53 protein-coding genes (1 of these 53 running past the window's edge) are annotated in these 56423 nt (G+C 64.9%); 30 read left to right on the top strand and 23 right to left on the bottom strand.

Annotated features, from left to right (window positions below; translation table 11 throughout):
* On the top strand, positions 1–536 hold the 3' portion of the coding sequence (locus R1L06_RS00550; protein ID WP_317216600.1) for an XdhC family protein. It extends 526 nt beyond the left edge of the window; 536 of the gene's 1062 nt are visible here — the last part of the coding sequence; its start codon lies beyond the left edge, outside the window; its stop codon occupies positions 534–536.
* On the top strand, positions 512–1138 hold the full coding sequence (locus R1L06_RS00545; protein ID WP_317216599.1) for a nucleotidyltransferase family protein: 627 nt from the start codon (positions 512–514) through the stop codon (positions 1136–1138). Before R1L06_RS00550 ends, R1L06_RS00545 begins: the two co-directional genes overlap by 25 nt.
* 91 nt (positions 1139–1229) lie before the next feature.
* Here the strand turns inward: R1L06_RS00545 and R1L06_RS00540 are convergent, their stop codons facing one another.
* The 3 genes from R1L06_RS00540 to R1L06_RS00530 form a co-directional block, all read right to left on the bottom strand.
* Positions 1230–1619, bottom strand: a complete 390-nt coding sequence (locus tag R1L06_RS00540; protein ID WP_313413529.1) for a hypothetical protein — start codon at positions 1617–1619, stop codon at positions 1230–1232.
* 81 nt (positions 1620–1700) lie between these two features.
* The gene (locus R1L06_RS00535; protein WP_313413530.1) at positions 1701–2057 is read right to left on the bottom strand and encodes a hypothetical protein; all 357 of its coding nucleotides are present in this window, start codon (positions 2055–2057) and stop codon (positions 1701–1703) included.
* A 455-nt stretch (positions 2058–2512) separates the two neighbouring features.
* Positions 2513–3268, bottom strand: coding sequence for a tetratricopeptide repeat protein (locus R1L06_RS00530; protein WP_317216597.1), 756 nt, complete (start codon positions 3266–3268; stop codon positions 2513–2515).
* Positions 3269–3434: 166 nt separating this feature from the next.
* Here R1L06_RS00530 and R1L06_RS00525 point away from each other — a divergent pair, with 166 nt between their 5' ends.
* The 9 genes from R1L06_RS00525 to R1L06_RS00485 all read left to right on the top strand — a co-directional run bounded on the left by R1L06_RS00525 (position 3435) and on the right by R1L06_RS00485 (position 15831).
* Positions 3435–4145, top strand: a complete 711-nt coding sequence (locus tag R1L06_RS00525) for a hypothetical protein (RefSeq protein WP_317216596.1) — start codon at positions 3435–3437, stop codon at positions 4143–4145.
* 367 nt (positions 4146–4512) lie between these two features.
* Positions 4513–5973 carry a DUF3375 domain-containing protein gene (locus R1L06_RS00520; protein WP_317216595.1) on the top strand — a complete coding sequence of 487 codons (1461 nt, stop codon included), beginning with the start codon at positions 4513–4515 and terminating at the stop codon, positions 5971–5973.
* Positions 5970–6614: a DUF4194 domain-containing protein gene (locus tag R1L06_RS00515; protein WP_317216594.1), complete on the top strand. Its 645-nt coding sequence runs from the start codon at positions 5970–5972 to the stop codon at positions 6612–6614. The genes R1L06_RS00520 and R1L06_RS00515 overlap by 4 nt, the downstream gene beginning before the upstream one ends.
* The gene (locus R1L06_RS00510) at positions 6601–10005 is read left to right on the top strand and encodes an ATP-binding protein (RefSeq protein ID WP_317216593.1); all 3405 of its coding nucleotides are present in this window, start codon (positions 6601–6603) and stop codon (positions 10003–10005) included. Before R1L06_RS00515 ends, R1L06_RS00510 begins: the two co-directional genes overlap by 14 nt.
* Positions 10002–11177, top strand: a complete 1176-nt coding sequence (locus R1L06_RS00505; RefSeq protein ID WP_317216592.1) for a DUF3322 domain-containing protein — start codon at positions 10002–10004, stop codon at positions 11175–11177. The genes R1L06_RS00510 and R1L06_RS00505 overlap by 4 nt, the downstream gene beginning before the upstream one ends.
* 297 nt (positions 11178–11474) lie before the next feature.
* On the top strand, positions 11475–12677 hold the full coding sequence (locus tag R1L06_RS00500; RefSeq protein ID WP_317216591.1) for an SIR2 family NAD-dependent protein deacylase: 1203 nt from the start codon (positions 11475–11477) through the stop codon (positions 12675–12677).
* The gene (locus R1L06_RS00495) at positions 12664–14568 is read left to right on the top strand and encodes an ATP-binding protein (RefSeq protein WP_317216590.1); all 1905 of its coding nucleotides are present in this window, start codon (positions 12664–12666) and stop codon (positions 14566–14568) included. Before R1L06_RS00500 ends, R1L06_RS00495 begins: the two co-directional genes overlap by 14 nt.
* Positions 14569–14573: 5 nt before the next feature.
* A complete protein-coding gene (locus R1L06_RS00490; RefSeq protein ID WP_317216589.1) occupies positions 14574–14792 on the top strand; it encodes a KTSC domain-containing protein in 219 nt (72 codons plus the stop codon).
* A gap of 1 nt (position 14793) precedes the next feature.
* On the top strand, positions 14794–15831 hold the full coding sequence (locus R1L06_RS00485; protein WP_317216588.1) for a hypothetical protein: 1038 nt from the start codon (positions 14794–14796) through the stop codon (positions 15829–15831).
* Between the two features lie 124 nt (positions 15832–15955).
* On the opposite strand, the gene R1L06_RS00480 is transcribed toward R1L06_RS00485, so the two are convergent.
* Together R1L06_RS00480 and R1L06_RS00475 are read right to left on the bottom strand one after the other, a co-directional pair.
* Positions 15956–16756 (bottom strand): site-specific integrase, encoded by an 801-nt coding sequence (locus R1L06_RS00480; RefSeq protein WP_317216587.1) that lies wholly within the window; start codon positions 16754–16756, stop codon positions 15956–15958.
* Positions 16757–17114: 358 nt separating this feature from the next.
* Complete coding sequence (locus R1L06_RS00475) at positions 17115–17576, bottom strand: DUF6265 family protein (RefSeq protein ID WP_125895913.1); 462 nt, start codon at positions 17574–17576, stop codon at positions 17115–17117.
* 15 nt (positions 17577–17591) lie between these two features.
* Between R1L06_RS00475 and R1L06_RS00470 the strand changes: the two genes are divergently transcribed.
* Positions 17592–18515: a helix-turn-helix domain-containing protein gene (locus R1L06_RS00470; RefSeq protein WP_317216586.1), complete on the top strand. Its 924-nt coding sequence runs from the start codon at positions 17592–17594 to the stop codon at positions 18513–18515.
* Positions 18516–18555: 40 nt separating this feature from the next.
* Here the strand turns inward: R1L06_RS00470 and R1L06_RS00465 are convergent, their stop codons facing one another.
* From R1L06_RS00465 to R1L06_RS00455, 3 genes are all read right to left on the bottom strand, one after another.
* Entirely contained in the window at positions 18556–19428 is an 873-nt protein-coding gene (locus R1L06_RS00465; protein ID WP_317216585.1) for a pirin family protein, read from the bottom strand.
* Between the two features lie 165 nt (positions 19429–19593).
* Positions 19594–20487: a LysR family transcriptional regulator gene (locus R1L06_RS00460; protein ID WP_253143126.1), complete on the bottom strand. Its 894-nt coding sequence runs from the start codon at positions 20485–20487 to the stop codon at positions 19594–19596.
* Positions 20488–20576: 89 nt separating this feature from the next.
* Positions 20577–21077 carry a DoxX family protein gene (locus tag R1L06_RS00455; protein WP_373695409.1) on the bottom strand — a complete coding sequence of 167 codons (501 nt, stop codon included), beginning with the start codon at positions 21075–21077 and terminating at the stop codon, positions 20577–20579.
* A gap of 238 nt (positions 21078–21315) precedes the next feature.
* On the opposite strand from R1L06_RS00455, the gene R1L06_RS00450 reads away from it, so the two are divergent.
* Entirely contained in the window at positions 21316–21924 is a 609-nt protein-coding gene (locus R1L06_RS00450) for an FMN-dependent NADH-azoreductase (protein WP_317216584.1), read from the top strand.
* Between the two features lie 89 nt (positions 21925–22013).
* On the opposite strand, the gene R1L06_RS00445 is transcribed toward R1L06_RS00450, so the two are convergent.
* Entirely contained in the window at positions 22014–22493 is a 480-nt protein-coding gene (locus R1L06_RS00445; RefSeq protein WP_293791505.1) for a GNAT family N-acetyltransferase, read from the bottom strand.
* A 133-nt stretch (positions 22494–22626) separates the two neighbouring features.
* On the opposite strand from R1L06_RS00445, the gene R1L06_RS00440 reads away from it, so the two are divergent.
* Positions 22627–24822, top strand: a complete 2196-nt coding sequence (locus tag R1L06_RS00440; protein ID WP_317216583.1) for an AsmA family protein — start codon at positions 22627–22629, stop codon at positions 24820–24822.
* Positions 24823–24892: 70 nt separating this feature from the next.
* Positions 24893–25378: a TspO/MBR family protein gene (locus tag R1L06_RS00435; RefSeq protein WP_125894049.1), complete on the top strand. Its 486-nt coding sequence runs from the start codon at positions 24893–24895 to the stop codon at positions 25376–25378.
* Positions 25379–25394: 16 nt separating this feature from the next.
* On the opposite strand, the gene R1L06_RS00430 is transcribed toward R1L06_RS00435, so the two are convergent.
* On the bottom strand, positions 25395–25688 hold the full coding sequence (locus R1L06_RS00430; protein WP_125894047.1) for a hypothetical protein: 294 nt from the start codon (positions 25686–25688) through the stop codon (positions 25395–25397).
* Positions 25689–25939: 251 nt separating this feature from the next.
* Here R1L06_RS00430 and R1L06_RS00425 point away from each other — a divergent pair, with 251 nt between their 5' ends.
* Genes R1L06_RS00425 through R1L06_RS00415 form a run of 3 tightly spaced genes read left to right on the top strand, consistent with a single transcriptional unit; the run spans position 25940 to position 31033 of the window.
* Positions 25940–28177, top strand: coding sequence for an ATP-binding protein (locus tag R1L06_RS00425; RefSeq protein ID WP_317216581.1), 2238 nt, complete (start codon positions 25940–25942; stop codon positions 28175–28177).
* Positions 28174–28641, top strand: a complete 468-nt coding sequence (locus tag R1L06_RS00420; protein WP_125894043.1) for a response regulator — start codon at positions 28174–28176, stop codon at positions 28639–28641. Before R1L06_RS00425 ends, R1L06_RS00420 begins: the two co-directional genes overlap by 4 nt.
* Positions 28634–31033 (top strand): response regulator, encoded by a 2400-nt coding sequence (locus R1L06_RS00415; RefSeq protein WP_125894041.1) that lies wholly within the window; start codon positions 28634–28636, stop codon positions 31031–31033. Before R1L06_RS00420 ends, R1L06_RS00415 begins: the two co-directional genes overlap by 8 nt.
* 2 nt (positions 31034–31035) lie before the next feature.
* Here R1L06_RS00415 and R1L06_RS00410 read toward each other — a convergent pair whose 3' ends face one another.
* Genes R1L06_RS00410 through R1L06_RS00400 form a run of 3 tightly spaced genes read right to left on the bottom strand, consistent with a single transcriptional unit; the run spans position 31036 to position 33036 of the window.
* Complete coding sequence (locus R1L06_RS00410; protein ID WP_317216752.1) at positions 31036–31728, bottom strand: Rossmann-fold NAD(P)-binding domain-containing protein; 693 nt, start codon at positions 31726–31728, stop codon at positions 31036–31038.
* A gap of 13 nt (positions 31729–31741) precedes the next feature.
* The gene (locus R1L06_RS00405) at positions 31742–32416 is read right to left on the bottom strand and encodes a ChrR family anti-sigma-E factor (RefSeq protein ID WP_317216580.1); all 675 of its coding nucleotides are present in this window, start codon (positions 32414–32416) and stop codon (positions 31742–31744) included.
* Positions 32413–33036, bottom strand: a complete 624-nt coding sequence (locus R1L06_RS00400; protein ID WP_071227405.1) for a sigma-70 family RNA polymerase sigma factor — start codon at positions 33034–33036, stop codon at positions 32413–32415. Before R1L06_RS00400 ends, R1L06_RS00405 begins: the two co-directional genes overlap by 4 nt.
* A gap of 135 nt (positions 33037–33171) precedes the next feature.
* Here R1L06_RS00400 and R1L06_RS00395 point away from each other — a divergent pair, with 135 nt between their 5' ends.
* From R1L06_RS00395 to R1L06_RS00345, 11 genes are all read left to right on the top strand, one after another.
* On the top strand, positions 33172–33939 hold the full coding sequence (locus tag R1L06_RS00395) for a hypothetical protein (RefSeq protein WP_317216579.1): 768 nt from the start codon (positions 33172–33174) through the stop codon (positions 33937–33939).
* Between the two features lie 82 nt (positions 33940–34021).
* On the top strand, positions 34022–34972 hold the full coding sequence (locus R1L06_RS00390; protein ID WP_317216578.1) for an acyl-CoA desaturase: 951 nt from the start codon (positions 34022–34024) through the stop codon (positions 34970–34972).
* 1 nt (position 34973) lies between these two features.
* Positions 34974–36251: an NAD(P)/FAD-dependent oxidoreductase gene (locus R1L06_RS00385; RefSeq protein WP_317216577.1), complete on the top strand. Its 1278-nt coding sequence runs from the start codon at positions 34974–34976 to the stop codon at positions 36249–36251.
* Complete coding sequence (locus R1L06_RS00380) at positions 36248–37015, top strand: DUF1365 domain-containing protein (RefSeq protein ID WP_317216576.1); 768 nt, start codon at positions 36248–36250, stop codon at positions 37013–37015. Before R1L06_RS00385 ends, R1L06_RS00380 begins: the two co-directional genes overlap by 4 nt.
* Positions 37012–38271: a class I SAM-dependent methyltransferase gene (locus tag R1L06_RS00375; RefSeq protein ID WP_317216575.1), complete on the top strand. Its 1260-nt coding sequence runs from the start codon at positions 37012–37014 to the stop codon at positions 38269–38271. The genes R1L06_RS00380 and R1L06_RS00375 overlap by 4 nt, the downstream gene beginning before the upstream one ends.
* 1 nt (position 38272) lies before the next feature.
* Positions 38273–38824: a DUF2878 domain-containing protein gene (locus R1L06_RS00370; RefSeq protein WP_317216574.1), complete on the top strand. Its 552-nt coding sequence runs from the start codon at positions 38273–38275 to the stop codon at positions 38822–38824.
* Positions 38821–39606, top strand: coding sequence for a DUF1295 domain-containing protein (locus tag R1L06_RS00365; RefSeq protein ID WP_317216573.1), 786 nt, complete (start codon positions 38821–38823; stop codon positions 39604–39606). Before R1L06_RS00370 ends, R1L06_RS00365 begins: the two co-directional genes overlap by 4 nt.
* The gene (locus R1L06_RS00360; protein WP_317216572.1) at positions 39603–40676 is read left to right on the top strand and encodes an SAM-dependent methyltransferase; all 1074 of its coding nucleotides are present in this window, start codon (positions 39603–39605) and stop codon (positions 40674–40676) included. The genes R1L06_RS00365 and R1L06_RS00360 overlap by 4 nt, the downstream gene beginning before the upstream one ends.
* Before the next feature lie 8 nt (positions 40677–40684).
* A complete protein-coding gene (locus R1L06_RS00355; protein ID WP_125894019.1) occupies positions 40685–41218 on the top strand; it encodes a lipocalin family protein in 534 nt (177 codons plus the stop codon).
* Positions 41219–41368: 150 nt separating this feature from the next.
* The gene (locus R1L06_RS00350; RefSeq protein ID WP_317216571.1) at positions 41369–42115 is read left to right on the top strand and encodes a LuxR C-terminal-related transcriptional regulator; all 747 of its coding nucleotides are present in this window, start codon (positions 41369–41371) and stop codon (positions 42113–42115) included.
* Positions 42112–44436: an ATP-binding protein gene (locus R1L06_RS00345; protein WP_317216570.1), complete on the top strand. Its 2325-nt coding sequence runs from the start codon at positions 42112–42114 to the stop codon at positions 44434–44436. The genes R1L06_RS00350 and R1L06_RS00345 overlap by 4 nt, the downstream gene beginning before the upstream one ends.
* On the opposite strand, the gene R1L06_RS00340 is transcribed toward R1L06_RS00345, so the two are convergent.
* From R1L06_RS00340 to R1L06_RS00295, 10 genes are all read right to left on the bottom strand, one after another.
* The gene (locus R1L06_RS00340; RefSeq protein WP_164079840.1) at positions 44437–45192 is read right to left on the bottom strand and encodes a SapC family protein; all 756 of its coding nucleotides are present in this window, start codon (positions 45190–45192) and stop codon (positions 44437–44439) included.
* 110 nt (positions 45193–45302) lie between these two features.
* The gene (locus tag R1L06_RS00335) at positions 45303–45575 is read right to left on the bottom strand and encodes a hypothetical protein (protein ID WP_005409616.1); all 273 of its coding nucleotides are present in this window, start codon (positions 45573–45575) and stop codon (positions 45303–45305) included.
* Positions 45576–45828: 253 nt separating this feature from the next.
* A complete protein-coding gene (gene fusA, locus R1L06_RS00330; RefSeq protein WP_317216569.1) occupies positions 45829–47865 on the bottom strand; it encodes an elongation factor G in 2037 nt (678 codons plus the stop codon).
* A gap of 440 nt (positions 47866–48305) precedes the next feature.
* Complete coding sequence (locus tag R1L06_RS00325) at positions 48306–49064, bottom strand: hypothetical protein (protein WP_317216568.1); 759 nt, start codon at positions 49062–49064, stop codon at positions 48306–48308.
* A 103-nt stretch (positions 49065–49167) separates the two neighbouring features.
* On the bottom strand, positions 49168–49791 hold the full coding sequence (locus tag R1L06_RS00320; RefSeq protein ID WP_317216567.1) for a hypothetical protein: 624 nt from the start codon (positions 49789–49791) through the stop codon (positions 49168–49170).
* Between the two features lie 107 nt (positions 49792–49898).
* Positions 49899–50660 (bottom strand): heme ABC transporter ATP-binding protein, encoded by a 762-nt coding sequence (locus tag R1L06_RS00315; RefSeq protein WP_317216566.1) that lies wholly within the window; start codon positions 50658–50660, stop codon positions 49899–49901.
* Positions 50657–51700, bottom strand: coding sequence for a FecCD family ABC transporter permease (locus tag R1L06_RS00310; RefSeq protein ID WP_317216565.1), 1044 nt, complete (start codon positions 51698–51700; stop codon positions 50657–50659). The genes R1L06_RS00315 and R1L06_RS00310 overlap by 4 nt, the downstream gene beginning before the upstream one ends.
* Complete coding sequence (locus tag R1L06_RS00305; RefSeq protein ID WP_317216564.1) at positions 51697–52743, bottom strand: heme/hemin ABC transporter substrate-binding protein; 1047 nt, start codon at positions 52741–52743, stop codon at positions 51697–51699. Before R1L06_RS00305 ends, R1L06_RS00310 begins: the two co-directional genes overlap by 4 nt.
* Positions 52744–52794: 51 nt before the next feature.
* Positions 52795–54171 (bottom strand): YncE family protein, encoded by a 1377-nt coding sequence (locus tag R1L06_RS00300; RefSeq protein ID WP_317216563.1) that lies wholly within the window; start codon positions 54169–54171, stop codon positions 52795–52797.
* Between the two features lie 122 nt (positions 54172–54293).
* Positions 54294–55322: an alpha/beta hydrolase gene (locus R1L06_RS00295; protein WP_317216562.1), complete on the bottom strand. Its 1029-nt coding sequence runs from the start codon at positions 55320–55322 to the stop codon at positions 54294–54296.
* Between the two features lie 65 nt (positions 55323–55387).
* Between R1L06_RS00295 and R1L06_RS00290 the strand changes: the two genes are divergently transcribed.
* Positions 55388–56371 carry a class I SAM-dependent methyltransferase gene (locus R1L06_RS00290; RefSeq protein ID WP_317216561.1) on the top strand — a complete coding sequence of 328 codons (984 nt, stop codon included), beginning with the start codon at positions 55388–55390 and terminating at the stop codon, positions 56369–56371.
* The last annotated feature ends 52 nt before the right edge of the window (positions 56372–56423 follow it).

The raw sequence follows: 56423 nt of genomic DNA, 5'->3' as shown, positions 1-56423 counted from the left end.
GCAATCGCGAGCAGGCATGGCAGCTGAACCCGATGGACGGGGCGCAGCCCTTTGGAGAAGCAACGTGGCGTTTGCCATTGCCCCGGCTTCCACGGGCTCTGGTGCTGGGGGGCGGTCCCGAAACGCCCTTCCTGGTTCCGTTGCTGCGGGGACTGGGGTGGCGGGTCAGCGTAGCCGAACGACGAGCGCGCTGGTCCTCAGCGGGGCAGGGCGCGGATGCACAGCTCCAGGTGAGCCCGGCCGAGGCCCTCCATGCCGACCCGTGCGACGCGGTGCTGGTGATGCATCACGATTTCGAACTGGACCGGGAGGCGCTGGTGGCCCTGGCCGATACCGAGGTTGCCTTCATTGGGCTGCTGGGTCCGCGGCGAAGGCGTGAGGATCTGTTCAAACTGCTGACACAGGATCAGCGCCACCGCCTGTCTTCCAGGCTTCGATCACCGGTCGGCCTCAACATCGGCGGCCGAGGGCCGGAGGCGATTTCGCTCAGCATCGCCGCGCAGCTGCAGCAATGGCGAAGCACCGCCGGCACGTGACGGCCGCGCATGCAGTCGTCGTGCTTGCGGCGGGCGGTAGCACCCGGCTTGGCCAGCCCAAGCAGCTTCTGACCCGGCAGGGCGAGACTCTGGTGCATCGCGTGGTGCGGTTGTCCTTGGAGTTCGCGCCATCGCAGGTGCTGGTGGTGGTGGGCGCGAACGCACAGACCGTGACATCCAGCATTGCCGGACTGGATGCGACTCCGGTAACCAACCACCACTGGGAAAGCGGCCTGGCCAGCAGCCTGCAGGTCGCAGGCACACACCTGCTGCCCGCGGTGGCCGCCGTGATGGTCGTGGCATGCGACCAGCCCGCGATCGAGCGCGCCCATCTGCAGGCGTTGCTTTTGGGTGCCCGCGCTTCGGCGTCAGGGTGCGCAGGCACCCGTCACGGAAACGCCCTTGGCGTTCCTGCAGTGGTGCCGCGCGCATGGTTCAATCAGGTGGGTGCAAGCGGTGACCGCGGATTCGGAGCGCGCTTGAGGCAGCTTCCCATCGATGTCGTGCATGCCCTTCATGCACCGGAGCTGGGCATGGATATCGACACGCCAGAAGATCTCGCGCGTGCGCGTCTTGCGGGCTGGATCGATGCCGGGGGGTGAGTCGCGTGATCACTGGACCAATGCCCGTCGTGCAGGTGACTAGCCCCGAACCCTCGCAGCCCGCGGCTCTGTAGAGTCGAGCCATGCTCGACTACGGCACGCCACATCGCGTCCCATCAGGCACATCACCAGCAAGAATCTGCAGCACCCGATCCAACAGAACAGGTTCCGGCACGCCAGCCAGCACCTGCTCCAAGTGGCCCAATGGTTGCAGCTGCCATTGAAGCAACGCACGAAGCTGCAGAACGGCGGGCGCCCGCTGCTCCGCGTCCAGCGAGACCTGCAACAGCAGATGTTGCGAGCGCCTCTCCAGCCACATCACTGGCACGCCTCGGCAATGAATCTGGAACTCGGCATCTCTATGCCGTTCAAAGAACTGGTAACCCTGCCGAGGCCGAGCCTCCACGAACTGCACCGCTTGGCGGCGCAGCTGAGAAAAGCGATTGTCGGTGATGCTCTGGAACGCGAGCGGCTCGGGCACAGGCGGCGCCGACCACCAAGGTTCTGCAGCGACCACTGCCGTGAAGAACAGCGCTGTGGCCGCCCAGCGGCAGCAAGCCACTCAGCCCTCCGGACGCACTCGATCGATGGCGTGCGCCGTGAGACCCAGCCCGGCCATGATCAGCCCCTCCATCACGCGGGGGCCGACGTATTGCTCCAACTCGCCGTTCTCGCGGGCACGCTGTGCGGCCAACAGAATCTCCAGCACCACGCGAAGGCCCGCCAGCGAGCAGTCGGTGTCGGCCAGGGCGATGCGTCGGCCCGGCATCTGGTGGCGCTCCGGCCAGGGCTGGCCATCGGAGGCAGCGCCGGAGCCGATGGCATGCAGCAGGGCGATGAGCGTGTTCGGGTCCAGCGCGGGTCCGTTGGCGGGCGCGTCGTGGATCGGGTGCGGGGCAGGAGAGTGGGGCTGGGTCATGGCTGGGCTCCTTGCGTGCAGGCAGAAGCCGCCACCGATAAAGGTGGCGGACGGTGCGAGGTTCGAAACCCGGTGTTCGCTAAACCGGCAGGCACAAGGCCTCCACGCACCGCCCGCCATAGCCGGCCGACGGATTGCCAGCCGGCACCACACAGGGTGATGCCGGCTGGCAAGCGTTTACTTCAGCGAACTACCGGGGTTTCGAATCCCGGCCACCTGTTTTCGGTGGCACGGAGAGGAATACGCCCGGCTGTGCGCGATGCCAATGCAGTAAGGCCGATGCCGTCACCACATTCAACATTTTCAGAATCTTTGCATACGGCTCAATGAGGCCGGAGCCTTGCGCCGCAAGGCTGTTGTCGATGTCGGCGGTGCAAGCCTGACAAGTGTCGGCATTCGCCCGGCGGGGCTGTGAGCGAGGCGAATGCGACAGGATTGCCAAAGGCTGCCAGGCGTCAGTAGCCCTTCAACGCGGCCTTGGTCCGCTCCAGCCAGGCGGCATTGTGACTGCGCGCATGGCGCGACCAATGCTGGGCATCGTCAATGATGCTGGCGAACAGGCTGCGGGCCTGCTCACGGTCGGCGGGCTGCGGTTGTGCCATCAGCCATTCGGCGTAGAAGCAGCGGGCGGCCGCATCGTTTCCGCATTCCACAGCGCGCTCGAACGCGGCGCGGGCGTCGGGCGACTGGGCAGCAGCCAGTGCCTGCGCGTAAAGCAGGGTCTGTTCCGGCTTGCGGCGCACGTCCGGATGGCGGGCAAACAGGTCGTCCAACGTCTCGACTGCAAGCGCGGCGTGCCCGGACTCGAGGCGAGCACGCGCCAGGCCGGTCAGGATGTAGGGGTCGTCGCCCAGTGGCGAGCTTGCGGCCTGCTCAAGCAGGGTTCTGGCTTCCTCCGCCTGGCCGGCATCCAGCAGCGTCATGCCAAGACGAACCCGGTTCTGCACGGTGGGCGTTCGCGACAGATCAGCACGTGCGTTGCGCAGGTCCTGACCCGGGTTCATGAGCTGCTTGGCGGAGCGGATGGCCTGACGGGCGCCGCGCGAGTTGCGGGCTTCCGGGAAGTAGATCGCAAGGAAGTAGACGACGCTGCCCAGCAGCGGGAACGAGAAGAGCAGGATGAGCCAATAGAGGCTCTGGCCCGAGCGGATGGCGTGCACCGCGAAGTAGATGGCCGCCAGTACGTGGAGTCCGATTCCGATATAGGGCATGTGTGCCGCCTCGTCCTTGTGGGGCTGGAACTATAGTGGGGGAGGGGTGGGGCGCCAATGGGGTGGGGTAGTTTGGCGTGACGCGTCACGTTAATAAGGTTGGATCCTGCGAGGTGGAGCGCTACATGTCACTATGCAGCGGGGCTGCATTGATGGAAGGGGATACATGGAGCGTACGCAGAAAGCGCTAACGATGGCTGATGTTGCTGGATGGGGCTCGGCGCTGGTCACGTTTGGCTTGATTCAAGGGGCCTTCTATCTGAAGGCGTATTGGGGCCACTTCGGCCTGGATCCCTTCCAGTTTGTTGCGGTGAGTGAGCTTGCGCTGGCAGGGCTTGCTGGGATCGGCATGGTGTTATTTCTCATGCTGCTGGCCTCGCTGTTTGGCGGCTGGATGGAGATGAAGGTCACGAGCGGCAGCTCCAAAAGCAAGCTATTCGCATGGCTGTTTCCAGTGCTTTTCTTCACTGCCCTAGGGCTGCTGCTTTGGTGGTCGAACACGTGGCCTCTTCTGATAGGGGTTCTTCTGACGGTCATCTGTGCGTTGATCGTGCATCTTTCGCCGGTGGTGCCCACCGCAGTGAAAGATTCCCCTTGGCTGATCTACGCCTTGGTGATGCTGGTCTACGTCTCGATAGCTTCAAGCATGCTTGGCTCCCAGCGTGCCGAGAAGATTTCCTCTGGCGGCGGCAAGCACGTGACGGCTGTGACTGTTGATGGAAAGGTGCAGGGCGACCTAAGCCTGATTGGTCGACTTGGTGACAGCTATGCACTGTGGGAGCCGGCGCGGAAGGCTACAGTGCTTGTGCCTGTTGGCGATGTTGGGAGGTTGGAGATTCTGCGAAAGGGTGTGATTCCTGTTTCGGAAGCCCAATAGGGCTGGACCTCGGCGAGCGCCAAGCTGAGAGTGGCAGTGCACTTCAGTACAGGGAGTGGCGATAAGGGATGTTTATCGAGGGTAGGGTACACAGCCGCCGACCCGGAGCGGACACTCGGCGTCTCAGAAACTATGGCCATCCATTCCGTCCGAGACGTCTCCGCACGTATCCGAGTCAATCAGCAAGAGTTACCCCAATCCCAACTGGGCGAGCGCGGGGCAAAGTAATTGAATTCAAGATCTAAATTGGACCACTGGCTAAAGGCCGAAGTTTGAGTAAAGTGTGATTACATGGAGAGCCTCCCATTCGGTTGGGTATGGATCGACAGTCTCATCCTGTGAGCCTCGAATGGTTACGATCCGTCCTATGCGCTTCGATTACGCCAGCATGGATATGCTCCGCCAGCACCATCCTGCATGGCGGCTATTGCGCGCCGACCACGCGGCGCTATTAGCTAGCTTCCTTCATCGGGCCTTCGTGGCACCGAATGTACGCAATGTTGCCCAAGGCGACCTGGTGGAAGCCCTCGAGGATGAGCTGTTCGGTCTACGTGAGCGGCTGGGCAACGACGCGTTCCCAAGGACGGCCCTGCAGTATCTCGACGACTGGGCGGCCAATGACAAGGGCTGGCTGCGCAAGTTCTACGGGCCTGACTCCGACGAACCGCAGTTCGACCTGACCCCCCCGGCCGAAAAGGCGATCCTCTGGCTCAGCACATTGGGCGAACGCGGCTTCGTCGCTACCGAATCGCGCCTGCTGACCCTGTTCGAATTGCTGCGTCAGATCAGCGAGGGCACCCAGACCGATCCGGTCGCGCGGGTAGCGGAACTACAGCGGCGGCGCGCCGAGATCGATGCTGAGATCAGTCAGGTCCTGGGTGGAACTCCACCTCTGCTGGACGATACGGCGGTGCGCGATCGCTTCCAGCAGTTCCTGCAGCTGGCGCGCGAACTGCTCGGCGACTTCCGCGAAGTCGAGCACAACTTCCGCCAGCTCGACCGGCGGGTCCGCGAGCGCATCGCGCTCTGGGAAGGTGGCAAGGGTGCGCTGCTGGAAGAAGTCATGGGCGAACGCGATGCCATCGCCGAGTCCGACCAGGGTCGCAGCTTTCGTGCGTTCTGGGACTTCCTCATGTCCAGCCGCCGGCAGGAAGAGCTGTCCGAGCTACTGGAACGTGTCCTGACCCTGCCGGCAGTGAACGAGCAGCAGCCGGACATGCGGCTGCGGCGCGTGCACTACGACTGGCTGGAAGCCGGCGAACATACACAGCGCACCGTCGCCGAACTCAGCCGTCAGCTGCGCCGCTTTCTCGATGACCAAGCCTGGCTGGAGAATCGCCGCATCATGGACCTGCTGCATTCGATCGAAGCCCATGCCCTGGCACTGCGCGATGCACCGCCTGCCGACGTGACCATGCACATCGACGGCACCGCTGCCTCGGTTGAACTGCCGATGGAGCGGCCGCTATACACGGCCGCCCTGCAACCCAAGATCGTGGACGTGGTGCTGGAAGCCGACGGCACCGACGTGGACGATGCCGCGCTGTATGCGCAGGTATTCGTCGACAAGGCCCGGTTGGTCCGCCATATCCGCCACGCATTGCACGGTCGCAGCCAGATCACACTGGCCGAACTGGTTCGGATGCAGCCCATGCAGCAAGGGCTGGCCGAGCTGGTCGCCTATCTGCAACTGGCCGACGATGGCTTTCGGAGCACAGTCGACGAGCTCGTGCACGACCCGGTGGACTGGGAAGGTCTGGATGCCAGGGGCCACCCCTATCATCGCCAGGCCCGCCTACCGCGGGTGATCTTTCTGGGGGCCGCATGATGGACAACCCGTCCGCCTTGCCTGCCGCCGACGGCTTGCCCGTGCTGGCGGTAAAGCTGCTCAAGGGTGTGCTCTACCTGGAATCCGATCCGCAGCTATGGGGTAGCCTGCTCGGATTGCAGTCGCAGGTCCGCGACTACCTCTCCGTGCTGGGGCTGGAGCTGATCCTGGACGAAGCCGAGGGCTACGCCTTCTTGCGGTCGCGACGTGCGCCCGAGGCCGACGATGGCCTCGCCGACCCGATTCCAAGACTGGTGGCACGTCGGCAGCTGTCGTTTCCCGTCAGCTTGTTGCTCGCCTTGCTGCGCCGCAAGCTGGCCGAAGCCGATGCCAGTGGTGGCGATACCCGGCTCGTGCTCACGCTTGAGGACATCGTCGAGATGGTACGGGTGTTCCTGCCCCCCACGAGCAACGAGGCGCGGGTACTCGACCAGCTCGAAACCCATCTGGGCAAAATCGTGGACCTGGGCTTTCTGCGCCGTATGAAGCCAGCCACGGGACAGGTTGGCTCGCAACCTGCGTTGTATGAGGTACGCCGCATTCTCAAGGCATTCGTGGATGCGCAGTGGTTGGCGGACTTCGATGCGCGCCTGGCCTCGTATCGGGCGCAAATAGGGGGGATCGAGGATGAACCGGGCTGAAGAGCTAGCGTACGACGACGTTGCGCATCCCGCGCCAAGCGAAGCCGAGCCCACCGAGGGCCCCCTGGCTGGTTTCCGCCTTCAACGTCTGGAAGTATTTAATTGGGGCACTTTCGACCAACGCGTATGGACGCTGACGCTAGATGGACGCAACACGCTACTAACCGGCGACATCGGCTCCGGCAAGTCCACGCTGGTCGACGCGGTGACCACCCTGCTGGTACCGGCCCAGCGCATTGCCTACAACAAGGCCGCGGGCGCCGACAGCAAGGAACGCTCGCTGCGCTCCTACGTGTTGGGCCACTACAAATCCGAGCGTAGCGAGATTACCGGCACCGCCAAGCCGGTGGCACTGCGCGACCACAATAGCTATTCGGTCATCCTCGGCGTGTTTCACAACGCCGGCTACGACCAGACGGTTACCCTGGCGCAGGTCTTCTGGATGAAGGACGGCGTAGGGCAGCCGGCGCGGTTCTTCGTCGGCGCCGAACGGGACCTGTCGATCGCCCACGACTTCTCGGGCTTCGGCAGCGAGATCGCCAAGCTCCGACGCAAGCTGCGCGGCCTGGGCGCCGAGGTCGAGGACAACTTTCCACCCTACGGTGCATGGTTCAAGCGTCGCTTCGGCATCGACAACGAACAGGCGCTGGAATTGTTCCACCAGACCGTGTCGATGAAATCCGTCGGCAACCTGACCGATTTCGTGCGCGGACACATGCTCGAGCCTTCCGACGTCGGAGCACGCATCCAGGCGCTGATCGGCCATTTCGACGACCTCAACCGTGCGCATGAGGCCGTGCTCAAGGCCAAGCGGCAGGTAGAGCTACTGGCCCCGTTGGTCAGTGACGGCGAGCGCCTGAACGGCCTGCTGGCCGAAACCGAAGACCTGCGCGCCAATCGCGATGCGCTTCATGCGTACTTCGCCGGGCTCAAACACGACCTGCTCGAACGCCGCCTGGCCCTGCTGGCCCAAGACCACGCAAGGCACACCGCGCAATTGCAACGGCTGGAAGAAGGCCTCAGCCTCCGCCGCACGGACGAAGTCGAACTCCGACGGGCGATCCATGACAACGGTGGTGGCCGGCTTGAACATCTGGATAAGCAGATCCGGAAAACCGGTGAGGACCTCACCCGCCGTCGCCAGCGCGCAGAGCAGTACACCGCCTTCCTGCGCGAGATCGAACAGCCGCCCGCCACTGATGCCGGTGAATTCCAGGCCCAACGCCAGCAACTGGGCGGGTGGATCGAGTCCGCCCGCAACCAGGAAGCGGATCTGGACAACGACCGTACCGAACTTGCAGTACAGGTACGCGATGGCCGCGACGCACATGCCCGTCTAACCGAGGAGATCGAAAGTCTCAGGCAGCGCCGGTCCAATTTGCCGGACGATCAGATCAAGCTTCGGCGCCTCCTGTGCGCCGCGTTGGATCTGGACGAGGAAGCACTGCCCTTCGCCGGTGAGCTAATCCGGATGAGGGAGGATGAGCAGGCATGGGAAGGCGCGGCCGAGCGCCTGCTGCGCGGCTTCGGTCTGTCGCTGCTGGTGCCCGACGCGCACTACGCGCGCGTGGCAGACTGGGTCGATCGCACCCATTTGCGCGGTCGCCTAGTGTACTACCGGGTACGGGAGCGCAAACAGGGAGACCTGCCCTCGCCACATCCGCGCGCGCTGGTCCGCAAGCTGGAGATTCATCAAGAGACGCGTTTCTACGACTGGCTGGAGCAGGAGTTGTACCGGCGGTTCGACATCGCCTGCTGCGAGACGCCCGAGCAGTTCCGGCGGGAAGTCCGCGCCGTCACCCGCAATGGACAGGTCAAGATGCCGGGCGAACGGCACGAAAAGGACGACAGGCATCGGCTCGACGACCGCGGTCGCTATGTGTTGGGCTGGAGCAACGCCGACAAGATCCGAACCCTAGAGGAGGAGCGTGCAGAGCTCGAGCGCACGGTGGCAGAGGTCGCCAGCAGGCTGACCAGCCTGCAGAAGAAGCAGGAAGACCTGAAAGCGCGCCAGACGACGCTGGGCAAGCTGGAGGTGTACGACGACTGGAGGGAACTCGACTGGCGAGGCCTGGCCACGGAACTGGCCCGCCTCGAGGACGAAAAGCAGGATCTGGCACAGTCCTCGGACCAGTTGCAACGGCTCAGCGAACAACTGGAGGCATTGCAGGCACAAATCACAAAGGACGAACGTGAACGGGGCGACCACGAAGGCAAATTGGGGGGCGTGGTGCAGAAGCAGGCCGATGCGCAGGACCTGCAGCAGCAAAGCAGGCAGATCCTGGACGCCCCCGACGGCGCTATGCACGCCGCACGCTTCCAAGCGCTGGCCGAATTGCGAGATGCCGCGCTAGGCGAGCACCAGCTCAGCGTGGAATCCTGCGACAACCGCGAGAGCGACTTTCGCCGGTGGCTGCAGGACAAGCTCGACGCCGAGGACAAGCGGATCGTTCGGCTGCGCGAGAAGATCGTCAACGCGATGGGCGATTTCCGGCGCGAGTACCCATTGGATACCGCCGAGTTCGACGCCAGCATCGAAGCCCTCGGTGAATACAGCAAGATGCTGCAGGCCTTGCAAGCCGACGACCTGCCGCGCTTTGAGGCGCGATTCAAGGAATTGCTCAACGAGAACACCATCCGCGAGATCGCCAACTTCCAGTCGCAGCTGTCCCGCGAGCGGGAGACCATCAAGGACCGCATCGACCGCATCAACGGCTCGCTAGTCCAGATCGACTACAACCCGGGGCGCTACATACTGCTGGAGCCGCAGGCCAGCCAGGACGCGGACATCCGCGACTTCCAGTCCGACCTGCGCAGCTGCACCGACGACGTGGTGGGCGCAAGCCAGGATGCCCAGTACTCGGAGGCCAAGTTCCTACAGGTCAAGGCCATCATCGATCGGTTCCGCGGGCGCGAGGGCCTTTCGGAGCAGGACCGGCGCTGGACCGCCAAAGTCACCGACGTGCGCAACTGGTTCCTGTTCGGCGCCAGCGAGCGCTGGCACGAGGACGACACCGAGCACGAGCACTACTCCGACTCCGGCGGCAAATCGGGCGGCCAGAAGGAGAAGCTGGCCTACACCATCCTCGCCGCCAGCCTGGCCTATCAGTTCGGGCTGGAGTGGGGCGAGGCGCGTTCGCGCACCTTCCGCTTCGTGGTGATCGACGAGGCTTTCGGGCGCGGTTCCGACGAATCGGCACAGTACGGGTTGACCCTGTTCGCCAAGCTCAACCTGCAACTGCTGATCGTTACTCCATTGCAGAAGATCCACGTGATCGAGCCATTCGTGTCCAGTGTTGGCTTCGTCCACAACGAAGCCGGGCGCGCTTCGAAGCTGCGCAACCTCTCCATCGCCGAGTACCGCGCCGAGAAGGCGCGGATCACTGGATGAGCTGGACACGGCCCGCAGACCTGATCGCACAGGTTGACAAGGCTTGGGACAGCGGCGCGCTGCTGGCACCCCTGGCCGGCAGCGAATCACCGTTCCCGATGCGGTTGAGGCTGCGCGGTCCGGTCTCGGCCGACCTAGTCGATCGTTTCGACGAGGTGCGGGTCTGGGTGACCGAGCTGCAGGCGCTGCGGTACATCCGTGTCGAGACGCGTCAGTTCCGACACCGCGTACGCGGCAACACCACCCTGCCCGACGAAGCCTGGGTCGATACGCTGGACGATGCGCTCGCGCTGATCGACCGCAAGGATGACGCCGCCGCCTTCGAGGCGCAGGTCCGGCAGACCCGCGACCGTCAGCCCAGTTTGCTCGGCTGGCTGCACAAATGGCCGTTGCGGGCATTGGCTCTGGGCAAGGATTGGCCCCGCTTGCTGGACGTCGTCGCCTGGATGCAGGCGCATCCGCGTCCCGGCATCTACCTGCGTCAGGTCGACATTCCCGGCGTGCACAGCAAATTCATCGAGCGCCACAGAGGCGTGCTAATCGAGCTGTTCGATGTCGTCCTTCCGGAGAGCGCCGTCGAAACCACGGCTAGCGGTGTCAGCGGCTTCCATCGCCGCTACGGTTTCGCTGCCAAGCCCGGGCGCGTGCGCTTCCGGGTGCTCGACCCGGCGCTTTCGCTGTTGCCGGGCGTGGTGGGAGGCGATGTCACTCTGGACGTGGACAGCTTTCGTGCACTTTGCTGCAACGCCACGCGGGTGTTCATCACCGAGAACGAAACCAACTTCCTGGCCTTTCCCGCAGTGAACGGCAGTCTGGTGCTGTTCGGCGCCGGCTATGGTTTCGATATGCTGGATGGAAACAGCTGGCTCCAGCAATGCCAGCTGTACTACTGGGGCGACATCGATACTCACGGCTTCGCCATCCTTGATCAGCTGCGCGCCCGCCTTCCTGAAGTGCAGGGTTTTCTGATGGACCGGGCTACGCTGATGGCATCCGAGCCGTTCTGGGGGCGAGAGGAACATCAACTTACACGCGACCTGCCGCGGCTGTGCGATGAGGAGTACAGCCTGTATGACGATCTGCGCGCTCAGCGCATTCGCGGCAATCTGCGGCTGGAGCAGGAGTTCATCGGTTTCGAACGCGTGCATAGCGCACTGGAGGCGCTACGTTGAAACGACACGAGGCCAAAGTCGCTTTCTAGTATAGTGCATAGAAGTTTACTAGCTGTGGTTCTTCCCATCCGCTGCCAAATCGGAGATTGAGCCCGTCGCCGAGGGTAAGCGTCAGCCGGGGAGGGGATAAGATTTATCGGGGGTAGGGGAGGGGAGCGGGCGGAATACCTCGTTCGCTAATACGTGATCGGTAAAGATCTGATCAGGCTGGGTCAGGTTAGGTGTCAATGCGACTAGGTTTATCTTATATTGCTCAACAAAAGGTGATGTTTCTTTAATGCATTCTAGGGGGGCGAGATGCATAAACATGATCCAGTTCGTCAGATCAGCTTCATTCAACAAGCCCTGTCGCAGAACCGCAAGCCGATAGGCTTCTTCCTAGGGGCGGGGTGTCCGCTGTCGATCCGCGTCAATGAACGGGAGGAGGACGGAAAGACCGTAACCGACCCGCTGATCTGGGACGTGGCAGGGTTGACGAAGGTGATCGCCGAGCAGCTGTCCAGCAAGGATGGCGCCAACCCGTCGACTTGGGACAAGATCGTCAAGATCGTGACCGATGACGGCGGTGATGGCGGTAACATTGAGCTCCTGCTCAGCCGCATCCGCGTGTTTGCGAGTGTCGCCGGCGCCGGCGACGTGCGTGGGCTAACCGCCGCCGAGCTCATCGCTCTCGACAAGAATGTCTGCGACGTGATCTCCAAGGAGGTAACCCGCGCGCTTCCGACAAAGGACAGCCCCTATCACAATCTCGCGATCTGGAGTCGCTCAATCCGCCGTGAGCGGCCCGTCCATCTCTTTACAACCAATTACGACTTGCTTATGGAGCAAGCGCTCGAGGAAAGTTCAGCGCCCTACTTTGACGGGTTCATCGGTGCACGGAAGGCTTTCTTCGACCTCGGTGCTGTTGAGGATGAGGACTTGTTGCCACCGCGCTGGACTCGGCTGTGGAAAATCCATGGCTCACTCAACTGGCGCCTAGAGAACGAGACGGACGTCGTTCGAACCGATCAGAAGACCGACAAGCAGAGCTATCTGATCTACCCATCGCATCTCAAATATGATCAGAGCCGCAAGATGCCATATCTCGCGATGCTTGATCGCTTGAAGGCATTCCTGCTCGCGCCGTCGTCGCTACTCTTCATCTGCGGCTATTCCTTCGCAGACGAGCATATCAATGACGTCATATGCCGCAGCCTTGAGGCGAACCCGACTGCGCATGTCTTTGCTTTTGTCCATGGCGACCTAGAAGCAGAGAGGTACAAGCTCGCGTGCCATTGCGCGCTGGCGACCCCGAATCTGAGCCTGCTGGGTTTCGACAAGGCGATCATCGGTCGCACGTCGGGTGACTGGACAGGCGACGGCGCGGATGACCTTGTGTTGCCGCCCAGTATTCTCGTGAAGGACGGCGACAAGGTCACCGTGCGGGTCGGCGACTTTGCTGCACTCGGCGCGCTACTGCGTGGTCTCTCCGGCGGCAGGACGAGCGATGATCCGGCCTGACCTAGCCGACCGAGCGACCGTCATCGGCACAGTCCAGGACGTCAGCGGGACGTCGGTCAGCGTCACCTTGACGTCGGACCGCTTCTCGGGCCTGAGCTTTGTCCACGGCCAGGGCCATAAGATCGGCCAGATCGGCAGCTTCGTTAAAATCCCGATTGGTTATGTCGACCTCTATGGGATCGTGTCGCAGGTCGGGGCGAGCGCGGTTCCTGAGAAGGCCGCACTTTCGATGCCCAACGGCCTACGCTGGATGACGGTCCAACTGATCGGCGAGGGCTATCGGACGGGCCGGTTTCAGCGCGGCATCTCGCAGTATCCAACCTTCGAGGACGAGGTCCATCTGGTCTCCGAAGCCGATCTTCAGGCGATCTATGGCCAGTCGGATAAGCAAAACCACCTCGTCCGCGTCGGTTATGTCGCGGGCAGCGAGTCGATTGATGCGCTGGTCGACGTCAACAAGCTAGTGACCCGTCACAGCGCTGTGGTCGGGACAACCGGTTCGGGCAAGTCAACGACGGTAGCGGGGCTCTTGAATGTATTGTCAGACGAAAGCCGCTTTCCGTCAGCTCGGATCGTCGTTCTCGATCTCCACGGCGAATATGGCAAGGCACTCGGCGACCGAGCGAATATCTTCAAGATCAGCCCGGATGCTCGTAACGCTAATGAGCATCAGTTGTGTATTCCCTTCTGGGCGCTTAGCTTCGATGAGCTCATGCGGGTGACGCTCGGAAGCCTTCCGCCGGACGGCAAGGCACGCAACATCATTCTTGAACAGGTTCTGGAAGCCAAGATCGCGAGTTTGGTCGCACAACCCATCGAGGGCGTTGATCCGGCCAGCATTACCGCTGACAGCCCGGTTCCTTTCTCACTCAACAAGCTCTGGTACGAGTTGTATTGTCGAGATTTCGGCACCTATTTCAGCGCCGACAATGCGAGCCCCCTCGACCCGGCCAACTGGGCCTATGAGCTCGACGCTTCACAAGCGAAGTTGGTGGGTGACGCCCAAGCGGGCATCCCGCCTCGTTTCCGCAAGGTCAAGAATATCGGGGCGGACAAGGAGAAGATCAATTATCTCCCTGACAGCATTAACATAAGAGGGGCGCTCGAGGCACTCGGTGCGCGACTTCGCGTCGCCCGTTACAATTTCTTGCTGAAGGCAGGTGACTGGCATCCCGATCTCGACGGGAAGACTACCAAGACGCTCGCCGATCTGGTCGGCCAATGGCTTGGCAGCGACAAGCCGATTACTATCCTCGACCTGTCGGGCATCCCCTCGACCGTGACGAACGACATAATCGGCAATATCCTGCGCGTTCTCTACGACGGCCTTTTTTGGGCCCGGAACCTGTCGGAAGGTGGCCGCGAGCGTCCGCTGCTCGTCGTTATGGAGGAAGCGCACAGCTATCTTGGCGACGATGGGAGCAGCGCGGCCTCGATCGCCACACAGCGTATCGTCAAGGAAGGTCGCAAGTATGGAATTGGCGCGATGATCGTCAGTCAACGCCCGGCTGAGATCAACCCAACGATCCTGTCGCAGTGCGGGACCTTCTTCGCGATGCGGCTGAGTAATTCAACCGATCGCTCGCATGTGACTAGCGCGCTCTCGGACAATCTTGAGGGTCTGACAAGTATGCTGCCAGTGCTGCGCACCGGTGAGGCGATCATCTTAGGTGAAGCGGTTCGATTACCGATGCGCACCATGATCCAGGCCCCGCCACGCGATCGTCGTCCCGACAGCCAGGATCCACAAATCTGCGACGAGGTCGCGCCCGAAGAATCGATGGCGCCGGGCGGTTGGAATCTGAAGGCCCGTATCCCCGCGGACTATCGCTATTTTGTCGAGACCTGGCTCCAGCAGAATCCGGTCCACACTCCACCCAAGAAGGAATGACACACATGGCTTGGTACGAATTCGTTCCCTTTACATCGTCGAACATCGCCAAAATCAGCTATGACGAGGATCAGCTGCTGCTCGAGGTCGAGTTTCACAACGGCGGTCGCTATCAATATTATGAAGTGCCGCCGCAGATCGCTCAGGCCTTCGATCAGGCCGGATCGAAGGGGGAGTTCCTCGCGGCGTCCATCAAGGGTCACTATCGTTACAGCCGGGTCTAAAATGCCGCTTGTCAGCCTCGATCAGAAAAATATTCGCGTTCAGTTCGGTGCATTCGAGGTCGACAATAAGATCCTGTTCGAATTCTTCAACAAGCTCGCGGCAGCGGATCGCGACGAGCAGCTCCACAAGGCCCTCTATATCGGCGTTCTGGCGCTCATGGAGGACCGGCTTTCAAGCTTCCTCTCGCGAACCGCGAACGAGCTCGGCACCGAGCTCGAAAGCCTGAAGCTTATCTTCGACGTGAAGAAGGAACTTTTCTATCGGTCGGCAGTGAAGGGTGTGCTCGCCGAGGCTGATATCGCCGACTTCCTTTCGGAGTTTTTCGATCGCCAGAAGATCACAGACAGGATCGAACTGACCGGCGATCGCGCCGGCACGATCCGCCGCAACAAGACGGGCGATATTGTCTGCCATCTAGCTGGCGACAGCGGCAAGCGGATCGTGATCGAGTGCAAGTTCGACAAGAGCATCCGCCTGGGGGACATCCAGACCAAGGACGTCTTCACCAAAAAAGCGGATACAGCCTGGAGCCAACTGCTCGAAGCGCAGGCCAATCGCGAGGGGCAGGCCGGAATCATCGTGTTCGACGCATCGCTTGTCGACAGCAGCATCCTCGCTGCCGTCCAGGACCTGAAATTCCTTCCCGGTATCGGCCTGATCGCAATTATAGATTCTCAGAAGGGCGATTATCGCAATCTCGCCATCGCTTACATGCTGGCGCGCGACATTACGCTCAATGCGAAGACACTCGAGCTCGACACTGACGTCCTCAAGATCATCGTGAACCGGCTGATCAAGGATGCGCGAGATATCGCGTTGGTGAAACATCTCGTCACAGCCAACATCGACAATATGAAGCAGATCCTCGCGCAGATCGAGAAAGGTATCCTTCTTGCCGAATTCAATCTGCGCTACCTCATCAAGTTCCTCGCCGAGGGGACCCTCACCAAGGAAGACATGCTCGATTTTTATGCGGGTGAAGAGGTCAAGGAACGTTTCCGACTCGTCGAACGCGAGATCGGCGACCTTTGCGCCTGAGATTTCGAAATGCCGCCCTGCAGACTGCCTTGTCCCGAGTTAGCGCCTTTAACCTGTAAGTCAGTTTTCGGCCGCTTTACTTCGTGTCAATCGATGATGACGGCCATTTGCAGACGAGCTCAGATCACTTCAGCAAGCGAGCGGCAGGATTATCTTCTGCAGCTCCGGCTTGGAAGTAGCCAATCACGCTCGCCAGAGATCGGTGCTCGGTAATCGCCATCACCGCCGGCAAGGGCACGCCTTGCTTGCCAGCTTCGGTGACAAATCCGGACCTGAGACTGTGCGCCCCAAAATCCCCCTCCAGCCCAGCCAACCGGGCCCGGCGCTTTACGATCGCGGCCACCGAGCCCGGGAGCAGGGCAGGGCCGACCCTCTCCCTCCAGATCCGCCGAAAGATCGCTCCCTCACGAATCCCAGCGGCCTCGAGCCACGCTGACAGCGCTTCAGCACTGCGTCCCAAGATTGGCTTGTCCGGCGTCGAATCCGCCTTCACCCCCGCCTGCTGCGTCTTCGAATACTCCAGCCGGTAGATGTAGCCGTCTTCGCCGACCTTGCGCAGGTCGCGCATGTCCGCGGCCGCGATCTCGCTGCGCCGGCGCCCGCCGCTGGCAAAGCCGAAGCAGAGCAGGGCACGGTCGCGCCGGCCTTCCAGCCTATCGTCACAGGTGGCCAGCATGGCCTCCAGTTCGGCGCGGGTGATCGCGGTCTTCTTGGTCGGGCGCTCGCCACGCTTGACCGCGGCACGGCGTTCGCGACTCAACAGGGTGCGGACACTAGGTAGCTCGCACGGGTTGGCCAGACGCTTGAGTTTGTGCGCGGTCGATAGCGCGGCCACGCGCTGGACCACGGTCGATAGCTTAAACGACCCAATCCTGGCCTTGAGTCCGGCGGCGACCAGGGCTTGGTCCAGCGCCGACGGCAGCATCTGAGCGAGACGACTGGACCGAGTACGTCAGATCTGTCGAGAATCGAACGCTCAGCGAAGTGGATCGATCTCCCATGGAAGGCAGCGACAGCCGACACATACTCGCTTACTTTGGATCGTGTCCCTGAGCGCCTCAAAATTCTCAATAGAATCAACAAGGGGCACGATCCTAAGCAAAAGGACAAGAACCAAGAAAACTGACACTCGCATAGGGCAGTGCGGAGGACACGAACGCCGCGACAGCCCGATACAGCATTTCGCATAATGTATATTATGTTACGGACAAGATCGCTACCCAAGAAGCCAGAGCCTCACCAGTCCTCAGATCCCTGACTTCACTCCTGGCCAGCGTTCCCACTCAATCCCCGCAGCGTTGATAGTCAAACGGAATCCGCAGGATCTTCCCGTCATCACCCGGACCGGAGATGCTCGCCTTCAGCGCAGTGCCATCACGCCGGTACTCGATGCGCTTCGGGAAGTCATTCTGCGGATTCTCGAACACCACCCAGTTCGCGCCATGGTCTGCAATGACGAACGTGGTTGGCGCCACGCCATTGGGCTGCACATGCAGGCCAGCCGCTTTGCCCGCCGGCACCAGGCGCATGTACTCGAATGACTCCATATCGCCGTGGCTCAGCGTCCGTGACATCCCAAGTAAGGCCCCGCCGGCCTCGGGCAGCCAGACCTCATCAAGCCTGCGCTCCTCGGTACCGCCGCACCAATGCCCGGCCAGCCAGTCGAACTCGGCCGGTGCGGCCATAGCCGCGCCACTTCCCAACGCCAGGCCAGCGCCCAGCACCGCCACCTTCGACTTCAACATGTCCTGACCTCCTGGTTGGGTTGGCTGCAGGCTAGCGGCACGGACACCGAGGGCGCTTGTAAAAACGCGCAGGATGGCGTCCGATGCCGCATGGACTACTGCGAGCACCCTGCCCCCGACGACCTCCGCCGTCACGTCCAGTGCATCTGGTGGCTGCAGGACGACGCACCCGGGAATGACGTGCAGGTTATCTATCCCGATGGCCGTTGCGAGCTGCTGGCCGAAGTGGGCGTGCCGCTGCAGCTGCATGGCACAGATGGCCGTATCCGTTCCGATCTACCGTTCTGTTTCGCGGCACAGCAGTCAGGGCCAATCCGTTTGCAGGCCGCTGGTGCGGTGTTCTGCATCGGTGTGCGGCTGCAGCCGGCCGCGAGCGCCTTGATCGCCGGTGCCCGCTTGCCCGGCCTTCGCGACCAGGCACCGGACCTGTACACGCTGGATGCCTCCTTTGCTGAGACCTTCAGTGCGGCCGCACGCGCCAGCGCGGCAAGCAGTACGCCCGAGCCGTTATGGCAGGTGCTGCAGGAATGTTGTGCCAGTTTCACCCTGGACGAGCGCATCGAACAGGCCGTTGCGGAGCTGGATGCAGCGGAAGGCGACCTGCGCATCGCCGAACTGGCGCGGCGGCTTGGCATGTCCCTGCGTGGCTTGCAGTCGCGTTTTCTGACGGCCGTGGGCATGACGCCGAAAGAATATGCCCGAGTATGCAGACTGCAGGCTCTGTTGCACACGTTGGATGGAGAAGCCACCAGCATCGCCTCCGCCGCTGCGCGCCACGGCTACAGCGACCAGGCCCATGCCACGCATGACCTGGTGCGATGGACCGGCGTCACGCCCGCTCGGCTGGTCCACGCGCTGCGCGGTGATCGCGGCAGCGACGATGCACTGCGGCTGGCAGCCGCCTTCGTGCGCGGAAGCAGTAGCGGCCACTCAGGATAGCTGGGCCCCGCCCTCCTGCCCTGCTCCAGAGCCGACTCCATCAGCCAGCGCTTCCCGCCGTCCGGATCTGCTTCCCCAGCTCCCGGATCCGCGCCTCACCCGCCTTCAGCGCCTGCGGGCTGGTATGGACCGAGTAGTAGCCTGTTGCCAGCGGATACGAATGCTGTGCTGCGGTACCGAACACGAACTCGGTGTCCTCGCGGGCGAAGAACGCGACCTCGTGGCCGCCTTCCTCGAAGACCACCAGTTCACCTGCACCGATCGCTTCGGGCACACGCAGCGAGCCCACGCTCACGGCGGCCCAGGCTACGTCATGTCCCGGCGGCGGTTGGAACCGCCACGATTCTCCCGCCCGCAGTTTCACCGAAAAGTAGTTGATCGGTGCCGGGGCATCGATGGGGCTGCGGGCCGTGCCGTACGCTCCCAGCAATACGGTCACCGGGCCTTCGCTGAGGATCTGCTCGGGGCCGATGTAGCGGCTGAAAGGTGCAGCCAGCTCCAATGCAGGTGGCAACGCGAGCCACAACTGGAAACCGCGCAGGCGATCAGAATCACCGAATCCGCCACCGTGCCACGCGCCACTGCCGGCCTGCATCCACTCCATCCAGCCGGCCTCGATACTGCCCTGGCGGCCCTGGTCGTCTTCATAGTCGACGGCCCCTTCCAGCAGCCAGGTGAGCGTGGCGATGCCCGAGTGCGGATGCAGGCCAAGCGCAGGGGCTTCGGCGCGCGAAAGATCGCGCGCGTCGATGAGATCGAGGAAGACGAACGGCTTGAGACGTTCGCCCAGGTCGGAAGGACTCACCAGCCGGGTGATGGGTCCGTGGCTGCGGCCGCGGGTGCGATGCACGATGCGGCGCACGGAGGCGACCGGAGACATCGCGGTGGATTCGGAGGGGTGGACGGCAAGCATGGCGTGGTCTCCTTGGAAGCGGGTTTCGAACGTCGCGACGACGTCGTACGCCCAAGGTAGGCACTGAGCACTCATGGCAGTAGCCCGCCAGTTCGGATTTCATTCCTCCATCGTTGGAGCAATGGCTGCCACGCGAGGAGGCGGCAGCGCCTCCCGCTCAGGTGCTTACCAGTTGCCCAGCATCAGATGGGTCGTGGCGAAGTCGACAAACGCGCTGGCGGCGCGTGGCAACTGCCGCCGGCTCTGGTAGACCACGAACAACTCCAGCCCATCAATACGGTAGTCGGGCAGGACCTGGACCAGCGTCCCTTCCCGCAACGGCTGCGCCACCATCGCCTCGGTCAGCAGCGCGATGCCCATGCCGGCCACGCAGGCCTTGGTCAAGGCCAAGGCCGAGTTGGCGCTGAATCGCCCTCGCACTTCGACGTCGGCGGGGCCATCCGGCCCCATCAAGCGCCACTGCGTGCGCCCTGAGCCCGAGGGCACGGCGATACAGTCGTGCGTGGACAGCTCCTCCAATGAGCTGGGCGCTCCCCGTGCCCCCAGGTAGGCCGGGCTGGCCACCAACACTGCACGGTTGTTGCCCACCCGGCGCGCGATCAGTGTTGGCCCGGTGACTGCACCTGCGCGAATCGCAACATCGATGCCGTCAGCGACCAGGTCGGCGCGCGCGTCATTGAGCACGAACTCCAGGCGGACCCGTGGATGGGCCTGCAGGAATGACTGCACCCACTCCAGCTGGAACCAGTTGAAGAAGTCCACCGGCGCGGCGACGCGCACCTTGCCCACCGGCACTTCGCTTCCCTCGGAAAGCTCCAGGGTGGCGTCCGCCAGCGCCTCGATCTGCTCCACGCTGCGTGCGTACAGGCCCTCACCGGCATCGGTCAGGGTCAACTTGCGGGTGGAACGATGCAGCAGCCGGACACCCAGCTGCTCTTCCAGCTGCTGGATGCGCCGGCTGGCAGTATTGGAGGGCATGCCGATCCGGCGCGCGGCCTCGGCGAAGCTGCCGGCTTTGGCCACCTGTACGAACAGGGCCACATCATTGAGATCGATCACCCGTGGTCTCCATGCAGACGACCTCCGGTACGGAGGTCCCTGCATTGTGTTGCAAATGGTGTCGCGGCGCTCGGCGCAGCGCCCTGCCCTCATCGGGCCTTGCGCGCATCCAGGCTGAACCGGCCTGCGCCGTTGGCGGCCAGCATCAGGAATGCACCGGCAATGGAGACATTCTTGAGGAACATGATCATCTGCGTCTGATCAGCAACGTTGTTGTGGAACAGGAAGGCGGTAGCCAGGGTGAAGCCGGCAAGCAACATGGCGACCAGCCGGGTCTGCCAACCCGCTGCGATCGCTAGCGCTCCGCCGACCTCTGCAAGGATCACCAGCGGCAGCATCAGCGCGGGGACACCGACCGAGGCCATGTACCCCGCCGTGGCCTCGTAGGCGCTCAGCTTGCCGAATCCCGACAGCAGGAACAGTGCGACCAGCAGGAGGCGGCCGAACAGTTCGACTGCGCCCTGCAGGCGGGTGGAGGACGAGGCACCAAAGGTGGTTGTGGAATAAGAGGACATGTCTGCATTTCCTGGAGGCGTGTTGAAACAAGGTTGAAACAAGAGGGACGGTGGCAGCGGCAGGAACGACGACATCATCATTTCCAGCGGGACGCACTCTAGGTGCCCCTTCCATCGCCCACTAGCCGACCCAGGGGGAATTCACCCGTCCATTCATGGACGAATCCACCCGCAGTGGGATTGCCCCCATCCGTGGACGAATGAAATCCGCTGCGACCGGCTAGTGGGGCCCAATGCGCGGAAATAGAGTGCAGGCGTGGCCCATGGCAGTGCGTTCGCCGGGCCCGTCCTACCCCCCACTACGAGAACCGCCATGAAGCTCCTGCATATTGATTCCAGCATCCTCGGCCAGCAGTCGGTCAGCCGCCAGCTCACCGCCCAGCTCATCGAAGCTGCCCGCAAGCAGCATGGCGACGTGAACGTGACCTACCGCGACCTCGCCCTGGCACCGGTCGACCACCTTGCTCCGCCCCACCTTGCCGCTGCCCAGGGCGCCCCCATCGAAGCCGATGCCCTGCAGCAGGACGTGGCGCTCGGTGCCAACGATCTGGAGTCCTTCCTGCAGGCGGATGTCGTCATCATCGGGGCACCGATGTACAACTTCAGCATTCCCAGCCAGCTCAAGGCCTGGATCGACCGCATTGCGATTGTCGACAAGACCTTCCGTTACACCGCACAGGGGCCGGAAGGCCTGGCGGGCGGCAAGCGGGTGCTTATCGCCTCCACCCGCGGCGGCATGTACGCCGGTGATGTGCCGGGTGCGGCCATGGACCATCACGAAACCTACCTGACCAGCCTGTTCGGCTTCCTCGGCGTCACCGACCTGCAGTTCATCCGGGCCGAAGGTCTGGCAATGGGCGACGATGCGCGCGCACAGGCACTGCGGCACGCCCAGCAGGACATCGAGCGCGTCTTCGCCTGATAGCTGTGCCGTCGGCGATACACATCGCCACGGCATTTCAATCCCATTCCGCCCGACGCACCGAAGCCGATGGACAGCGATATCGCTGTCTACAGGAACCGGTGCATCACATATACATCAACCAACCCCAGCGTTCGATGCCGAAACGCCGCCGGTAGCGTCCCGACCACGGCAAAGCCCAGCTTCCGGTACAGCTCAACCGCTGGCGCATTGGAACTGACCACGTAATTGAACTGCATGGCCAGGAAGCCTTCCGATCTGGCTCGATCAAGACTGTGCTCCACCAGCGCCCGGCCAATGCCGCGACCTTGTACCCGAGGATCGACCACATAGGTGGCGCTGGCCACATGCGCACCCAGATCCGGGAAGTTGGCGCCCATCTTGTACATTCCGGCCACGCGCCCTTCCAGAACGGCCACAAAGGCCGCCTGCACTCCGAACCAATGGCTCCGAAAGGTGCCGGCTTCGAAGGTGCCGGCGAACGGGAGCGAATCCTCCATCGCAATGGCCGCCTTGAAAATCGCCCACATGGCGTCGAAGTCACCGTCGGTGGCAGCTCGGATTTCCATGCGATTCCTCGCGGATCGGCGTAGTGGGCAAGGCGGACACTAGCAGAATCCAGCAAGCGCCCCGCACCCGCTTCACGCGCCACCGCCATCGGTTCCGCAATAGTTGAGTGAATTCCAGCCGTTGGAACAGTACATGCCACCTATTCCCGCGCGCATCCCGCTCCGGCTCCGCCGATGGCGCGTCGCTGGCTACATCCTGCTTGGCGTGTACGTTCTCTACCTGCTGGCCGGCAACATCTTCCTCAACACCCCGCTGTTCGGCCAGGTCACCAACCGCAAGCCGCACAAGTTCGTGATGACGACCGGCCCGGCCATCACGCTGCTGCCGGGCCACGTCATTGCTTGGAACGTGCATATGCGCGGTCACGTCAACCATACCGTCTACGTACTGCACGCCGAGCGTGCCAGCGCCCGCTTGGCAGTCCTGCCCCTGTTCCGCCGCGAAGTGCGGGTTCCGCGATTGCAGGCCACTGGCGTGTCGGCCGAGATCAGTCGCGTCGAGGACGCCATTCCGTCACCGCCGCGTAGCGACCAAGGCTGGACCCTGCGTTTCGACGCCATCCACAGCGACAGCATCCGCAGTGCCCGGCTCGGCAAGCTGCTGATCATCGGCAAGGGCCAGGGTACGGTCGGGTTCCTCAAGCAGCTGCGCGGCGGCCCGTCCGAACTGTTCGATTCCGAAGTCTCGTTCAGCAAGGGAGACACCAGCTATGACGGCGTGCAGCTGCTGGGCGACATGGATCTGACCGCGCGCTTCAGCTATCCGCGCCACTATCGCGACCAGGCGCCCGGCCTGGCCAAGTTGAAGCTGCTGCATGCGCAACTTGAAGTGGATGCGCGCAGCCAGGGCCTGCGCATGGATACGGACGCGCAGACGCCCCGCATCTCCAGTTCGCCGGTTCCCGGTCGCCTGCAACTGGCGGTCCACCTGTTGGACGGCCAGTTGCAACCTGGTGACCACGCGCTCTGGCAGGTTCCGCTCTACCTCGGCGACGGCGCACCCGATCGCGGCGTGCTGGCCCTGCAGCTCAACGTGGCCAACGACCTGCGCCTGCAGGCCCGCCTGCCGCCACGCCCGGATTCGGCCGCTGGCATCGATGCCGACCTGCACATCACCGGGCGCGAGATTCCCTTCCAGCACCCTGCCCAGCTGCTGGAACGCAGCTCCGGCACTGTGCGCGGCGAATGGACCTTCACCTCGCTCAACTGGATCCCTGCCCTGTTCGTACGCAAACCGTGGCTGCAGCTGGATGGCGGCGGCACCCTGAAAGCAGATCTGCGCCTGCGCAATGGCGAACTGATCGAAGGCAGTACCGTGGACATCCCTTCGGCTGCCGCCGTGGCCGAGGTCGCTGGCGTGCGGCTGGCCGGCACGGCCAGTGCGCATGGCGAGCTGAAGGCCGGCAGCCCCACTCAGGCACAGTTGGCGATCCGGCTGCCCCGCTTCACCGCTCGCCCAAGCGATGCGAAGGATGTACGCCTGTTCGACGGTCGCGACCTGGCCGTGGACCTCACCGGCGATGGCCGCCTGCAGGAACTGCGCAAGGGCGTTCGTGCGCGGTTGCGCTTCAGCCAAGCGACCATCCCGGACCTGGCCGCCTACAACCGCTACCTTGGCTCTCAACAGGTGCGCCTGCTGCGTGGCTCCGGCAGCCTCAGCGGCGACGCCACGCTCGACACCGATGGCCGCGTCGGCCATGGCACCGCGCGGCTGCTAGGTCGCAATGCCAGCGCCAAGGTGGCGGGCCTGGACATGGGCGGCGATGTCGACGTGAACGCGACGCTTCGCCGCGGGGACTTCAACCAGCGCCATTTCGATCTGTCCGGCACCACCGTGGAGCTGCGCAATGTGCAGGTGGCCGGCACCGATTCCAACAGCGCGTGGAAAGGCCGTGCTGTGTTCAAGCGGGGCCGCATCGACGCGCAGTCCCCGTTCCAGGTGGACGCTACCACCGATCTGACCCTGAGCGATGCACGCCCCTTGCTGGCCGTGTTCGCCAAGCGCACCGACTACCCGCGCTGGACGCTGTCCCTGCTGGATTCCGGCAAGGTCGATGCACAGGCCACGTTGCGCTGGCGCCCGGGTCATCTGCTGATCGACGGACTGCAGGCCGAGAATGATCGCCTGTCGGTTCGTGCGCGGCTGGATCTGCTGGAGCGGCGCAAGCGTGGCGATCTCTACCTCCGCTGGGGGCTGCTGGGCGCGGGCATCGAGCTTGATGGCGAACAGCGCCAGTGGCATCTGGCCAAGGCGCGTGAATGGTTCGATCAGCGCCCTTCGCTGTTGCCGGCTGCCGAAGGTGGAAGCGCCGCAGGTTCTTCAGACTGATCGCCCCGGGCTGCATCCATTTGCCGCTTCCGTTCGTATGAGCGGTAAACGCAGGATGGAGCGGTACGGAATGAAGCGGCGTTCACAGGCTCTGGGTCTTCTGGGATGGGGCGTGGCCACCTTTGCGGCGGCCGCAGTCGGCGCATGGGCATCGGCCTCCGCCGCCAGCTTCTACGCCACCCTCGCCCTGCCTGCCTGGGCACCGCCTGCCAGCGTGTTTGGCCCGGTGTGGAGCCTGCTCTACGCAATGATGGCCATTGCGGCGTGGCTGGTCTGGCGCGAACGCGGCTGGCGCAACGCGCAACCGGCCCTGGTGCTCTATCTGGTGCAGCTGGCCGTCAATGCCCTCTGGAGCTGGCTGTTCTTCGGCTGGAAGCTGGGAGCGCTGGCCTTCGTCGACATCCTGGTACTGATCACGCTGGTCTGCGCAACGATCGTTGCCTTCGCACGCATCCATCGCGGTGCGGCGGTGATGCTGCTGCCTTACCTGGCCTGGATATCGTTTGCCTCGGCGCTGAACTTCGCGGTGTGGCGCGCCAATCCCGGGGTGCTGTGAGCCAGTATCAGTGCTCTCAGGCCTGTGCGACGCGCTGCGGCTTCCATGCACGCAGCAATGCCGGCTTGAACGCCTGCTGGCCACAACCCGTGGGGCATCGCACCACCCGCGCGGCGGTGTGGCTGACCAGTCCCTGCCCCTCTTCCGCCTTGAACACCGTCTCGCAGCACAGGCAGCGCGCAACCAGCGAGTACAGGTGGAGCAGGCGCCCACTGGCCGGATCCTGCAGGGCATCCACATCCAGCAGCTCAAACTGGCAGCTGTCGGCAAGCATGCGGTATGGCGTTGAAGGCAAGGTCTGCAGGTTCACGGGCGTGGTCACTCAGGAATGTGCGTTCACCCTAGGCAAGTCGGTGTCGAGCGCGCGTGCAGCGCACATGTACCTTTCGCGAAACATGCAAGTGCTGTTGGAATGGTCAGATGAAGAATTCAGGTTTGAATGAAACGCTCTTCACGCGAACGTGCTGGTAGGCGAATGCACGATTTTGCTTCACCATCCATGCATGCCGGATGCGACGCTGGGCCTTTCCAGCCATCCACGAATCATGAGTCCCGCCCTTGATGCCTTCTGCTGAGTCCACGCACGACACCGCCCAGTCCCGTTGTGCGCGCGAACCGATTCATACGCCCGGTGCCATCCAGCCATATGGGGTGCTTCTGGTAGTGGAGCCTCAGTCACTGCGGGTGCGTGAGCGCGCCATCAGCCAGCCGGGGTTGCTGAAGCAGTTCGGCGAACCGTTGATGCAGCACGTCAGCGAGGTACTGGGCGGCGTGCTGGCCCCCTTCCAGGCGCTGTTCCAGCAGGCCACGGTGGGCAGCAGCGCCCATGTAGGCGCTGTGCACCTGGACGGCCACGGGCGGCATCAGCTGCTGGTGCATCGCTCCGCCAGCGATCTGCTGATCGAGCTGGAGGCACCGGTTCCCGGCCAACCGGGTTCGCTGGAAGAACTGTATCCGTCGATCCGCGAACTGATGACCGGCATCGAATCGGCTACCACCGTGGAAGATCTGTGCCAGCTGGCGGCCGCGCACATGCGTCGGCTGACCGGCTTCGACCGCACTCTGGTCTACCAGTTCGATGCCGGCTGGAACGGCATCGTGGTCGCCGAGGATGGCAACGGCCAGTTGCCGTCCTACCTGGACCTGCGCTTCCCCGAGTCGGACATTCCGGCCCAGGCCCGCGAGCTGTATCGGCGCAACCGGGTGCGACTGATCGCGGACAACAACTACACCCCTGCCCCGCTGATGCGCAGCGAGGAGCACCGCGACGCGCCGGCCACCGACCTGAGCCTGGCCGTGCTACGCAGCGTTTCGCCCGTGCACCTGCAGTACATGCGCAACATGGGCACCGGCGCGTCGATGTCGGTGTCGCTGGTGCATGAGGGCCAGCTGTGGGGCCTGGTGTCCTGCCACACGATGCAGCCGCGCCGCCTGCCCTATCACGTGCGCACCGCCTGTGAATTCATGGGCCAGATCCTGTCGCTGCAAATCGCGCTGAAGGAGCGTGCACGCGCCATCGAAGAACGCGTGGCGCGCCGCTCGGTGCTGGTCAAGCTGCTGGCACGCATGGCCGGCGACGAGGATTTCATGGCTGCGCTGCGCCACGATGAAGCCAGCCTGCTGTCGCTGACCGGTGCCGCAGGCGCCGCCATTGTGCACAAGGGCGACTGCATGCGTGTGGGCCAGTGCCCGCCCGCGACCGACGTGCTGGCCCTGGCCGATTGGCTGGCCGCACAGCAGGCCGGGCAGGAAACGTACTGCAGTGACCATCTGGCAGCCGACTGGGCGCCCGGCGCGCGCCTGTCCGACGTGGCGAGCGGCGTACTGGCGGTGTCCATTTCGCAGCTGCACGACAGCTATCTGATGTGGTTCCGCCCGGAAGTGGTGCACACCGTGCGCTGGGGGGGCGACCCACGCAAAGCGGCGGCGCCCGGCGTGGCACTGTCCCCGCGCAGTTCATTCGAAGCATGGAAAGAGACCGTGCAGCAGCGCAGCCTGCCGTGGAACGACGCCGACCGCGATGCCGCGCACGAGATGCGCACGGCCATCGTCGACATCGTGCTGCGCAAGGCCGAGGAAATGGCTGAGCTCAACGAGCAGCTGGTCCGCAGCAACAAGGAACTCGAAGCGTTTTCCTACTCCGTAAGCCATGACCTGCGCGCGCCATTCCGCCATATCGTCGGTTACTCGGAACTGCTGGGCAGCTCGGCCGGCGAACGCCTCAACGATACCGAGCGCCGCTTCCTGGATACGATCGCGGAGTCGGCCAAATCTGCCGGAACGTTGGTGGACGACCTGCTGAGCTTTTCGCAGATGGGCCGCTCTACGCTGGGCCGGGCGCGGCTGGATATGGCCGCGCTGGCCGAGGATGTGCGCCGGAGCCTGGTCCTGGACTACAGCGGCCGCGACGTGCAGTGGACGCTTGCGCCGTTGCCGGAGGTCGAAGCCGACCCGACGATGCTGCGCCTGGTCTGGCAGAACCTGCTGGCCAACGCGATCAAGTTCACCCGCGAGCGCGAGCAGGCGGTCATCGAGGTCGGTCACCAGCGAAACGACGACGAAGACCACTTCTTCGTGCGCGACAACGGCTGTGGCTTCGACATGCGCTACGTGGACAAGCTGTTCGGCGTATTCCAGCGCCTGCACCACGTCGAGGAATTCGAAGGCACCGGCATTGGCCTGGCCAACGTGCGCCGCATCGTCGGCCGCCACGGCGGCAGGACCTGGGCCGAGGGCGAACCTGGCAAGGGCGCCACGATCCACTTCACCCTACCCCGTTCCACAGGAGATCACCCATGAGGGACCTGCGGCCGATCCTCTTGGTAGAGGACAGCCCCAAGGATGCAGAGCTGACGCTGGCGGCGCTGTCGCGTTGCCAGTTGCTGAACGATGTCATCCATGTACGTGACGGCGCCGAAGCGCTGGATTACCTGCGCTGCGAAGGCAAGTTCGCCGGCGCCATGCACGGCGGCCCGGTGGTGGTGCTGCTGGACCTGAAGCTGCCCAAGGTGAACGGCCTGGAAGTGCTGGAACAGGTGCGTGGTGACGCACAGCTGAGCAGCACCCCGGTGGTGATGCTGACCTCTTCGCGCGAAGAACAGGATCTCGTGCGCAGTTACGAACTGGGCGTGAACGCATTCGTGGTCAAGCCAGTGGACTTCAAGGAGTTCTTCGACGCCATCCAAGGGCTGGGCATGTTCTGGGGCATCACCAACCAGCCCCCGCCGCATCGGCCCAACGGCTCGGGGCAGCACAATGCGTGATGGATCGCGCCGCAGCGAGCGCCTGCGCATCCTCATGCTGGAGGACAGCGCGCTTGATGCGGAGCTGATCAGCGCACAGCTGCAGCGTGCCGGCCTCGATTTCGAGGCCGAGCGCCTGTGGACCCGCAATGCCTTCATCGAGGCAATTGAGAATCGCGCCTTCGATGTGATCCTGGCCGATCATGTGCTGCCCGGATTCGACGGCGACGCTGCACTGGCGCTGGCGCGCGAGCGGATTCCGCAGACGCCCTTCATCTTCGTCTCCGGCACGCTTACCGAGGAGTTGGCCGTGCAGGCGCTGACCCGCGGCGCGCGCGACTACGTGGTCAAGCAGCGCCTGCAGCGCCTGCCGGATGCGATCCGTCGTGCGCGGCAGGAGGCCCATGAACGCACCCAGCTTGTGCAGGCGCAGGCCGCACTGAACGACAGCCAGGCGCAGTTGCAGCAGGTAACCAATGCCGTCCCTGCGCTGATCGCCCAGCTCGACACGGCGCATCGCTACCGCTTCGCGAACAAGGCGTTCCTGGACTGGCACGGCGTCAGCCTGGCCGAACTGCTGGGTCGCGCGGCACGGGATGTCAGCGGCATTTCCGCCTTCGAGCACGCCCTGCCCAGCCTGGAGCGGGTACTGCAGGGCGAGCGCACCAGCTTCCAGGTCGAACTGGTCCACCGCAGCGGCGAATCACGATTCGTGCAGATGGACTGCGTACCGGAACATGCGGCCGATGGCAGCGTGGTCGGCTACATCTGCATGGGCAGCGATGTTTCACTGTTGAAGCAGGCCGAACTGGCGCTGCGCGAGGACAACCAGGTTCTCGAGCGACAGGTGCAGGCACGCACCGCCGAGTTGCGGGCCAGCAAGCGGCGCCTGCAGGCGATCTTCGAATCCAGCTTCCAGCATCAGGTGCTGCTGGATCTGTCCGGACGCGTGGTTGATGCCAATGACGCGTCACTGGCCGCGGTGCTTGCGGACAAGAAGGACACTGTTGGCGCGCGCTTCGGCGAATCGCTCTGGTTTGCCACAACCGATGGCATCAGTGCGCTGATCGACCAGGCCGTCGCCGCAGCCGTACAGGGCCGCAGTTCGCTGCATGCACTGGAACTGGAACTCCCGACCGGGCGGCGCAGCTTCGACTTCTCGTTCCGCCCGCTGCTGGATACCGAAGGCGTGGTCACCGCCGTGGTCTCCGAGGCGGTGGAAACCACCGCGCGGCTACAAGCAGAACACGCGCTTCGCCAGTCACAGAAGATCGAGGCGGTCGGCCAGCTCACCGGCGGCATCGCCCATGATTTCAACAACATCCTGACGGTCATCTCCGGCAACGTCGAGCACGCCATGCTGCTCAACGAACGCGCCGGAGAACCCGGGGCAATGGTCAGCCGTGCACTGGACAATGCACTGAAAGGCGTCGGCCGTGCCGCCAGCCTGACCCAGCGCCTGCTGGCGTTTGCCCGTCGCCAGCCGCTGCACAGCCAGGCCGCCAACCTCAACGAACGCCTGCTGGACATGCACGACATGCTGCAGCGTGCACTGGGTGAGCTGGTGCAGCTGGAGATCCGCAACGCCGAGGACATCTGGTGCGTGGAGATCGACATCAGCCAGCTGGAGGCCTCCGTACTGAACCTGGCGGTCAATGCCCGCGATGCGATGCCGCATGGCGGCCGGCTGGTGATCGAAGTCGACAACAGCCACCTCGACCACGACTACGCCGCCCTGTTTCCCGATGCAACGCCAGGCGAGTACGTGATGTTGCGGGTGCGCGACAATGGCCACGGCATGGACGCAGCGACCCTGGCGCGCGTGTTCGAGCCGTTCTTCACCACCAAGCAGGTTGGCCGCGGCACCGGGCTTGGCCTGTCCATGGTGCATGGCTTCGTCAAGCAGTCCGGTGGCCACGTGCTGATCGACTCGGTGGAAGGCGGCGGTACCAGCATCACCATGATGTTCCCGCGCTCTCCGCTGTCCCTGCCCTGCGAAGCACGCACCCCACAGACCGGCCTGGCGGGTTACTCACCGCGCGAGGAAACCATTCTGGTGGCCGAGGACAATGACGATGTCCGCGCCCACACGGTGGATGCGCTGCGGCTGCTCGGCTACCGCGTGCTGGAAGCCCACGACGGACCCTCCGCACTGCGGCTGCTGGAACGCCCCGACACCAAGGTGGATCTGCTGTTCTCGGACGTGGTGATGCCCGGCATGTCGGGCTGGGAACTGGTGCACGAAGTACGTGAACGCTGGCCGGAAGTCGCCGTCCTGTTCACGTCGGGCTATCCACGCGACCACGACCAGGTGGGCAGCCAGGGACGCGCCGTTTCATTGCTGCCAAAGCCGTTTACCCGCAGTGATCTTGCAGCGGCGGTGCGCACCGCGCTGGAGGCGACGCCGCACTGAGGTCAGGACGCCGGATCGCGCATGCCAGCGGCGATCCGGTTGATGTCCGCGCACTCCACCGTGGCCGGCGGATGCTCCCTGGCGGCCAGCGCAATCATCGCCTGGCCCAGGGCCAGATTGCTGGTCATCAACGAAGGCGCAATCGCACCGGCCAGCTTCATCAACGGCGCGCCGCCCCAGTACAAGGGCTTCAACAGGGCATGACGGGTGCCGGTTCCCGCGACCGGGCTGACGCCACCCGGGCGCAGCATCACCGAGCGCACCGGCAGGGCCTGCAAAGCAACTTCGGTCTCGCCCTTGACCCTCAGCGGCATCAGCCGGCTCTGAGGGTCTGCACCCGCACCGGATACATACAGAAAGCATCCCTCGGGATTCGCGGCCGCCCAGGCACGGGCCACCGCCAGCGTGGTGTCCACGGTAACGCGTCGGTACTCGGCCTCGGCGGTGCCGACCGGTGGCGCACCGGCGCAGTAGAGGCATGCATCGAACCCGGCAAGCTCCTCCACCCGCTCCTGGATACGCAGAAAGTCCGGGACAATCAGTTCGCTGCCGGTACCGCTCAGACTGCCGGGGTGACGGACCAGCGCGGTCAGGCGGGAGACCTGCGGTGAGCGCTGGCAGGCCAGCACCACACCCTGCCCGACCAGGCCTGCGGCACCGGTCAACAGAATCCGTAATGCACCCGTCCCGACCATCATCGCACCCGCCTCAGAGTTTCACGAAACGCTGGATCTTCCGCGCCAGCCAACCGCTGAACACCAACGGCGCATCCAACGCAGACACGCAGATGCACGGCACACCCGGCGCGGTCACCGGCTGGTGCTCCACCTCCTCGTCCAGATCCGCCACGTCACCCGGCGCGAACAGCCCCAGCGCGTCGTTGTAGGAACCGCGCAGGATCTGGGTCAGCTCGCTGCGGCCATGGCTGTGCATGGGCAGGCACTTGCCGGGGGCGATCTTCAGCATGATCAGCGAGGACATCTGCTCGGCCCGGATGCAGTGCACCCCCGGCGCCATCCAACGCCAGCGCAGGTCACCCAGCGAGGTGCCAAAGTAGGGATGCAGTGACACCGGCAGATGATCGGGATCGGCCTCGGGCCGCTCCTTCGGCATAGGGCGTAGGGATTCCGCCATGGCCATCGGCGTTTCCGTGGCCAGCTGCATCAGCATGGCCTCGCGCAACTGTTCGCGCCGCGTGTCGTTTGCAGGCGGCTGGGTCTGCTCCAGCAGTACCGAACCGATCGCCTCAGCATCGCGCAGGCGCTGACGGCAATGCGGGCACTGCTCCAGATGGGCACCCGCCACGATGCTCAACGGCGCCGGCAGCGCACCCGCGGCATAGCTCATCAGCGTGGATTCGTGCAGGTGATGGTGTGGATTCACAGCGCACCTCCCACTTTCGCCTGCAGTTGCAGGAAGGCACGGCGCAGGTGGGATTTGACCGTCCCCAGCGGCATGCCCAGCGCTTCGGCGATCTCGCTGTGGCTCTTGGCCTCGAAATAGGACATCCGCACCAGCCGCGCCTGCACCGCAGGCAGCTCGTTGATGCGCTGGCGCAGACGCGCCTGGTCGGCGAACTGCTCGGCGCTGCTGCGCTCGATCACATCCAGCGTCGCCGCGTCCTCCACCGCCGCCTGCACCTGCATCCAGCTGCGCTCACGGCGCACTCGATCGATATGCAGGTTGCGGGCGATGCGATACAACCACGTACTCAGCGCCCCCTGTGCCGGATCGAAATCGGCGGCCCGCAGCCATAGGCGCAACAGGCATTCCTGCGCCAGCTCCTCGGCTACGGCATCGGGTGCGCCCAGGCCGCGCAGGTACACGCACAGCCGCGGCATGAAGTAGTCGTAGATCCGCATGAAACACTCGCGGTCGCGCAGCCGCGCCACGCCGTCCATGTCACCGGCCCAGTTCGTCGGCTCGCTGCTCGGCTGCTGGGAACTGGACACGGTGCGTGCGCTATCGAAGTTGAGGAGTGTGCTGGCGGCGTCAGGGTACATCTGCGTTCGCGGCGGGCGGGTGAAGGTCTGTCCTCTGTACGTGCAGGGGCAGCCATTGGATGCAGTCGGCACTGCGCATCCAACCGGGCGCCCCCGCCGTATGACCTGAGAGACCTACCCTTCCGGATGAACACCATGCGCACTGCCTGGCTGCTGCTGTGCCTGCCCCATGCCGCGCTGGCGGCACCCTGGCTGCGAAGTGAGGGTGTGGCCACCTCCGCGCAGGGCGACATCCTCTACCGTGAAGTGCACTGGCGGCGCGAGGCAACGGAGGGTGCCGAACGCTGGGTGCTGTACCAGTGCCCGGATGGCCAGCCCTTCGCCCGCAAGCATCTGCCCGCCAGCGCCCGCCCGCAGGCACGGAGCTATTCGCTGCAGGACCGCCGCAGCGGCCAGACCGCCGAAGTCGACGCCACTGGCGACTCGGTGTCGATTGCCTGGAAGGAAGATGCCGCCAGCCAGCCGCATCAGCGCCGGCTTGAACTGCCGCCGGACGCGGTGATCGATGCAGGGTTCGACGCCGCGGTGCGCCTGCACTGGCCGGCGCTGCTGCGCGGCGAACGCATCAGTCTGCCCTTTCTGGTGCCGGGGCGGCAGCGCTACTTCCCGGTGCAGGTGCGGCGCATCGGTCCGGTACGTTGGCAGGGTATTGATGGCCAGTCGATCGACGTCAGTCTGGACACCTGGTACGGCGGCATCGCCCCGCGTCTGTCACTGGTCTATGCCAGCGCCGACCGCCGCCTGCTGGAGTTCCGAGGCACCAGCAACCTGCGCGATGCCCGCGGCAGCTACCCGCAGGTGACGGTGCGCTTCAGCTCGCCAGCTGCCGAGCAAACTGCCGCGGAATGGCAGCAGGCCTGGACGCATCCTCTGGTCGACCGCTGCGCCGTGACGCCCAGGTGAAGTCGAGATTCTTCGAGTCGCAGCGCATCCATTGCACGCGCTGCTGCGTACAGGTAGACACGACACCCCCCGAGATCCCCCAATGGCCTCTGTAGCGCCCCTCCCCCGTCGACGCTCGCGCCTGCTGCGTACGCTGCAGCGCTGGATCGACACCGGCAACGTCGCAGAGACCACCGACGAACAGCCCGGCCGCATCGACTGGTTGCGCGCCGTGCCATTTGCACTGATGCACCTGGCCTGCATCTCTGTGCTCTGGGTCGGAATCTCATGGACAGCGGTGATCGTCGCCGCAGCGCTCTATGCGGTGCGCATGTTCGCCATCACGGCGTTCTATCACCGCTATTTCTCGCACCGGACCTTCCATGCATCGCGAACGGTGCAGTTCGTGTTCGCTGTCATCGGCGCCTCCAGCGTGCAGCGTGGGCCGCTCTGGTGGGCCGCCCATCATCGCCACCACCATCGGCATGCCGACCAGCCGCTGGATCCGCACTCGCCACGCGAGGGCGGCTTCTGGCGCAGCCACATGGGTTGGTTCCTGACCCGCGAGGCGTTCGCCACCGATCTGTCACGGGTACCGGACCTGGCGCGCTTCCCCGAGCTGCGCTGGCTGGACCGCTTCGATACGGCAGTGCCGGTACTGCTGGCCGCAGCACTGTACGCACTGGGTGCCGCGCTGGAGCGATGGGCGCCAGTGCTGCACACCACGGGCCCGCAGTTGCTGGTGTGGGGCTTCTTCATTTCCACCGTGGTGCTGTTCCATGCCACCGTCACCATCAATTCGCTGGCGCATCGATTCGGCCGCCGCCGTTTCGACACACGCGATGACAGCCGCAACAACCTCTGGCTGGCGCTGCTCACCTTCGGCGAAGGCTGGCACAACAACCATCACTTCTTCCCCGGCACTGTCCGCCAGGGCTTCCGCTGGTGGGAAGTGGATTTGACCTGGTACGGACTGCGCGCGATGGCGGCCCTGGGCCTGGTCAAAGGTCTCAAGCCCATCCCCGAGTGGGTCCTGGCCAAGGCGAGGTACTGACATGCGCATCGCCGTCATCGGCTCGGGTATCTCGGGGCTGTCCAGTGCCTGGTGGCTCGATGGCCAGCACGACGTCACGCTGTTCGAGGCCAACGACTACCTCGGTGGCCATACCCACACGCACGACGTGCATGTGGATGGCGTGCGCATGGCGGTGGATACCGGGTTCATCGTGTTCAATCCCCAGCACTATCCGCTGCTGACCGCGCTCTTCGACGAGCTGGGTGTGGCTTCGCAGCCGACCACGATGAGCTTCTCGATGCACAGCGAGCGCAGCGGCGTGGAGTACAACGCCACCTCGCTGGATGGCCTGTTCTGCCAGCGCCGCAATCTGGTGTCACCTCGATTCTGGGGCATGCTGGCCGACCTGCGCCGGTTCTATCGGGATGCACAGTTGCTGCTGGCCGAGGAAGAGGGCCCCACGCTCGGCGAGTACCTGCGCAGCCAGCGCTATGGCGAGGCCTTCATCGACGAACACCTGCTGCCAATGGCCTCGGCACTGTGGTCCTCACCGACCGCCACCGTGCAGGACTTCCCGGCGCGCTATCTGGCCCAGTTCATGGCCAACCACCAGATGCTGCAGATGACCGGGCGCCCGAGCTGGCGGGTGGTCAGCGGGGGATCGGCGCGCTACGTGGATACGCTGCGCCGCCGCTGGCGGGTGCATGAGCGGCTGCAATGCCCGGTCAGGATGGTCGAACGCATGCCCTGGGGTGCACGCGTGCACAGCGCGGCCGGCGCGGAGGCCTTCGACGAAGTGATCCTGGCCTGCCACAGCGACCAGGCGCTGGCGTTGCTGTGCGACGCCGATGCCATCGAGCGTGAGGTCCTCGGCGCCATCCGCTATCAATCCAACGAGGCCGTACTGCATACCGATGCCTCGTTGCTGCCGCGCAACCGCAAGGCGTGGGCGGCATGGAACGCGCACGTGCCAGAGGATCGCGCCGCGCCCTGCACGGTCAGCTATTGCATGAACCTGCTGCAGGGCCTGCCCGGCGATACGCCCCTGGTGGTTACCCTCAACCGCAGCGAGGCAATCGATCCGGCCAAAGTACTGCGTACGCTGCGCTACGCCCACCCGGTGCACGACCATGCCGCAGTGCGCGCGCAACAGCGCTGGGCGGAACTGCAGGGCCGTCGCCATACGTGGTTCGCAGGCGCCTATTGGGGCTGGGGCTTCCATGAGGATGGCATCCGCAGCGCCCGCCGCGTGGTCGATGCCCTGCAGGCCTGCGCTCCACATCGGCTGGCATCCGCCGCGGATGAGGTGGCGGCATGAGTGCCAGCGCGCTCTACATCGGGCAGGTGATGCATCGCCGGCATCATCCGCACCCGCATGCCTTCCGTTACCCCATCGCCCAGCTGCTGCTCGATCTGGACGAACTCGATACGGTGTTCGACGGGCGCTGGTTGTGGTCGGTCAATCGCCGCAACCTGGCCGAGTTCCGCCGCAGCGACTACTTCGGCGATCCCGCACGGCCACTGGCCGATGCCATCCGCGATCACTCTGCCCACACTCTTGGCTACCGCCCGACCGGCCCGGTGCGCCTGCTCACCCATCTCCGCTTTGCCGGGCACGTGTTCAACCCGGTCAGTTTCTACTACTGCTACCAGGCCGACGGCAGCACGCTGGACTGCATTGTCGCCGAGATCACCAACACGCCCTGGAAGGAACGGCACGCCTATGTGCTGCCGGTCGCCACCGCCACGCACGAAGGCAGCTCACTGCGTTGGCAGTTCGACAAGTGCTTCCATGTCTCGCCGTTCATGCCGATGGACTGCGGCTACGACTGGCGGTTCAACCGCCCCGACCAGGACCTGCGCGTGCACATGCAGGTCTGGCGGGACGGCGTGCGCCAGTTTGATGCCACCCAGGCCATGCAGCGGCGTGCCTTGGATGGCCGCGGGCTGGCCCGGGTTCTGGCCTGCTATCCCCTGATGACCACCCAGGTGGTGGCCGCCATTCACTGGCACGCACTGCGGCTGTGGTTGAAACGCAACCCGGTGCACGACCACCCCACTCTTACCGAGAAACCGCGATGAACTCGATGACTCCCTGGGTTGCCCTGCCGCGGCCCGGCGCCTTGGACGCGTTCCTGCGCCGCCGCCTGCTGGCCCAGCTGGCCCCGATGCGCGACGGTCGGCTGTGCGTGCGCGATGCACTCGGCGAGGTCTGGCTGGGCGACGCCCGTGGTGAACTGCATGTCACCGTCACCATCGATAACCCGGCGTTCTATCGCAAGGTTGCTGCGCAAGGCAGCGTGGGCGCAGGTGAAAGCTACATCCAGGGCGAGTGGCACTGCGATGATCTGGTGGCACTGATCCGGCTGCTGGTGCGCAATCGCGATCTGCTCGACGGCATGGAGCGTGGCCCGGCCCGCTTGGGTGGGGGGATGCTGCGGGTCTGGAACCGCCTGCGCCGCAACAGCCGTGAAGGCAGCCGCCGCAATATCGCCGCGCACTATGACCTGGGCAACGACTTCTTTGCCCTGTTCCTGTCGCCGGACCTGATGTACTCGTCGGCGATGTTCGACAGCGAATCCGAGTCATTGGAATCTGCTTCGCGGCGCAAGCTGGACCGCATCTGCCAGCAGCTGCAACTCAAGCCAGGCGACCGCGTGGTGGAGATCGGCACGGGCTGGGGCGGTTTCGCGGTACACGCCGCCCAGCACTATGGCTGCCATGTGACCACCACCACCATCTCCGCGGAACAGCATGCGCTGGCCGCCCAGCGCGTAGAGGCGGCGGGCCTGCAGGATCAGGTCACGCTGCTGATGCAGGACTACCGCGACCTGCAGGGCCAGTTCGACAAGCTGGTCTCGATCGAGATGATCGAAGCGATCGGCGCCGAGTACCTGGACACCTACATGGCTACACTGCAACGCCTGCTCAAGCCGGATGGCGCTGCCCTGCTGCAGGCCATCACCATCGAGGACCATCGCTACGAACAGGCCCGGCGCAGCGTCGACTACATCAAGCGCTATGTATTTCCGGGCAGCTTCATCCCATCGATCAACGCGATCATGGCCGCCAAGACCCGATCCAGCGACCTGCAGCTGATCGCCCAGCAGGACTTCGGCCACTCCTACGCACTGACCCTGCGCGCCTGGCGCCAGCGCTTCCTGGCCCAGCTGCCTGCGGTGCAGGCGCAGGGCTTTGATGCGCACTTCTGCCGGTTGTGGGAGTTCTATCTGGCCTATTGCGAGGGCGGCTTCCTGGAACGTTCGATCGGCGTCTCGCATCTGCTGCTGGCCCGTCCTGACCACCGGCCCGTCCTTGCTGCGGGCGACAGCCGCTGACATGCGCCGGTTCTGGACCAATCTGCTTGGCAACCAGCTGGTCTGGCTGTGTGCCGTGGCCGGCGCCGGCGCAGGGCGAGGCTGGCAGTGGCCGGCGCTGCTGGCCGCAACGATCTATATCGGCAGCCAGCTGCTGACTTCACCGCACCCTCGACTGGACCTTCGGCTGATGCTGCTGGCGCTGGCCTGCGCGTGGCTGGTCGACGCCAGTGCCGCCGCCAGCGGCGCCGTGCGCTACGCTGCTGCCCCGCTGGGCTGGACTCCGCCCCTTTGGATCATGGCGTTGTGGGCCGCGTTTGCGATGACGCTGACCACTTCGATGCGCTTCCTGCTGCGCCACCCTGCCCTGCCAGCCCTGTTCGGCCTGTTGCTGGCCCCGCTGGCGTATCTCTCCGCAGCGCGCGGTTTCGAGGCGGTCCGTTTCACTGCGCCGCTGTGGCAGGGCCTGCTGGTGCTGGGTGTGGGCTGGAGCATCGCGCTTTCGCTGCTGTGCATGGCCGCTCGTCGCGGCTCCCGCACCCTCCCGCCGCCCTTGGCAGGAGCACCGTCATGATCAATCTGTTGTGGGTCCTGCTGTATGCCGTACTTGTGATGAGCTGGGGTTGGGCCTGGCAGCGCCGCCACGACAACATCGGCGTGGTCGATGTGCTCTGGGCCAAGGGCGTGGGCGCATCAGCCCTGTTGCTGGCGTGGCTCGGCGATGGTGCGGCGGCGCCACGGATGGCGCTCGGCGTGCTCGGTGGCCTGTGGGGCAGTCGACTCGCCTTGCACCTGTGGCACCGGGTCCGCCACGAACAGGAAGACGGCCGCTACCGTTATCTGCGCGAGCACTGGCAAGGGCATCAAGGCAAGATCTTCGGCTTCTTCATGGCCCAGGCTCTGCTGGTCGTGCTGTTCGCCCTGCCCTTCGTCGCGGTGGCTGACAATCCGCAGACAAGCACGACGTTGTGGATCGTGGCCGCCGCACTCGTCTGGCTGCTGAGCGTCGGCGGCGAGAGCCTGGCCGACCATCAACTGGCCCGGTTCCGCGCGAATCCAGCGAACAAGGGCCGCACCTGCCGCGATGGGCTGTGGCGCTACTCCCGCCACCCCAACTACTTCTTCGAATGGCTGCACTGGTTCAGCTACGTCCTTCTCGCGGTCGGCTCGCCACTGTGGTGGCTGGCCTGGGCCGGCCCGCTGCTGATGTACGTGTTCCTGCGCTATCTCAGCGGCATTCCCTTCACTGAAAAGCAAGCGCTGCGCAGCCGAGGCGACGACTACCGCGCCTACCAGCGCACTACATCGATGTTCTTTCCCTGGTTCCCCCGTTCTTCCAAGGAGCATTCCGCATGAGCGCGATCCCTTCACTGAATCCGGCCGAGGATGCGGAAACCGGGCTGATCGCCTGGGCCGAACGTGGGCTGGTGCCCGATGCGGCGCTGCGTGCGGGCATCCGCCGCTTGTGCGCGCAACGCCTGCATGAGGAAAGCGAAGGCGGCATCGAAGGCCAATCGGCACGCTTCAGCCAGCGCATCGCCGAGCTGGCCGACAGCCCACTCGCGCTGCATACCGAAGCGGCCAACCGCCAGCACTACGAAGTTCCCGCGGCATTCTTCCAGGCCTGCCTGGGCAAGCGGCTGAAGTACAGCAGCTGCTACTACGCCACCGGGCGCGAAACGCTGGACCAGGCCGAGGACGCCATGCTGGAACTGTACGGCCAGCGCGCCGGACTGGCCGATGGCCAGCAGATACTTGAGCTGGGCTGCGGCTGGGGCTCATTGACCCTGTGGATGGCCGAACGTTACCCGCAGGCGCATATCACCGCCGTCTCCAACTCGCACAGCCAACGCCAGTACATCATGGCGCAGTGCCAGGCGCGCGGCCTGGGCAACGTCGAGGTGATGACCCGCGACGTCAACCAGCTTGACCTGCCGACGGCCCGGTTCGACCGCTGTATCTCGGTGGAGATGTTCGAGCACGTACGCAACTACCAGCGCCTGCTGGCAGGCATCGCACGGTGGCTGAAACCGGACGGTGCACTGTTCGTGCACATCTTCGCCCATCACGCACTGATGTATCCGTTCGAGACAGACGGCGGCGACAACTGGATGGGTCGCCACTTCTTTACCGGCGGACTGATGCCGGCGGCCGACACACTGCTGCATTTCCAGCGCGACCTGCGCCTGGAGCAACGGTGGTTGCTGGACGGCACCCATTACCAGCGCACGGCCGACCACTGGCTGGCCAACCAGGATGCAGCCCGCGAGCGGGTAATGCCGGTGTTGATCGCCACCTATGGCCAGGCTGCAGCGAAGGTCTGGTGGCAGCGCTGGCGGATGTTCTGGATGGCATGCGCCGAGCTGTTCGGCTACGACGACGGCCAGCAGTGGCTGGTGGCCCACTATCTGTTCCGACCCCGCTGAGGTGCCCGATGCGCATGTTTCCGCTGCTCCCCCTGATCGCGGTCGGCCTGTTCGGTTCCGGCTGCAGCTCCAGCGACACCCGCCCGTTGCCGCGTCCGCCGTCGGTGGATGTACCGCGCTTCATGGGCGACTGGTACGTGATCGCGCATATCCCGTCGCGCCCTGAGCGCGAGGCCTTCGACGCCGTGGAGAGCTATGCCCTGCGCCCCGATGGACGCATCCAGACCACCTTCACTTACCGCAAAGGCAGCTTCGACGCGCCACAGAAGTCGATGCACCCCGTCGGCCGTGTCGAGAAGGAAGGCAACGGCGCGATCTGGGGCATGCAGTTCATCTGGCCGATCCAGGCTGAGTACGTGATCGCCTGGCTCGATGAAAGCTACCACCAGACCATCGTGGCACGAAGCAAGCGCGATTACGTCTGGTACATGGCCCGCACCCCGCAGGTGTCGGACAGTGACTACCAGCAGGCGGTCGAGCGGATTGCAGCCATGGGTTACGACACCCACAAGCTGAGGCGGGTGCCGCAGTCGGTGCGATGACGCGGAGCCTTCTCCTCGGGCGGATCTTCCTGAAGCATCAGTGGTTGATCAATCTCAATGTCTACATGGAGCCCGGCTACCGGCTTCGAGACCCCGAAGCGCGTGATTGGGGACTGACGATCCACCTCATCAATCGGTGGCTATGAATTGATGGGCTTTACGCATCGATTCTTAGGAATAATCGCAAAATTCCAACAAGTTCGATGCTCGACGCGACAGCGGCGCCAGAATGATCGCCACGCCCTGCGGGCGCCGATCACCTCCCTGCGCATGAATGGATATCCTGCACCGCGCCGACTGCGGCTGGCACTCCTCGACGATCACGAAATCGTCCGCCGCGGCACCGCCCTGCACCTGTCCCGCGACGTCCGCTTCAGCATTGTCGCCAGCCACACCCGCAGCGATGAGCTCATCGGCAGCCTGCGCCAGTTGGCAGTGGATGTCGCCATCATCGATCTCACCCTGGCGCCTGGCGACCGCAGCAGTGATGAGCTGATTCCCCTGCTGCGCGAGTGCTTTCCACATATTCCCCTGCTCGCCTTCGCCACGCTGATGCCATCCACCCGCATCGACCACCTGCTGGCGAGCGGCATCTCCGGCGTAGTCAGCAAGTCCGAGCCCCTGGAGATGCTGTCTGATGCCATCGTGCGCATCTCGCAGGGGCTGTGCCGCCTCCCTGCCGATTGCCTGTTCCCGGCGTGCCGCGAGGAACTAAGCCGCAATGAACGCGAAGTGCTAGACCTGCTCCTGGCCGGCCTGACTGTCTCGGAGATCGCGCTGCGCCGCCACCGCAGCGTCAAGACGGTCAGCACCCAGAAGGTCGCCGCCCTGCGCAAGCTCGGGTTGCGCAATGACGTGGAGATCTATGCACTGCGGCAGCAGCTGGAGCTCCAATGAGGCGGCGCGTTCGCCTCCGTCTGCGCACGTCGTGCACGTTGTTGCTGGCCCTGATCCTGCTGCCGGCTGCATCGGCCGAGGATGCACAACTGCAGAGATGGTCCGCCGGCCGCGAAGTGAGGGTCGCCACCGCGCCTTCACTGCGCCCGCTCCCTCCTACGCTGGTGGATTCAAGCGCGCTGCCAACCCTCGCCCATGGATATGCCAAGCTTGTGGCTCGGCATTCCGGCCTGCGCTTCCGCGATCTCTCCTACGCCAGCACGAGCGCAGCGGTCGCTGCCGTCTGCCATCACGAGGCCGACCTGGTGCTGGTCATGGGCAGCCCTTCGCATCACCCGCTTCCCTGTCCCGACCTGATGGCCTCCGGCGCCTTCCATGGCGGCAAGACGGTATTGGCTGTGCGTAAAGGCGAGCACCCGCCCCGTGACATTACCGGCGTGAGAGCGCAGGTGCTGGCTGTAGTTGAAGGCGGTCCCTATGCCGACTGGCTGACGATCCACCACCCCCGGATCCGCCTCCTGCATCTCCCCGACCGCCATGCGGCCCTGGCCGCTGTTGAAGGCGGCAACGCCGATGCTGCGATCGGCCTGGAAGCAACGCTGCACTCGATGATCCGGCAGCATTTCACGGGAAACCTGCAATTGCACCCGTTCGACAGCGGATTCTCTACCGATCTGCACCTGCTTGTCCGCCGGGAGGACCAGCAGCTGCTGGCGCACATCGATCAGGCGCTGCGCGCCATCACCCTCGAAGAGCACGCAGGCCTGCTGGAGTTGTGGGCGCAGCAGATGCTGCCCACATCCATCGAGAGCGCACTGGTCCGGGTGCGCCCCCCGCTCCAGCTCTGGCTGCTGTGCCTGGCCGCGGCACTCATCGGCCTGCCCGTGCTCTGGCAGGCGTTACGCTGGCGAATCGGCCGCGCGGAACAACGCCTCGGGCGCGCGGCGGGGATGATCAGCCATGAAGTGCGCAATTCCGCGCAGACAGTACTGGCTTCGATCGACCTGCTGAGCCAGTCACACCTGCCCAAGGGGCAGCGCGAACTGCTCGCGGCAGCCCTTGCCGCCGGCCACTCGCTGCGCAGGCTGCTCGATCGCTCGCTGGCGTTCTCGCGCCTTGCCAGCGGCAGCTTCAGGCCGCATCCCACGCCCTGCGACGTCGGCCAACTCTGTGCCCGTGCACTGGAAGCAATCCGGCCGGAGGCACTGCAGAGAGGGCTGTCACTCCAGTTGGATCGCGCGCCCGATCCAGCGCCGGTGGTTGTGCTCGATGCTGATGGACTGCGCCAGATTGTCGACAACCTGCTGGGCAATGCACTGAAATTCACCGATGTCGGCGGTATCGAGGTGCGCCTGCAACTACAACCCGCCCTGTCTCCCCGGGAGCTGTTGCTGGATGTGATCGACAGCGGCATCGGCATCGCACCCGCTCAACTGGCGCTTCTGTTCCGACCATTCCAGCAGAACGAGGATGGCCAGAGACGTGGCGGCAGCGGGCTGGGCCTGACGATTGCGCACGAACTGGCCGTTGCCATGGGCGGCAACCTGACCGCACACAGCGTGCATGGGCGCGGCAGCCGCTTCACCCTGCGATTGCCGGTCCGCGCCGTTCACGGCGATCAGCCGCCCATCGAGCCGCTGCAGCAGACGCCACTGACGGGCATCGACCTGCTCCTGGTCGAAGATCACCCACTCAGCCGGCATGTCGTCGCAGAGCAACTGCGTCGGCTGGGCGCCGACGTACGCGCGGTTGCCGATGCCGACGCCGCATTGGCCGAGCATGCGCTACGACCGCGCGGCACGGTCGTACTGGATATCGGGCTTCGCGGCTCGGATGGCTATGCACTGGCGCAGCAGCTGCGCGCGCAGGCACAGGCACCTCTGCGAGTGATTGCCCTGTCCGCCCGCATGGGGCGCCGGCACGCGGCACGCTGCCGAGGGGCCGGCTTCGACGCAATCCTGATCAAACCGCTGCAGGTTGCGAGCCTGCTGCAGGCGCTGGACCTGCCGGCCTCGGCGCACGGCACTGCGCCCGATGGCACCCCTGGCGCCGCGCCGGATTACGCTGCGGACATTGCCCATGAGCTGGCCAGGATTGAACAGGCCGTGCAGGACGCCGATGCCTCGACACTGCGCCATCATGCACACCGGCTGCAGGGAACGCTGCAGATGTGCCGGGCAACGGATCAGGCCGGCACAGCGGCCGACCTGTGGGAACTGGGGCATGAGGCCGCGCCTGACTGGATCGAGGCGCGGCGGCTGCTGCGGGGATTGCAGCAGTGGCACGGCTCCCGCAAGGCGGAAGCCGCACCATCGACCTGATCAGGCCGCCAGGCGCTCGACCTGGCGACGGGTAAGGTCATTGAAGCGACCCAGCGACATCAGGTGCTGGTGGATCAGCGCCAGCCAGCCGCTGCGGTGCCACTCGACCACGGTCGTTTCCGGCAGCGCCACGAACTTCTCGACGTCCACCACCAGGAAGCCGTTGAGATTGAACTCGCGGCCATCCGGAGTGCGGACGGTGGCGTTGCGCTCGACCAGCAGGCCGTTGTCGATCAGCGCCTTGGAGAAGGCCTGGGTCTGTTCGTGCTCGCGGGTGTACTGGCCGCAGAACTCCAACGCCTGCTGCACCATGTCGGTGGCCTTGCCATCAACGAACAGCGGCTGGCCTTCGTCACCGCCCTTGACCACGCGCGCGCTCTCTTCGTCGATGCCCAGCAGGAAGTCGTTGTCTGCACCGGTGTCGATGAAGATGAAGGGGTGGCGACGCAGGTAGGCCGGGATATAGGCCTCGTCTTCCCACAGGCCGTCCTTGATGAACAGGTTCTGGTCGGACACGCCCACGGCAGCCATCGGCACGGCGGTCGGGCCGGCAAACAGGATCGGGAAGTGATGCAGGGCCAGCGAGAACTCGCCCAGCACCAGCGGAATGGCGTTGTTGCCGGCGGCAAACTCGAGCCTGCCCGGCAGGATGCGCAGATCGGCATGCACATCGGCCTGCAGCGGCACCGGACGGGTGTAGAACAGGGGGGCGCTGCTCGGCGCCGCTTCGGTGGTGGTGTCGCTGGTGGTCGTCATCTTGGGAACCGTTCGATCATGCGCGCCTGCCATCCCGGGCGCGCCAGCGGGAACAACCTGAATCCCGCATTATCAACAAGCTCGATGACAACGGCCACCCCACCGACGGCCTATTTCAACTGCAGGGGGTAGCGCTGCCAGAGGACGTGGACCAGGAACCCGGCCAGCTCGGTGTCGCGCGCGCTCACCGCCGCGCGGATCTTGTCCAGCAGCACCATGTCCGAGCAGGAGCGCACATCGGCATGGTTGGCCTGCCCGGCCCGGCGCGCGCGATAGCGCGCTGCGCGCTGCGCGTCACTCATTGCGTACCCGAACTTGGGCGGACGACCGCGCTTTCGCGGCAGGGTCAGCTCCAGGGTTCCGGGGTCTTTGTCATCACGCATGAGAGGGGTGCGGGCGGCGGCGAGCAACGGGGGGTGCGCAATTTATCGTGAGGCATCACTTTAATCCAGCTTTTTCTGCAGTTTTGTTGCAATGCAGTGCATTATCCCGGTGTCGATGCGAATTCATCCACGCATGGCGTGGATCTACTGCAGGGCCTGCAACCCGATCACCCGGCAGATCCACGCCATGCGTGGATGGGCGTTCCCGACGACAAAAAAAGGGAGCCCGCTCACGGGCTCCCCTCGCCTTTCCTTACGCAGCGCGTACCGGCTCGTAACCATGCAGGTGCGCCTCACTGCTGGCCCGCCCCTGGCTGAGAGACCGCAGCGACGTGGTGTAACCCACCAGCTGCGCCAGCGGTGCGAAACCACTGACCTCGGCGCGACCGTCCTGGTCCTCGATGCGGGCAATGCGACCATGGCGACGGTTGAGATCGCCCACCACATCACCCACCGACGCCGACGGCGAATGCACCGTCACCGCCATCACCGGCTCCAGCAGTTGCGTACCGCCCTCCACCAGCGCCGCCTTGATCGCCTCGGCACCGGCGCGATGGAACGCCATTTCCGAAGAGTCCTTGGCGTGGGTCTGGCCATCGACAAGACTGACCTCGATACCCACCACTGGATGGCCCTGCGGGCCTTCCGACAGCGCGGCACGCACGCCCTTCTCCACCGCCGCGATGAAGCTGCGCGGCACCACGCCACCGACGATGCGGTCGTTGAACACGACCTGGTCGTCCTCGCGCGGCGACACATCCAGCACCACGTGCGCGAACTGGCCTTGGCCACCGGTCTGCTTGACCAGCCGCCCCACCACGCCGGTCATCGCTCGCAGCGGTGTCTCCTGGTAGGCCACGCGCGGCGAACCTACGCCCACGTCGACCTTCCATTCACTGCGCAGGCGCTCGACCATCACCTCCAGGTGCAGCTCGCCCATGGCCCAGACCAGGGTCTCCGCCGTGTCGCGATCGGTTTCGACGCGGAACGACGGATCTTCCTGGGCCAGGCTGGCCAGGCCCTGCGCCATCCGGATCAGGTCGGCCGCCCGCGCCGGCTCCAGCCGCCACGCCAGCACCGGCGCCTGTGCCTGGATGTTCTCCAGGCGCAGCGGCTGCGCACGCCCGCTCAGCGTTTCACCGCTGACGGCATCCTTCCAGCCCAGCACCGCCACGATATCGCCGGCCACGGCCTGCTCGATGTCATGGGTCTGGTCGGCCTGCACCCGCACCAGGCGGCTGACACGCCGCCCCTGCGGATGCTGCGAACTGGCCACCGCATCGCCGACCTTCAAGGTGCCCGAGTACAGCCGCACGAAGCTCAGCGCGCCGTGCTGCTGGTGAGTGATCTTGAACAGCAGGCCCGCCAGCGGACCGTCTGGATCCGGCAGCAGCACCACCTCGCCGCTCTCGCTTTCAGCGGTGACGGCAGGCCGATCCAGCGGCGACGGCAGGTAATCGACCACCGCATCCAGCAGCGTCTCGATGCCCTTGTCCTTGAAGGCCGCACCGGCGAGCACCGGCACGCCTGCACCCGCCAGCGTCGCCCGTCGGATCGCAGCGCGCAGCTGTTCGGCATCGATCACGCGACCTTCCAGCCAAACATCGGCCAGCAGTTCGTCGTGGTCGGCCACGGCCTCGACCAGTGCGTCGCGCTGCGGCTGCCACAGGGTGCGCGCCGCGTCGTCCCACGGGGTCACCGTGGTTACGGCACCATCCTGCCAGTGCAGCACGCGCTCATCGACCAGGTCGACCCAGCCGTTGAAGTCGCTTTCGCTGCCCAGTGGCACACCGAGCGCCCACGGCCGCGCCCTCAGCTTGTCCTGCAGCTGCTCCAGCACGCGCTCGAACGAGGCGCCGACGCGATCCATCTTGTTGACGAACGCGATCAGCGGCACGCGATGGCGACGCGCCTGGCGCCACACCGTCTCCGACTGCGGCTGCACGCCGTCCACCGCCGAGAACACGGCCACGGCGCCGTCGAGCACGCGCAGCGAACGCTCGACTTCAATGGCGAAGTCGATGTGGCCGGGAGTGTCGATCAGGGTCAGCCGATGCGGCGGCAGGTCGCGCGGCGCCCACTGCGCCTGTACGGCAGCAGCGCCGATGGTGATGCCACGTTCGCGTTCGATCGCCGAGAAATCGGTGGTCGCGTTGCCATCGTGCACTTCGCCGACGCGATGGATCTCACCGCTTTTCCACAGCAGGCGTTCGGTCAGCGTGGTCTTGCCGGCATCGATGTGGGCAATGATGCCAAGGTTGCGACGGCGGGAAAGGACTTGGGTGTTCATAAAGAGGTTCCTGCAAAGCCAACTTCAGGGGCCGCACACCCCGGTTGGCGACAGGGTGCGCGGCTAGCGTTCGGTCTCGGCGATCTGGTGCATGGCACGTTCTCCTTGGGTACTGGGTAGGGCCGACTGGGTAGAGTCGACTGTTGGTCGACTTGCGGGAAATCAGAAACGGAAAGAGCGCCCCGGAGGGCGCTCTGTCGAAGGTCCAGCGATGGCCGTCTCAACGGCCTCGTGGGGCTCCAGGCAGACACGCCCGTTCCGCGCTTGCGCGGGTCAGGGTGAAAAACTTCAGGAGCGGCATCCGGTTCATGGGGCGCATTCTAGACCGGTCAATCTGGCGCGCAAGTGAATATTACGCACATAAATAGAACGATGAGGCCGGCAATGACCGGGGCCAGATCCCTTTGCCCAATGCAAAGGGCTCTGACCCCTGCCCCGCCTTACTTGCAGTCGTGCAGCTTGCGCGCCTCAGCCACGGTCGCAGCCTGGTCGTCCCCCATCGAGATCCAGCCCTTCAACGACATTGCCGGATCCACATGCGGCAGCCTCGGCCCCTCATGGACAACCACCTCGGTCCAGCTGCCCACCGGCGCCAACTCGGACAGGCGTGCCGCCTGGTCGTCTTCGGTGCTGAGCATGTCGTCCGGACCGGCCGGCGGCGTGGTATTCACGGTTTCCGTCTTGCGGGTTCGTACCCGAAGCGCACCATCCGGGAGCCGCTGGGTGATGACGTCGTAGCGCTCGACGCCATACGCCCACCTGTTTTCGCCAACGCTGCGAGTCTCGCTACCGTCATCAGCCACGGCCACCACCTCGCCTGCCGGCCCGACGACGCCCGCGACAACCCCAAGGCCTGACATCAGTGCCTGATAGACGATCATCTGCCGCTGCTCGGAGGTCAACGCTCCGGCCTTGAGCTTGGCGGCAGGAATCTGCAGGTACGCCGCTTCACTGCACAGCACCAGCACCTGCTGGTCGTCCCAGCTCACCGACATTTCCTCGTTGGCGAAGTACTGCGTCTTCATCGATGTCACTGCAGCACCGTCGCTACTGGAATGCAGGGTCTCGATCAGCGAGGCGTTCTCGGCCGCGTGGGTCAGCGAAACTGGAGATGTCGACGCCGCATTGGCGGCAAATGCAGAGAAAAAGGCCGATGCGATCAGCAACGTCCGCGAAACACCTGAAGCGGAGGGCAACATTGAATCAGTCCATTGAATGTAACTGGCGCCGAATGATACAGCGTCCGGATGGCGCGACCCATCAGTCAGCACATGCAGATCCACTTCATTGGAAACCTCCCGCTCAGCGGATGAACAGCGGCAGGGCCAGGATGCTGTCGCACGCCGGCGTGCAGCTGCGGAACTGCTCGGCGAGCACTTCGGCGCTCGGCGCACCCGGCGCTGGTGTCGCCAGCCGGGTGTGGAAGGGATGGCGTTCCAGCAGCCAGGGCTGCGTCTGCTGCAACAGCCGTAACGACTCCGCTTCGCGATCGCGTACCGAGATCCAGGTCGGCCTTGAGTGCAGGCGGTCGAACAGTCCAGACACCACAACCTCACCGATGTAGGTCGTTTCGCCTGCGCGCACGTCGAAAGTCAGCGCTTCGTCTTCGGGCACCGCCCCGACGTATCCATAACCATGTTCGGTCAGGTAGCCGACATAGTGGCGCCCGGCCTTGGCGCGGATGGCGGCCAGACCGGCCCTGCAGCCGAACTCGAATTCGCCGCGCAGGTCAGCCAACGGCGACGTCGACCGCGTGCCGCTGGCAAAGATCGTGATCAGCCTGATGTTGCTGGTGGCGCAGTTCACCGACATCACCACGTAGCCCTCGTCCGCGGCCAGTGGAACATCCGGTCGTGCCTTCAGCGTCGCGCACCCACCCAGCACCGTCGCGAGCGCTGCCGCGACCACCCACGAAATCCCGTTCATCGTGCTTGCCCCCTGGTTCCGGCGGAGCATACGGGATCCGCTGCCGCCGCGCCATTGAGGGGCCTGATGCCGCGGTCAGAAGCGCCCAGCGCGACGCCCTCACACAGTCACGTGACCACCACCAGTGGCACCCCACGCCTTGGATGCTCCAGCACCACCACATCCTGCTGGTAGACCCGCTGCAGGTTGTCTTCGGTGAGCACCTGCAACGGCGTGCCATCGGCTGCCACCCTGCCCTGCTCCAGCAGCACGATGCGGTCAGCATAGCCCGCAGCCAGATTCAGATCGTGCAGCACCACGATCACGCACGCACCGGCCTCGGCACAGGCGCGCACACTGCGCAGCGTGCGTTCCTGATGACGCAGATCCAGCGCTGCGGTCGGCTCATCCAGCAGCAGTAGCGGCGTGTCCTGCGTCAGCACGCGCGCGAACGTCGTCCGGGCGGACTCGCCACCGGACAGCTGCTGCACCTCGCGCAGGCGCAGCGCCTGCAGCTCGGCGGCATCGATGGCCGCTTCCACCTTGGCGTCGTCCACGGCTGGATCCGGCGGATGTGGCAGCCGCCCCATCGCCACCACTTCTTCCACACTGAACGCGAAGCGCACGCCATGCTCCTGCGGCATCACCGCACGCTCGCGCGCCAGCGGCCCGGCCTTGTAGCTGGCCAGCGGCCGGCCCAGCAGACTGACTTCGCCCGCGTCAACGCGCAGGTCACCGGCGGCGACCGCCAACAACGTGGACTTGCCCGCGCCATTCGGGCCAACCAGTGCGGTGACCGTACCCGGTTCGAACGCCAGCGAGATGCCGTGCAGGATCTCGCGCTGCTGGCGGCGTACCACCACCTCATGCAGCTTCAACAGCACGCTCATGGCGCGGCCTTGCGGCGCTGCTGCAGCACCAGCCAGAGGAAGAACGGTGCGCCCAGTGCGGCCGAAAACAGGCCCAGCGGAATCTCCGCCGGCGGATCCAATGTGCGCGCGGCGGTGTCGGCCACCACAATCAGCAGGGCACCGAGCAGCCCGGACAACGGCAGCAGCCAGCGATGGCCCGGACCGACCAGCAGGCGCGCTACGTGCGGCACCACCAGGCCGACGAAACTGATCGAACCGGCAAACGCCACCGCTGCGCCCACCAGCAGCGCACTGAACGCCACCAGGCGGCGACGCGTGCGGGTGACATCCAGCCCGAGGTGCTGTGCCTGGCGTTCGCCCAGCGCCAGCATGTCCAGCGGCGTGGCCAACCGCTGCAGCGCGAACACACCGATGGCGAACAACGGCACCACGGCCACCACATCGGCCCAGTTGGCGCGCGCCAGCGAGCCCATCTGCCAGAACACCAGCGACTGCAGCTCGCTTTCGCTGGCGATATATGTGAGGAAACCGATCAACGCCGAGCAGAACGCGGCCATCGCGATACCGACCAGCAGCAGCGTGGCGTTGCCCGTACCCTTGCCGGGCCGGGCCAATGCGTAGGTCAGGCCGATCGCCAGTGCACCACCAGCGAATGCAGCCACCGGCACCAGCCAGCCGGCTGCGCCCGCAGCGCCGAGAACAATGGCAGCGACTGCACCCAGCGCAGCACCCTGGCTGACACCGACAATGCCGGGATCGGCCAGCGGATTGCCGAACAGACCCTGCAGACTGGCACCGGCCATCGCCAGCGACGCACCGACCATCGCGCCCAACAGGGCACGCGGAATACGCAGCTGCCAGACCACAGCGAGGTCGCGGCTCCTGACCGCCTGTGGATCGAGCAGACCCAGCTTCACTGCCAGCGCCTGCATCACCTCCAGCGGCGGCAACCGCAACGGACCCACGGCGAACGAGGCCAGCACTGCCCCCAGCAGTGCCAGCAACGCCACCAGCAACATCGTCCGCCCGCGACGGCGGCGCCGATCCGCCGGACTCATGCCTTCGGCAACGCCGCCAGGGCCTTGGCCAGCGCCAGCGCACCAGCACCGGAACCGACGCTGGTGTACTTCAGCTGCACATCCGGCATCAACCAGACCCGATTGGCCTGCCCGGCCGGCGTCTGCTTCAGCGTCGGGTACGCCTTCCACAGGCCCTCGGCACCGCCGAACAGCTGCAGGTCATGCTCGGTCACCAGGATCACCTCCGGTGCCGCGGCGACCACGCCTTCATTGCTCAGCTGCGAGTAGTTCTTCACCCCCGCCTCGGTGCCGATGTTGACACCACCAGCCAGTGCGATCAGTTGCGCCGACGCACTGTCGGCACCCGCAACGGTGGGTGAGCCACCGGCGCCGGTAGCCGACACGTGGATCAGTCGTGGCGCATGGCCCAGGCCCTTGCCAATCGCTGCAGCCTCGTCCAGCTGACGCTGCACCTGTGTGGCAAGTGCCTGCCCTGCCTCGGCCAGCCCTAGTGCGGCGGCGACCTTGCGCACCTTGTCCGGCGCCGGCTGCAGGTCATCGATGACCACCGCCGGTTCGCCCACCTCACGCAGTTTCTTCGCCAGTTCGGTGTGGCGGCGCAGGCTGTTGCCGAGGAACAGCGAGCCCTGCAGGCTCAGCACGCCCTCCACGCCAGTGGTGCGGTTGAACAGGAACTGGTGCGGGGCAGCCAGGCCAGCTTGGGTGGTGGTATTGGTCGGCGCGGCGAACACCTGCTTGTCCAGTCCCAGCGCCTCGATCACCGCGATCACGTCGTCACCACCGGCAATGATGCGGCTGGTATCGGCCACCTCGACGTCGGCGCCGTCATCGGAATGCACCTTGGCCGGCAGCACTGCCTTCTGGTCGCGCACGGCCGGCATGTCGGTGCCGGCCACGCGCTGCCAGCCTGCCGGCAACGCAACTTCGCCAGCCGCGGTTGCGGCGGCGGGCTCAACCGGCTTGCCGGTGTCCGAGGGCGTCGATGAACCGCCACAGGCAGCCAGTGCCAGCGAGACAGCCAACGGAAGCGCACACAGGCGCAGACGGGACGCGATGTTCATGCTCGTTCTCCTTGCTGGCGGGGCGACGTGCACGCCGCCCCGCCGTGTGACTTACTGCTTCGGGGTGATGCGGGTGATGCGGTCACCCTTCGGGTCTTCGGCGCCGCGCGACTTGTTCACCGCGAACACGTTGCCCTTGCCATCGGCACGGACGTGGTTCGGCAACGTGCCGCCGTCGAGGTTGGCGACCACCTTGCCGTCACCGTTCACCACGGTGACCGTGCCAGCGCCACGGTTGCTGACGTAGGCCAGGCCGGAGGCATCATCAAAGGCGACGTTCAGCGCACCGGCGCCGACCGGCACATCGTGCAGCACCTTGCCGGCGGCCACATCGACGATCAGCAGGTTGTCGGTGCCCTGCGAGGCCACGTACAGGCGGTTGCGCGCTGCGTCGAAGGCCACGCCCGAGGCACTGATTGAGTTGCCCAGGTCGATGACCTTCTCGACCTTGCCGCTGGCCACGTCGATCACTGCCGCTTCCGGGGTGCCGATGCTGACGGTGAACAGCTTGCCGCCCTTCTCGTCCAGCACCAGGCTCATCGGAGTGAACTTGCCGTCGTCCACGCCGGACTCCAGCGTCACCGCCGGCAGCTCCTTGAGAGTCTTGGCGTCGAACACCGACAGGTGGTCCTCGCCCGTGGCCGAGGCGAACACCTTGCCGTGGGTGCCATCAACCACCACGTCGCGCGCGTGCGGCACGGCATCGACCGGGAACTGGTGGACCAGCGACAGGTCCTTCTGGCGGTAGACCGCGATGGAGTTCTGGCGGGTGTTGGTGACCCACACGTTGCCGTTGGTGTCATCCACGCCGACGCCGTAGACCGCGTACAGCGCACCGTTGGTGCTGCCCGGCACCTGCGCCGCGGTGATCGCCTTGGTCACCTTCAGCGACTTCGGGTCCAGCTTCAGCAGCTGCGACTGGGTCACCGGCGGGCGGCCCACGGCCGAGGTCACGAATAGCGCGTTGCTGGCGGCGCTGTAGGCGGACTGATACAGGCCCGGCACCAGCTTGTTGGACTGGGTGGCGAACTGCGCCTGGCCGGACAGCGGCAGCTGCGGCGAGACGCGCAGCTTCAGCACGGTGGCTGCAGCCGGCTGGCTGGCGCGCACCACCACCGGGTGGGTACCAGGCACGGCATCGGCCGGAATGCTCAGCTGGGTCTTGAAGTTGCCATCGGCATCGACCACCAGCGGCTGCGTGTTGAGCACGCTGTCGCCACGCAGCAGGCTGACTTTCTGGCCCGGCACGAAACCGCGACCGACCACGTCGGCAGTGCTGCCGGGAACCACGTTCTCACCGCGCGAGACGACCTCACCCTTGAAGGTGGCGTTGGCCGGCTGATCGAACACCGGCTGTGCGGTGGCGGTCACGGCCAGCAACAGGCCAGCGGCGAGAGATGTGAGACGGAAAGACGGACGGAACGACATGGAAGGCTCCTTGCACACGTAGGCCGCGCCACGTGACGCGGGATTCATCGGTTGCCTGGGCCGCTGCACATCGGCAGCCTCGCCTGGGTAGTGGGGTCGCATGCCTTGGCATGCGAAGGGATTCATTCGGCGGCGTTGTCACCACCGTTGGGCGCGCCGTCACCGGCGCTGCGGTCGGTCACGCCATACAGCTCGTGCAGCGCAGCGTGGAACGACGCGGGCAGCATCGGGCCATGGCCGAGGCCGGGGAACTCGCGGTACTGCACGCGCATGCCCGGCACCTTGGCCAACCGTTCGGACAGCTGCATCGCCGCATCCGGGGTGGCGCCACCGATGCGGCGCAGGTGCGCGACCACGCGCGGATTGTTCATGTCGCGCTTGCCGCGATCACCGACACGCTCGGCACCGCCCAGCATCAGCCAGAGCTTTGCCGGCTGGCCATGCACGTTCTGCACGAACTGCTGTTCCGGATCACCCAGCGCCGCACCCTGGCTCCACCACAGCGACGGACTGGCTGCCAGATAGGACTGGAACGCCGCCGGACGCGTGTACAGCGCATTGAGTACGAACAACCCGCCCAGCGAGTGGCCCCAGAGTGCTTGCTGCTGCGTATCAATGCGTGCGCGGCGCTCGACTTCCGGCTTGATGCGGCGTTCGATCACATCCAGGAACGCGGCAGCACCGCCACCGACCGCCTGGGTCGTACCGCTCTCGTCGTCGGCGCGGTCAATCCACGCGGTGTAGTCGCGGGTGCGCGCCTTGGAATCGATGCGCAGGTCGTTGTCGTAACCGATCAGCACCAGTACCGGCGGCGCCTTGCGTGCCGCCAGCTCGGCCAGCAACGGCTGATCCAGCACCATCGCCACGGCATTGCCATCCAGCGCGTACAGCACCGGCAGCGGCGCCTTGCTGGCCTTGGCCGGGATCGCCACATTCACCCGCCAGCGGCGTTGCTGGTCAGGGCTGTCCACCACGAAATGCTCGAAGCGATAGCTCGCCGCCGGCTCGTCGAGCACGGTGTGGCCGATCTTCTGCAGCGGATTGCGCTGCTGCGCATGGGCGTATGGGGTGGCCAGGAGCAGACCCATCATCAAGGCGACCAGGCCGCGGGCCAGTGGACCACGGCGCGAAGGCGGGACGAAATGCTTCATCAGCGGCGGCAGAAGCGGCTCACGGCCGCCGGTTCACAAGGGACCGCAGTCTACCTTAAACGCGAATGATTATCACATCGATCGAACGTCGCACTGTGTATCACGCGCGCAAGAGGGCCTTCGGCACGAAACGAGGCAATGGGCAGGCTGGATTCGCGCCACGGCCATACGGCAAGCTAGGCGGTATCAACAAGAACAGGGACTGTCATAGCGTGTACGCCATTTGCCGCAGCCTTGCCCGAAAAGGGCTCGACACGATTCGCCCACACGTCTTCCCCGTGAGCATACCGACCACCGAGAGGCCCGCGTGCAACATCTGCGGTTTCCGCCTGCGAGCATCCCGCGAGGCCATCGCCGAAAGGGAAACCCGCAGCTGTATTGGCTGCGGATCCACTCTGCGCTTCCGTGCCCTCATGGCAGCCCTGCAGTCGGAGATGGACCAAGCGCGGGAGATCCGCGTGCTTGAGCGGATCCCCAGGCGCGGACAGATCAAGGGAATCGGCATGACCGACGCCCATATCTACACTAATGCCCTGCGGCGCAAGTTCGATTACATCAATACCTACTTCCACAAGCGCCCCATGCTGGACATCCGTCACCCAGCCGCACACTACCTGGGAAAATATGACTTTGTTGTCAGCTCAGATGTGCTGGAACACGTGGATGGGCCCTGCGAGCGCACGCTCGGAAACCTGCGTGCATTGCTGAAGCCGGGCGGGCTGCTTGTGCTCACCGTTCCCTATGGATTTCACGAGGCCACGATTGAGCACTTCCCTGAGCTCAACGACTACCGGATCGAGGGCAAAGGTGCGGATCGGGTTCTTGTCAACATCACCAGCGATGGCAGGGAGCAACGATTCTCTGACCTGTCCTTCCATGGTGGTGACGGCTCAACTTTGGAACTGAGGATCTATTCGTATCCTCACCTGGTGCGATTGCTGGGGGAAGCCGGCTTTGTTGACGTCAAGCTGCACGATAGCCAATACCCGCAATGGGGCATCATCCACGACAGCCTGCTGGGCTTGCCTATAACGGCACGCGCTGCATAGGCCGTCAGCCCCCTCCGGTATCCTGCCTCGCGCAACCGACACCCCCTTGCAA

It is taken from the genome of Stenotrophomonas mexicanensis (assembly GCF_032911605.1).
GTDB classification, from domain to species: Bacteria; Pseudomonadota; Gammaproteobacteria; order Xanthomonadales; family Xanthomonadaceae; genus Stenotrophomonas; species Stenotrophomonas maltophilia_A.
The sequence above is the reverse complement of the archived record's forward strand: the minus strand, read 5'-3'. Positions and strand labels throughout refer to the sequence as shown.

Coding starts and splice junctions, on each gene's coding strand:
- R1L06_RS00545 (WP_317216599.1), top strand. CDS start 512: ATGGCGAAGCACCGCCGGCACGTGACGGCCGCGCATGCAGTCGTCGTG.
- R1L06_RS00535 (WP_313413530.1), bottom strand. CDS start 2,057: ATGACCCAGCCCCACTCTCCTGCCCCGCACCCGATCCACGACGCGCCC.
- R1L06_RS00530 (WP_317216597.1), bottom strand. CDS start 3,268: ATGCCCTATATCGGAATCGGACTCCACGTACTGGCGGCCATCTACTTC.
- R1L06_RS00525 (WP_317216596.1), top strand. CDS start 3,435: ATGGAGCGTACGCAGAAAGCGCTAACGATGGCTGATGTTGCTGGATGG.
- R1L06_RS00520 (WP_317216595.1), top strand. CDS start 4,513: ATGCGCTTCGATTACGCCAGCATGGATATGCTCCGCCAGCACCATCCT.
- R1L06_RS00515 (WP_317216594.1), top strand. CDS start 5,970: ATGATGGACAACCCGTCCGCCTTGCCTGCCGCCGACGGCTTGCCCGTG.
- R1L06_RS00510 (WP_317216593.1), top strand. CDS start 6,601: ATGAACCGGGCTGAAGAGCTAGCGTACGACGACGTTGCGCATCCCGCG.
- R1L06_RS00505 (WP_317216592.1), top strand. CDS start 10,002: ATGAGCTGGACACGGCCCGCAGACCTGATCGCACAGGTTGACAAGGCT.
- R1L06_RS00500 (WP_317216591.1), top strand. CDS start 11,475: ATGCATAAACATGATCCAGTTCGTCAGATCAGCTTCATTCAACAAGCC.
- R1L06_RS00495 (WP_317216590.1), top strand. CDS start 12,664: ATGATCCGGCCTGACCTAGCCGACCGAGCGACCGTCATCGGCACAGTC.
- R1L06_RS00490 (WP_317216589.1), top strand. CDS start 14,574: ATGGCTTGGTACGAATTCGTTCCCTTTACATCGTCGAACATCGCCAAA.
- R1L06_RS00485 (WP_317216588.1), top strand. CDS start 14,794: ATGCCGCTTGTCAGCCTCGATCAGAAAAATATTCGCGTTCAGTTCGGT.
- R1L06_RS00480 (WP_317216587.1), bottom strand. CDS start 16,756: ATGCTGCCGTCGGCGCTGGACCAAGCCCTGGTCGCCGCCGGACTCAAG.
- R1L06_RS00475 (WP_125895913.1), bottom strand. CDS start 17,576: ATGTTGAAGTCGAAGGTGGCGGTGCTGGGCGCTGGCCTGGCGTTGGGA.
- R1L06_RS00465 (WP_317216585.1), bottom strand. CDS start 19,428: ATGCTTGCCGTCCACCCCTCCGAATCCACCGCGATGTCTCCGGTCGCC.
- R1L06_RS00455 (WP_373695409.1), bottom strand. CDS start 21,077: ATGTCGTCGTTCCTGCCGCTGCCACCGTCCCTCTTGTTTCAACCTTGT.
- R1L06_RS00450 (WP_317216584.1), top strand. CDS start 21,316: ATGAAGCTCCTGCATATTGATTCCAGCATCCTCGGCCAGCAGTCGGTC.
- R1L06_RS00445 (WP_293791505.1), bottom strand. CDS start 22,493: ATGGAAATCCGAGCTGCCACCGACGGTGACTTCGACGCCATGTGGGCG.
- R1L06_RS00440 (WP_317216583.1), top strand. CDS start 22,627: ATGCCACCTATTCCCGCGCGCATCCCGCTCCGGCTCCGCCGATGGCGC.
- R1L06_RS00435 (WP_125894049.1), top strand. CDS start 24,893: ATGAAGCGGCGTTCACAGGCTCTGGGTCTTCTGGGATGGGGCGTGGCC.
- R1L06_RS00425 (WP_317216581.1), top strand. CDS start 25,940: ATGCCTTCTGCTGAGTCCACGCACGACACCGCCCAGTCCCGTTGTGCG.
- R1L06_RS00420 (WP_125894043.1), top strand. CDS start 28,174: ATGAGGGACCTGCGGCCGATCCTCTTGGTAGAGGACAGCCCCAAGGAT.
- R1L06_RS00415 (WP_125894041.1), top strand. CDS start 28,634: ATGCGTGATGGATCGCGCCGCAGCGAGCGCCTGCGCATCCTCATGCTG.
- R1L06_RS00410 (WP_317216752.1), bottom strand. CDS start 31,728: ATGGTCGGGACGGGTGCATTACGGATTCTGTTGACCGGTGCCGCAGGC.
- R1L06_RS00400 (WP_071227405.1), bottom strand. CDS start 33,036: ATGTACCCTGACGCCGCCAGCACACTCCTCAACTTCGATAGCGCACGC.
- R1L06_RS00395 (WP_317216579.1), top strand. CDS start 33,172: ATGCGCACTGCCTGGCTGCTGCTGTGCCTGCCCCATGCCGCGCTGGCG.
- R1L06_RS00390 (WP_317216578.1), top strand. CDS start 34,022: ATGGCCTCTGTAGCGCCCCTCCCCCGTCGACGCTCGCGCCTGCTGCGT.
- R1L06_RS00385 (WP_317216577.1), top strand. CDS start 34,974: ATGCGCATCGCCGTCATCGGCTCGGGTATCTCGGGGCTGTCCAGTGCC.
- R1L06_RS00380 (WP_317216576.1), top strand. CDS start 36,248: ATGAGTGCCAGCGCGCTCTACATCGGGCAGGTGATGCATCGCCGGCAT.
- R1L06_RS00375 (WP_317216575.1), top strand. CDS start 37,012: ATGAACTCGATGACTCCCTGGGTTGCCCTGCCGCGGCCCGGCGCCTTG.
- R1L06_RS00370 (WP_317216574.1), top strand. CDS start 38,273: ATGCGCCGGTTCTGGACCAATCTGCTTGGCAACCAGCTGGTCTGGCTG.
- R1L06_RS00365 (WP_317216573.1), top strand. CDS start 38,821: ATGATCAATCTGTTGTGGGTCCTGCTGTATGCCGTACTTGTGATGAGC.
- R1L06_RS00360 (WP_317216572.1), top strand. CDS start 39,603: ATGAGCGCGATCCCTTCACTGAATCCGGCCGAGGATGCGGAAACCGGG.
- R1L06_RS00355 (WP_125894019.1), top strand. CDS start 40,685: ATGCGCATGTTTCCGCTGCTCCCCCTGATCGCGGTCGGCCTGTTCGGT.
- R1L06_RS00350 (WP_317216571.1), top strand. CDS start 41,369: ATGGGCTTTACGCATCGATTCTTAGGAATAATCGCAAAATTCCAACAA.
- R1L06_RS00345 (WP_317216570.1), top strand. CDS start 42,112: ATGAGGCGGCGCGTTCGCCTCCGTCTGCGCACGTCGTGCACGTTGTTG.
- R1L06_RS00340 (WP_164079840.1), bottom strand. CDS start 45,192: ATGACGACCACCAGCGACACCACCACCGAAGCGGCGCCGAGCAGCGCC.
- R1L06_RS00335 (WP_005409616.1), bottom strand. CDS start 45,575: ATGCGTGATGACAAAGACCCCGGAACCCTGGAGCTGACCCTGCCGCGA.
- fusA (WP_317216569.1), bottom strand. CDS start 47,865: ATGAACACCCAAGTCCTTTCCCGCCGTCGCAACCTTGGCATCATTGCC.
- R1L06_RS00325 (WP_317216568.1), bottom strand. CDS start 49,064: ATGTTGCCCTCCGCTTCAGGTGTTTCGCGGACGTTGCTGATCGCATCG.
- R1L06_RS00320 (WP_317216567.1), bottom strand. CDS start 49,791: ATGAACGGGATTTCGTGGGTGGTCGCGGCAGCGCTCGCGACGGTGCTG.
- R1L06_RS00315 (WP_317216566.1), bottom strand. CDS start 50,660: ATGAGCGTGCTGTTGAAGCTGCATGAGGTGGTGGTACGCCGCCAGCAG.
- R1L06_RS00310 (WP_317216565.1), bottom strand. CDS start 51,700: ATGAGTCCGGCGGATCGGCGCCGCCGTCGCGGGCGGACGATGTTGCTG.
- R1L06_RS00305 (WP_317216564.1), bottom strand. CDS start 52,743: ATGAACATCGCGTCCCGTCTGCGCCTGTGTGCGCTTCCGTTGGCTGTC.
- R1L06_RS00300 (WP_317216563.1), bottom strand. CDS start 54,171: ATGTCGTTCCGTCCGTCTTTCCGTCTCACATCTCTCGCCGCTGGCCTG.
- R1L06_RS00295 (WP_317216562.1), bottom strand. CDS start 55,322: ATGAAGCATTTCGTCCCGCCTTCGCGCCGTGGTCCACTGGCCCGCGGC.
- R1L06_RS00290 (WP_317216561.1), top strand. CDS start 55,388: ATGATTATCACATCGATCGAACGTCGCACTGTGTATCACGCGCGCAAG.